General features: G+C 68.2%; 51 protein-coding genes and 1 pseudogene (1 of these 52 cut by a window edge). 14 read left to right on the forward strand and 38 right to left on the reverse strand.

The genetic code is table 11. The annotated features are described in order from the left end of the window. The 8 genes from DAT37_RS06540 to DAT37_RS06570 form a co-directional block, all read right to left on the reverse strand. Window positions 1-656: the 5' portion of an AurF N-oxygenase family protein gene (locus tag DAT37_RS06540; protein ID WP_109523782.1), read on the reverse strand. Its footprint begins 346 nt before the window's first position; the window shows 656 of its 1,002 coding nt (coding positions 1-656); it begins with the start codon at window positions 654-656; the stop codon falls past the left edge of the window. 768 nt (window positions 657-1,424) lie between these two features. Then, window positions 1,425-2,420 carry a sulfate/molybdate ABC transporter ATP-binding protein gene (locus tag DAT37_RS06545; protein ID WP_109523783.1) on the reverse strand — a complete coding sequence of 332 codons (996 nt, stop codon included), beginning with the start codon at window positions 2,418-2,420 and terminating at the stop codon, window positions 1,425-1,427. Beyond that, the gene (gene cysW, locus DAT37_RS06550; RefSeq protein WP_109523784.1) at window positions 2,417-3,223 is read right to left on the reverse strand and encodes a sulfate ABC transporter permease subunit CysW; all 807 of its coding nucleotides are present in this window, start codon (window positions 3,221-3,223) and stop codon (window positions 2,417-2,419) included. Before cysW ends, DAT37_RS06545 begins: the two co-directional genes overlap by 4 nt. Further along, window positions 3,220-4,080 (reverse strand): sulfate ABC transporter permease subunit CysT, encoded by an 861-nt coding sequence (gene cysT, locus DAT37_RS06555; RefSeq protein WP_408637374.1) that lies wholly within the window; start codon window positions 4,078-4,080, stop codon window positions 3,220-3,222. Before cysT ends, cysW begins: the two co-directional genes overlap by 4 nt. 177 nt (window positions 4,081-4,257) lie before the next feature. Next, a complete protein-coding gene (locus DAT37_RS06560) occupies window positions 4,258-5,304 on the reverse strand; it encodes a sulfate ABC transporter substrate-binding protein (RefSeq protein ID WP_109523785.1) in 1,047 nt (348 codons plus the stop codon). 193 nt (window positions 5,305-5,497) lie between these two features. Further along, window positions 5,498-5,587 carry an Ms4533A family Cys-rich leader peptide gene (locus DAT37_RS46210; protein ID WP_332873269.1) on the reverse strand — a complete coding sequence of 30 codons (90 nt, stop codon included), beginning with the start codon at window positions 5,585-5,587 and terminating at the stop codon, window positions 5,498-5,500. A 90-nt stretch (window positions 5,588-5,677) separates the two neighbouring features. After that, window positions 5,678-6,577 carry a serine hydrolase gene (locus DAT37_RS06565; RefSeq protein WP_109523786.1) on the reverse strand — a complete coding sequence of 300 codons (900 nt, stop codon included), beginning with the start codon at window positions 6,575-6,577 and terminating at the stop codon, window positions 5,678-5,680. Beyond that, complete coding sequence (locus tag DAT37_RS06570; RefSeq protein WP_109523787.1) at window positions 6,574-7,449, reverse strand: LysR family transcriptional regulator; 876 nt, start codon at window positions 7,447-7,449, stop codon at window positions 6,574-6,576. The genes DAT37_RS06565 and DAT37_RS06570 overlap by 4 nt, the downstream gene beginning before the upstream one ends. Window positions 7,450-7,690: 241 nt before the next feature. Here DAT37_RS06570 and bla point away from each other — a divergent pair, with 241 nt between their 5' ends. After that, complete coding sequence (gene bla, locus DAT37_RS06575; RefSeq protein ID WP_109523788.1) at window positions 7,691-8,587, forward strand: class A beta-lactamase; 897 nt, start codon at window positions 7,691-7,693, stop codon at window positions 8,585-8,587. An 8-nt stretch (window positions 8,588-8,595) separates the two neighbouring features. On the opposite strand, the gene DAT37_RS06580 is transcribed toward bla, so the two are convergent. The 4 genes from DAT37_RS06580 to DAT37_RS06590 form a co-directional block, all read right to left on the reverse strand. Further along, window positions 8,596-10,194 (reverse strand): GMC oxidoreductase, encoded by a 1,599-nt coding sequence (locus DAT37_RS06580; RefSeq protein WP_109523789.1) that lies wholly within the window; start codon window positions 10,192-10,194, stop codon window positions 8,596-8,598. Between the two features lie 59 nt (window positions 10,195-10,253). Beyond that, a complete protein-coding gene (locus DAT37_RS43920; protein ID WP_157978340.1) occupies window positions 10,254-10,457 on the reverse strand; it encodes a hypothetical protein in 204 nt (67 codons plus the stop codon). Between the two features lie 245 nt (window positions 10,458-10,702). Further along, window positions 10,703-11,143, reverse strand: a complete 441-nt coding sequence (locus DAT37_RS06585) for a hypothetical protein (protein WP_157978341.1) — start codon at window positions 11,141-11,143, stop codon at window positions 10,703-10,705. A 124-nt stretch (window positions 11,144-11,267) separates the two neighbouring features. Then, window positions 11,268-12,878 (reverse strand): FAD-dependent monooxygenase, encoded by a 1,611-nt coding sequence (locus DAT37_RS06590; protein WP_109523791.1) that lies wholly within the window; start codon window positions 12,876-12,878, stop codon window positions 11,268-11,270. Between the two features lie 248 nt (window positions 12,879-13,126). Here DAT37_RS06590 and DAT37_RS06595 point away from each other — a divergent pair, with 248 nt between their 5' ends. Together DAT37_RS06595 and DAT37_RS06600 are read left to right on the forward strand one after the other, a co-directional pair. Next, entirely contained in the window at window positions 13,127-13,975 is an 849-nt protein-coding gene (locus tag DAT37_RS06595) for an alpha/beta fold hydrolase (RefSeq protein WP_198654125.1), read from the forward strand. A 140-nt stretch (window positions 13,976-14,115) separates the two neighbouring features. After that, complete coding sequence (locus DAT37_RS06600; protein ID WP_109523792.1) at window positions 14,116-14,664, forward strand: hypothetical protein; 549 nt, start codon at window positions 14,116-14,118, stop codon at window positions 14,662-14,664. Window positions 14,665-14,677: 13 nt separating this feature from the next. Here the strand turns inward: DAT37_RS06600 and DAT37_RS06605 are convergent, their stop codons facing one another. Next, window positions 14,678-15,616 (reverse strand): alpha/beta hydrolase, encoded by a 939-nt coding sequence (locus DAT37_RS06605; protein ID WP_408637368.1) that lies wholly within the window; start codon window positions 15,614-15,616, stop codon window positions 14,678-14,680. Window positions 15,617-15,761: 145 nt separating this feature from the next. Between DAT37_RS06605 and DAT37_RS06610 the strand changes: the two genes are divergently transcribed. Continuing rightward, window positions 15,762-16,820, forward strand: coding sequence for a M48 family metallopeptidase (locus DAT37_RS06610; RefSeq protein ID WP_109523794.1), 1,059 nt, complete (start codon window positions 15,762-15,764; stop codon window positions 16,818-16,820). A 66-nt stretch (window positions 16,821-16,886) separates the two neighbouring features. On the opposite strand, the gene DAT37_RS06615 is transcribed toward DAT37_RS06610, so the two are convergent. Next, window positions 16,887-17,150, reverse strand: a complete 264-nt coding sequence (locus DAT37_RS06615) for a hypothetical protein (protein ID WP_109523795.1) — start codon at window positions 17,148-17,150, stop codon at window positions 16,887-16,889. A gap of 114 nt (window positions 17,151-17,264) precedes the next feature. Between DAT37_RS06615 and DAT37_RS06620 the strand changes: the two genes are divergently transcribed. Next, a complete protein-coding gene (locus tag DAT37_RS06620; RefSeq protein ID WP_109523796.1) occupies window positions 17,265-19,250 on the forward strand; it encodes a glycoside hydrolase family 15 protein in 1,986 nt (661 codons plus the stop codon). Window positions 19,251-19,256: 6 nt separating this feature from the next. Here the strand turns inward: DAT37_RS06620 and DAT37_RS06625 are convergent, their stop codons facing one another. The 3 genes from DAT37_RS06625 to lepA form a co-directional block, all read right to left on the reverse strand. Further along, window positions 19,257-21,080 carry a P-loop NTPase family protein gene (locus DAT37_RS06625; RefSeq protein WP_109523797.1) on the reverse strand — a complete coding sequence of 608 codons (1,824 nt, stop codon included), beginning with the start codon at window positions 21,078-21,080 and terminating at the stop codon, window positions 19,257-19,259. A 79-nt stretch (window positions 21,081-21,159) separates the two neighbouring features. Then, the gene (locus DAT37_RS06630; protein ID WP_109523798.1) at window positions 21,160-23,331 is read right to left on the reverse strand and encodes a hypothetical protein; all 2,172 of its coding nucleotides are present in this window, start codon (window positions 23,329-23,331) and stop codon (window positions 21,160-21,162) included. Window positions 23,332-23,665: 334 nt separating this feature from the next. Next, window positions 23,666-25,528 carry a translation elongation factor 4 gene (gene lepA / locus DAT37_RS06635; RefSeq protein WP_109523799.1) on the reverse strand — a complete coding sequence of 621 codons (1,863 nt, stop codon included), beginning with the start codon at window positions 25,526-25,528 and terminating at the stop codon, window positions 23,666-23,668. A gap of 212 nt (window positions 25,529-25,740) precedes the next feature. Here lepA and DAT37_RS06640 point away from each other — a divergent pair, with 212 nt between their 5' ends. Further along, window positions 25,741-26,292: a type II toxin-antitoxin system PemK/MazF family toxin gene (locus DAT37_RS06640; protein ID WP_109523800.1), complete on the forward strand. Its 552-nt coding sequence runs from the start codon at window positions 25,741-25,743 to the stop codon at window positions 26,290-26,292. 57 nt (window positions 26,293-26,349) lie between these two features. Here the strand turns inward: DAT37_RS06640 and DAT37_RS06645 are convergent, their stop codons facing one another. The 4 genes from DAT37_RS06645 to DAT37_RS06660 are packed head-to-tail and all read right to left on the reverse strand — an operon-like array spanning window position 26,350 to window position 30,617. Then, on the reverse strand, window positions 26,350-27,138 hold the full coding sequence (locus DAT37_RS06645) for an aquaporin (protein ID WP_109523801.1): 789 nt from the start codon (window positions 27,136-27,138) through the stop codon (window positions 26,350-26,352). Between the two features lie 46 nt (window positions 27,139-27,184). After that, the gene (locus DAT37_RS06650; protein WP_109523802.1) at window positions 27,185-28,027 is read right to left on the reverse strand and encodes a transglutaminase family protein; all 843 of its coding nucleotides are present in this window, start codon (window positions 28,025-28,027) and stop codon (window positions 27,185-27,187) included. Then, entirely contained in the window at window positions 28,024-28,998 is a 975-nt protein-coding gene (locus DAT37_RS06655) for an alpha-E domain-containing protein (protein WP_109523803.1), read from the reverse strand. The genes DAT37_RS06650 and DAT37_RS06655 overlap by 4 nt, the downstream gene beginning before the upstream one ends. Next, the gene (locus tag DAT37_RS06660) at window positions 28,998-30,617 is read right to left on the reverse strand and encodes a circularly permuted type 2 ATP-grasp protein (RefSeq protein WP_408637369.1); all 1,620 of its coding nucleotides are present in this window, start codon (window positions 30,615-30,617) and stop codon (window positions 28,998-29,000) included. The genes DAT37_RS06655 and DAT37_RS06660 overlap by 1 nt, the downstream gene beginning before the upstream one ends. A gap of 454 nt (window positions 30,618-31,071) precedes the next feature. Here DAT37_RS06660 and rpsT point away from each other — a divergent pair, with 454 nt between their 5' ends. The 3 genes from rpsT to DAT37_RS06680 all read left to right on the forward strand — a co-directional run bounded on the left by rpsT (window position 31,072) and on the right by DAT37_RS06680 (window position 32,119). After that, entirely contained in the window at window positions 31,072-31,332 is a 261-nt protein-coding gene (gene rpsT / locus DAT37_RS06665) for a 30S ribosomal protein S20 (RefSeq protein ID WP_109523805.1), read from the forward strand. A gap of 172 nt (window positions 31,333-31,504) precedes the next feature. Continuing rightward, entirely contained in the window at window positions 31,505-31,750 is a 246-nt protein-coding gene (locus DAT37_RS06670) for a hypothetical protein (protein WP_109523806.1), read from the forward strand. 147 nt (window positions 31,751-31,897) lie between these two features. Further along, entirely contained in the window at window positions 31,898-32,119 is a 222-nt protein-coding gene (locus DAT37_RS06680; RefSeq protein WP_157978342.1) for a hypothetical protein, read from the forward strand. Window positions 32,120-32,305: 186 nt separating this feature from the next. Here DAT37_RS06680 and DAT37_RS06685 read toward each other — a convergent pair whose 3' ends face one another. From DAT37_RS06685 to DAT37_RS06765, 17 genes and pseudogenes are all read right to left on the reverse strand, one after another. Further along, a complete protein-coding gene (locus DAT37_RS06685) occupies window positions 32,306-33,886 on the reverse strand; it encodes an LCP family protein (RefSeq protein WP_109523808.1) in 1,581 nt (526 codons plus the stop codon). A gap of 134 nt (window positions 33,887-34,020) precedes the next feature. Continuing rightward, window positions 34,021-34,992, reverse strand: coding sequence for a DNA polymerase III subunit delta (holA, locus tag DAT37_RS45290; protein ID WP_109523976.1), 972 nt, complete (start codon window positions 34,990-34,992; stop codon window positions 34,021-34,023). Window positions 34,993-35,907: 915 nt separating this feature from the next. After that, window positions 35,908-38,112 (reverse strand): annotated as a pseudogene (locus DAT37_RS45295) (ComEC/Rec2 family competence protein); the annotation flags it as partial. Beyond that, window positions 38,109-38,912 carry a ComEA family DNA-binding protein gene (locus DAT37_RS06700; RefSeq protein ID WP_232839541.1) on the reverse strand — a complete coding sequence of 268 codons (804 nt, stop codon included), beginning with the start codon at window positions 38,910-38,912 and terminating at the stop codon, window positions 38,109-38,111. The gene DAT37_RS06700 and the pseudogene DAT37_RS45295, both read right to left, overlap by 4 nt. A gap of 616 nt (window positions 38,913-39,528) precedes the next feature. Further along, window positions 39,529-40,182, reverse strand: coding sequence for a transcriptional repressor LexA (gene lexA / locus DAT37_RS06705; protein ID WP_109523809.1), 654 nt, complete (start codon window positions 40,180-40,182; stop codon window positions 39,529-39,531). A 59-nt stretch (window positions 40,183-40,241) separates the two neighbouring features. Continuing rightward, window positions 40,242-40,730: a GNAT family N-acetyltransferase gene (locus DAT37_RS06710; RefSeq protein WP_109523810.1), complete on the reverse strand. Its 489-nt coding sequence runs from the start codon at window positions 40,728-40,730 to the stop codon at window positions 40,242-40,244. A gap of 67 nt (window positions 40,731-40,797) precedes the next feature. Continuing rightward, complete coding sequence (locus tag DAT37_RS06715) at window positions 40,798-41,640, reverse strand: DegV family protein (RefSeq protein WP_109523811.1); 843 nt, start codon at window positions 41,638-41,640, stop codon at window positions 40,798-40,800. Window positions 41,641-41,643: 3 nt separating this feature from the next. Next, on the reverse strand, window positions 41,644-42,336 hold the full coding sequence (gene octT / locus DAT37_RS46215) for a diglucosylglycerate octanoyltransferase (RefSeq protein ID WP_109523978.1): 693 nt from the start codon (window positions 42,334-42,336) through the stop codon (window positions 41,644-41,646). Between the two features lie 877 nt (window positions 42,337-43,213). Next, on the reverse strand, window positions 43,214-43,873 hold the full coding sequence (locus DAT37_RS06725; RefSeq protein WP_109523812.1) for a histidine phosphatase family protein: 660 nt from the start codon (window positions 43,871-43,873) through the stop codon (window positions 43,214-43,216). A gap of 49 nt (window positions 43,874-43,922) precedes the next feature. After that, entirely contained in the window at window positions 43,923-44,366 is a 444-nt protein-coding gene (gene rsfS, locus DAT37_RS06730) for a ribosome silencing factor (RefSeq protein ID WP_232839543.1), read from the reverse strand. Next, entirely contained in the window at window positions 44,363-45,007 is a 645-nt protein-coding gene (gene nadD / locus DAT37_RS06735; protein WP_109523813.1) for a nicotinate-nucleotide adenylyltransferase, read from the reverse strand. The genes rsfS and nadD overlap by 4 nt, the downstream gene beginning before the upstream one ends. A 57-nt stretch (window positions 45,008-45,064) precedes the next feature. Next, on the reverse strand, window positions 45,065-45,781 hold the full coding sequence (locus tag DAT37_RS06740) for an RsiV family protein (RefSeq protein ID WP_109523814.1): 717 nt from the start codon (window positions 45,779-45,781) through the stop codon (window positions 45,065-45,067). Between the two features lie 116 nt (window positions 45,782-45,897). Further along, on the reverse strand, window positions 45,898-46,887 hold the full coding sequence (locus DAT37_RS06745) for a hypothetical protein (protein WP_109523815.1): 990 nt from the start codon (window positions 46,885-46,887) through the stop codon (window positions 45,898-45,900). 155 nt (window positions 46,888-47,042) lie between these two features. Continuing rightward, window positions 47,043-47,378 carry an MmcQ/YjbR family DNA-binding protein gene (locus tag DAT37_RS06750; RefSeq protein ID WP_109523816.1) on the reverse strand — a complete coding sequence of 112 codons (336 nt, stop codon included), beginning with the start codon at window positions 47,376-47,378 and terminating at the stop codon, window positions 47,043-47,045. Between the two features lie 11 nt (window positions 47,379-47,389). Next, entirely contained in the window at window positions 47,390-48,817 is a 1,428-nt protein-coding gene (locus tag DAT37_RS06755; protein WP_109523817.1) for a vWA domain-containing protein, read from the reverse strand. A gap of 3 nt (window positions 48,818-48,820) precedes the next feature. After that, window positions 48,821-49,705 (reverse strand): AAA family ATPase, encoded by an 885-nt coding sequence (locus tag DAT37_RS06760; protein ID WP_232839544.1) that lies wholly within the window; start codon window positions 49,703-49,705, stop codon window positions 48,821-48,823. A 107-nt stretch (window positions 49,706-49,812) separates the two neighbouring features. Next, window positions 49,813-51,078: a glutamate-5-semialdehyde dehydrogenase gene (locus DAT37_RS06765; RefSeq protein WP_109523818.1), complete on the reverse strand. Its 1,266-nt coding sequence runs from the start codon at window positions 51,076-51,078 to the stop codon at window positions 49,813-49,815. A 118-nt stretch (window positions 51,079-51,196) separates the two neighbouring features. Here DAT37_RS06765 and DAT37_RS06770 point away from each other — a divergent pair, with 118 nt between their 5' ends. The 5 genes from DAT37_RS06770 (at window position 51,197) to DAT37_RS06790 (ending at window position 57,445) form a co-directional block, all read left to right on the forward strand. Beyond that, window positions 51,197-52,093 carry a ribokinase gene (locus DAT37_RS06770; RefSeq protein ID WP_109523980.1) on the forward strand — a complete coding sequence of 299 codons (897 nt, stop codon included), beginning with the start codon at window positions 51,197-51,199 and terminating at the stop codon, window positions 52,091-52,093. A 147-nt stretch (window positions 52,094-52,240) separates the two neighbouring features. Then, window positions 52,241-53,440, forward strand: coding sequence for an aminotransferase class I/II-fold pyridoxal phosphate-dependent enzyme (locus DAT37_RS06775; RefSeq protein ID WP_157978343.1), 1,200 nt, complete (start codon window positions 52,241-52,243; stop codon window positions 53,438-53,440). Window positions 53,441-53,520: 80 nt separating this feature from the next. Further along, window positions 53,521-54,879, forward strand: a complete 1,359-nt coding sequence (locus DAT37_RS06780; protein ID WP_109523820.1) for a type I glutamate--ammonia ligase — start codon at window positions 53,521-53,523, stop codon at window positions 54,877-54,879. 1 nt (window position 54,880) lies between these two features. Next, on the forward strand, window positions 54,881-56,089 hold the full coding sequence (locus DAT37_RS06785) for an amidohydrolase family protein (RefSeq protein ID WP_232839545.1): 1,209 nt from the start codon (window positions 54,881-54,883) through the stop codon (window positions 56,087-56,089). A 132-nt stretch (window positions 56,090-56,221) separates the two neighbouring features. Next, window positions 56,222-57,445: an RtcB family protein gene (locus DAT37_RS06790; RefSeq protein WP_109523982.1), complete on the forward strand. Its 1,224-nt coding sequence runs from the start codon at window positions 56,222-56,224 to the stop codon at window positions 57,443-57,445. Window positions 57,446-57,671: the final 226 nt, after the last annotated feature.

The following is a 57,671-nucleotide window of genomic DNA, read 5'->3' on the forward strand; positions in this document are numbered from 1 at the left end:
AACGAGATGTGGCGGGCTTCCTCGGCGACGTGGATCGCCATCACGCCGCGCATGATCGGGTGCACTTCCTCACCGGAGCGCAGGATCGCCTTCTGGATGTGGTCGATGGGCTCCTCGCCCGCGAGCACCGCCATGAAGAACAGGTTCGGGAACAGCGCGGCCACCGGGGCGCCGAGGTACTTGAATTTCGAGACGAGCGGCCCCATGCCCGGCACGTCGAGCCCGATGCGGTTCACCATCTCCTGGAACATCAGGGTGTGGTTGTGCTCCTCGATCATCTCGTGGGAGCAGTAGCGGAATTCCGGCGAGCCGTTGGGCAGGCCGAAATTATGCGTCACCATGCCGCTGATCAGGATCGACTCGAATTGCAGACCGACCTTGGCGACATTGGCCTGGCGGTATTTGCCGATGGCGATCTTCTGCTCGTCCGGGAGCGCGCGGTACCAGGGGTGGCGGCCGAGCGCGTCACCGGAGACCGGAAGGATCCAGCGGTGCGGTCCCGCGTCGACGTCGAAGTCCGGGTGATCCCAGTCGATGTCCTCGAAAGGATCGAAGTGCCGGTTGACGGAACCTTCCGACAACAGCAGCAGTTTGGATGCGTATTCCTGAGCCTTCGCCAGATCGGGATCGATGGCGGACGTCACGGCTGCGGACATCGTCGTCACTGCCTCTCCTCATGGGACCGTTTTCCTGTGTCCAATAGTTACACCAACACCGGGAGGCGTCAACCCGGCTGTCACGGTGCTACGCGGGCGATTACCACATATCCGCCGGTCAAACCCATGATCGAGCTGCTTGCAAGGGTGTTCGCATTCAGCTAGCGCAGGACCGAATCAGCGATTCCGGCGCGAGGTCGCTCTCACGGGCGGAGCAGCTGATGTCCGCGGCTTCCGACACCCCCGCGACGAGGACCGAGCGCGGTCGCGGTTGGCGTCGGCGAATCAGGTGGCTCGTACTCCCCGGGATTCGCCCATTCGCATCGCTTCTACGGGCGCACCGATGTCCGGCTGCTCACCATCCCGGTCGACGGCACGACGAACTCGCGGACACTCCGACGTATACGCGGTATGCCCGCTCCCACGCGCGGCACGACTCGCGCGCACCGACCCCGGCCCGGGGATTCGGCCCGCCGCCTGCCGACGGTTGCTCGGGGCGATGGTCGATGAACTCGCCGACGTCCCCGAAGAGTCGCTACACCTACCCGCCCCGACAGCAGGTCGCGAGCGGTGACCGACCTGTTGTACGCAGCCGCCCGGCCCGAGAGCCGGCCAAGCTGGACCGTGCCGAGCCGACGCCCCGAGTCGGCTGTTCCACACCGACCTCGGCATGAGCTTTCGACGGCGGCGCATCCACAACTCGCCGGTCCTCTCACCCACGGCTGTCGGTCACCGACACCGCCGTGGAACGCGCAGGACGGCCCGGGCCTACTGCGCGGGCAGCTCCGGGATGCGGGTGGCGCGCGCGTACACCGTCTCACCGTCGGCGAGGCGAAGCGCCTCGGCGTCGCCCCGGGTGACCTGGGCGGCGAACAGATCGCCCGTCGCCGCGTTGCGCAGTTCGACACGCACCTCGAAGCCGAGGTGCACGACGCGTTCGACGGTGGCGCGGGTGACGCCCGCCGACTCGGCGGTGCCCTCGTGTTCGGCCTGCGACATGCTCGGGTCGCGGCCGACGCGGATGTCGTGCGGGCGCACCAGGTGACCGTTGAGGCGGGCCACCGCGCCGAGGAACGACATCACGAATTCGTTGGCGGGGCGGTCGTAGACGTCCTCGGGGCTGCCGACCTGCTCGATGCGGCCCTTGTTCATCACCGCGATCCGGTCGGCGACGTCGAGCGCCTCCTCCTGGTCGTGGGTGACGAGCACAGTCGTCACGTGGACTTCCTCGTGCAACCTGCGCAGCCAGGTGCGCAGGTCGGCGCGCACCTTGGCGTCGAGCGCGCCGAAGGGCTCGTCGAGCAGCAGCACCTGCGGGTCGACGGCGAGCGCGCGGGCCAGGGCCATGCGCTGACGCTGGCCGCCGGAGAGCTGGGCCGGGTAGCGGTGCTGGAATCCGTCGAGTCCGACGATGCCGAGCAATTCGTCGACCCGCTTGTTGACCTCGTTCTTGGGACGCTTGCGGATCTTCAGGCCGAAGGCGACGTTGTCGCGCACGGTCATGTGCTTGAACGCGGCGTAGTGCTGGAAGACGAAACCGATATCGCGTTTCTGCGGCGGGATGAAGGTGACATCACGATCGGCGATGACGACCGTGCCCGAATCCAGCGATTCGAGTCCCGCGATGGAGCGCAGCAGCGTCGACTTGCCCGAGCCCGAAGGGCCGAGCAGCGCGGTCAGTTCACCGGAGGGAATCTCCAGGGAGACGTCGTCGAGGGCGGCGAACGAACCGTAGTTCTTCTTCGCGCTGGTCACGGTAATCATTTGGCGCCCCGCTTACGCTCGAGGAGGGTCATGAACAGAAGGACTACGAGGGCCATGCCCATCAGCAGGGTCGCGGCGGCATAGGCGCCGAAGCTGTTGTGGTCGTTGATATAGCGGCCGTGCACCAGCAGTGTCAGGGTCTGCGATTGACCCGGCAGCGCCGAGGAGACCATGATCACCGCGCCGAATTCGCCGAGCGCGCGTGCCACGGTCAGCACCACGCCGTAGGTCAGGCCCCAGCGGATCGCGGGCAGGGTGATCCGCCAGAAGGTCTGCCACCGGGACGCGCCGAGGGTGGCCGCGGCCTGCTCCTGGTCGTCGCCGATCTCGTGCAGTACCGGTTCCACCTCGCGCACCACGAAGGGCAGGGTGACGAAGATGGTCGCGATCACCATGCCGGGGAGGTTGAAGATCACCTTCAGGCCCGCGTCCTCGAGTCCGCCGAACCAGCCGCCCGCGCCCCACAGCAGGATGAGCGCGACGCCGACCACGACCGGCGACACCGCGAACGGAAGGTCGACGATGCCCTGGACCAGATTGCGGCCCGGGAATCTGCCTCGGACCAGCGCGATCGCGGTGACGATGCCGAACACCACATTGAGCGGCACCACGATCACCACGATCAACAGCGAGAGCTGGAAGGCCGAGACGGCCGCCGGTGTGGTGATGGAATCGAAGAACGCGCCGATACCGTCCTCGAAGGTGCGCCACAGGATGATGACCAGCGGCAGCACCAGCAGGATGAACAGGTAGGCCAGCGCGACCGTGCGCAGCGAGATGCGCGTCAGCGCGGAGAGTTTCATCGGCTCGCCTGTTCCTTACGCGCGCTGCGGTCCGCGAGCAGCCGCAGTCCGAGCAGGCTCACGAACGAGATCGCCAGCAGCGCCACCGACACCGCGGCGGCGTTGATCGGGCGGTCGATCTCGATCTGTTTCTGGATGTATTGCGAGGCCATCTCGGTCTTGCGCGGGATCGCGCCGCCGATCAGGACCACCGAACCGTATTCGCCGATGGCGCGGGCGAAGGCGAGACCGCCGCCGCTGATGATCGCCGGTGTCAGCGTCGGCAGCACGATGCGCCGGAACGTGGTCCAGTTGTTCGCGCCGAGCGACAGCGCGGCCTGTTCCACCTCGCGATCGACCTCGATCAGCACCGGCTGCACCGAGCGCACCACGAACGGCAGGGTGACGAACGCCAATGCCACGACCAGACCGGGCTGGGTCGCGTTGAGGTGGATGTCGATCGGGCTCTGCGGGCCGTAGAGCGAGAGCAGCACGATGCTGGCCACGATCGTCGGCAGCGCGAACGGCAGGTCGATCAGCGCGTTGACGATGCTCTTGCCGGGGAATTCGTCGCGGACGAGCACCCAGGCGATCAACGTGCCCATGAGCACGTTGACGAGGGCGACGACCACCGAGACGAGGATGGTGATGCGCAGCGAGTCCAGCGCGGCGGGCGCGGTGATCGCGTCCCAGAAGCCGGACCAGCCGTCTTCGAAGGAGGTCACGGTCAGCGCGGCCAGCGGCAACAGCACGATGACGCTGAGCCACAGCACCGCGGTGGCGATGCCGAGCGGGCCCACCGAACCGCTGACACGTAGCCAGGAAGGCAGTCGCGGTCGGGTGCGGACCGGCGGAGGCTTGCCTACGACGGGAGCGATCGATCCGCTCACTATCTCGGTGTCGTCGGGATCGGGCGCAGGCTCGGTCTCGGCGGTGCTGCTATCAGTCACAGTGGTTCAGTATCCCGTGTTCGTCCGCGACGGTCCCCCGCCCCCGCGTGTGCGCGCGGGGGCGGGGATCCACCACTCACTCCCCTGACGGCTCGGAGAACCGAGCTACTTGGTCGCCTTGTCGTAGATGACGGCGACGGAGCCGGTGTTCGGTGCGAACAGCTCCTTGTCCACGGTCTTCCAGCCACCGAGATCGGCGATGGTCCACAGCTTCTGCGGGGTCGGGAAGTCCTTGGCGAAGTCCTTGGCGACCGTGGGATCGACCGGACGGAAACCGGCCTCGGCCCAGGCCTTCTGACCGGCCGGGGTGTAGAGGAAGTCGCGGAACGCGACGGCCTTCTCCGGGTTCTTGCTGTTCTTGAGGACGGCGACCGGGTTCTCGATCTTGAAGGTCTGCGGCGGAATCACGTGCTCGATCTTGTCGCCCTTGCGCTCGGAGAACAGCGCTTCGTTCTCGTAGCTCAGCAGCACGTCACCGGTGCCCTGGAGGAAGGTCTCGGTGGCCTCGCGACCCGACTTGGGCTGCACCTTGATGTGCTCGGGCGAGACCAGCTGGCCCAGGTAGTCCAGACCGGCCTGCGGGTTCTTGCCGCCGTCGGACTTGGCCGCGTACGGGGCGAGCAGGTTCCACTTGGCCGAACCCGAGCTGAACGGGTTCGGGGTCACGACCTCGACGCCCGGCTTGAGCAGGTCGTCCCAGTCCTTGATGCCCTTGGGGTTGCCCGGACGGACCACGATCGCGACGACCGAACCGAACGGGATGCCCTTGTTGGCGTCGGCGTTCCAGCTCGCGTCGACCAGGCCCGCGTCGACCAGACGGGTGATGTCGGGCTCGACCGAGAAGTTGACGACGTCGGCCTCGGCGCCGTCCTTGACCTTGCGCGACTGGTCGCCGGAGGCGCCGTAGGAGCCGTTGACGACGACGTTCTTGCCCGCGTCGGTCTTGTTGAACTCGGGGACGACCTTGTCGAAGCCGGGCTTGGGCACGGCGTAGGCGTACAGGTTCAGGGTGCCGCCGCTCCCGTCGGCCCCACCGCCGCCCACCGTGTCACTGGCTCCACCGCCGCATGCGGTGAGGGCTGCTACCGCGACCGCGGTGAGCGCGGCGGCGGCATAGCGGCGGCGCGGACTGAGCCAAGATTTGCGAGACATCGGGATGAACCCTTTCCTGCGGATCGTCACCGGGACAGATGTGGTGACAGACAAAAGATGTGTCGGGTAGACCTACCGCGCGATCGGCGGCAGTGGCGCGACTCGGCCCCGGCGGGCCGTTGGAAGGAACAGGTCTGCGAAAAGGTGCACGCCAGTCTACGGAGCAGAGGGCGCAGACGTGCTCGGCCGCCGATCAGCGACAGAGAATGTCGGCGACCGCGAGGTTACCGACAGCGATCAACGCCAATTCATGGCGGACCAGCGGGACGGCACTCGAAGACACCGGCTGACTGTAGCAGAGCTTCAACGTCGAGTTCGAATTAGAAAGATTTCTGTCTCAACGCCTGATTTCATCCCATGACCTGCGGCGCTGTCACGCGTCGGGGAGCGGACGGCGCAGATCCGTGACGGCGATCCTGGCCACTTCCGCGATCGCGGCGTCGACCACGGGCAGCACCGGGTCCGCGCGCGCCGCACGGGTGAACACGGCGACCGCGACCGGATATTCGCCCGGGAACTCCACCACGGCAACCTCGTTGCGGATGACCCCGATGGTGCCCGTCTTGCCCGCCACACTCACCCCGCGATGCGGGAACGCCGAGGCGATCCGATGCGACCACGGCTGCTTGCGCATGACCGATCTCACGAAATCGGTCTGCTCGTGCGAGAGCACCGACCCGGTCCAGATCGCGCGCAGCAGGCGCGTCATCTCCTCCGGTGTCGTCGCGCTCGTGTACGAGGGGTCGTAGGCCGAGACCGACCACGCCTCGTCGTTGTCCGCGAGCGCGGCGAATGCCTCGGCGGTGGTGTGGGTGTCGGTGTCGCGGACCAGGGTGCGGTACTGATCGGCCGTGCCGCCGACCACCCGCGTCTCGATGAGACCGAGGTCTGCGAGCAGGTCCTCGACCGCGCCGAGCCCGATCTCGCCGAGCAGGACATCGGCGGCCGCGTTGTCGGAGACGGTCATCATCGAGGTCGCCAGATCGCGCCTGCTCATCGTCACCGGATCGCGCAACACCGCGATGCCGGTCGGCCCCGGCGTGCAGTCCGAGGGCAATACCGTGAGCCGGGCCGCGGGATCGACGCGGCCCGCGTCGACGCCGCGGCAGAACGCGACGAACAGGGGCAGTTTGTAGACCGACGCGCTGACCACCCGCGAGTGGCCGTCGACCGAGATCTCGCCGGTGGAACCGTCGCAGCGTCGAGCGTGCAGCCAACCGGAACAGCCCGCGTCCGCGAAGACCGCCCGTATCCGATCCTCGACCGTGTTCATCGCACCCGCTCCCGGTAGAGCACCCGGTCGACGGCGTCGGCGCAGTTCTGCGCGCCGTTCCCGCGCACGACGCGCACCCGAAGCGCGATCGCCCGCGGGGCCATCCGCAGCCAGCTCACCCCCGGTGTCGACGTCGGCGGCGCGGTCGTGAAACCGAACGCGCCACCGGCCGCGACGGCGGCGAACAGGGCCCGATCGTCGCGCACGGTGACCATCGGCGCGTCCAGGCCGCGCTCGCGCAGCAGATCGACGACGGTGTCGTAGGCGGGCGGATTCGCCGCACGTGGCGCGTGCGCGAAGGCCAACCCGGACAGCATGGGGAAATTCGGATGTTCGGCGCCGACACTGCGATGCTCGGCGGGCGCGACCAGCCAGCGCGGCAGTTTCACCACGGGCCCGGCCTCGACGCCGTCCAACAGGGCCGGATGTTCGACCACCGCGACATCGCACAGTCCCTCGCGCACCCTGGCCACCAGGTCGACGGTGCTGTCGACGGTGGTCGACACCGTCGCGCCCGCGTCGGACATCGTGCGCAACGCCGTCACACAGGCGGTGACCACCCGATCGGGCAGCGCCGAGGTCGCGCCCCAGTGCACCGCGCCGCGCGCGTCGGCGATCCGGTGCGATTCGGCCAACAGCCGCGCCGCGTCGTCCACCAGGAGTCGCGCGCGCGGCAGCAGTCGCGTCCCCGCCGAGGTGAGCACCGCGCCCTGGCGGGTCCGGTGGACCAACTCGACGCCCAGATGACGTTCCAACCGCCGCAACCCCTGCGACAACGGCGGCTGGGTCATCTCGAGTGCGGCCGCCGCCCTGCCGAAATGCCGCTCGTCCGCGACGGCGACGAAGAAGCGGAGGTGGCGGATCAGATCCATGGGGCCATTGAACCAAGGCGACCGGCGTCGACCGGCTCGTCACGAACGCGGCGACCGGCGCGACGGCCGATCCATCGGCACCGGCCTGCGCCGATAGCGAGGCCGACTCGTCCGGAACCTCACGCGATATTGGCCATGGGCCGCGTCGCGGTGGTGGGCTGCGGCGGTGACTCTCCCAGCATCTGCCCGCATCCGGCCGCGCCGTCGGCACCTCGTCGCCGTCGCACTCGCGGTATCGACGATGGTGACCGCCGCGTGCGGTTCCGACAGCGATTCGGCGACCACCGATTCTGCGACCTCGGCGAACACCGGCCCCGCCACCACGATCTCCGCCGCACCGTCATCGGCATTCGCCGAACTCGAATCGAAAGCCGGTGCGCGACTGGGGGTCTACGCGGTCGACACCGGCGACGGCCGCGTCGTCGCCTATCGCGAGGGTGAACGCTTCCCGATGGCGTCCACCTTCAAAGGTCTCGCGTGCGGCGCACTGCTACGCGACCATCCGCTATCGTCGGGCTTCTTCGACCAGGTGATCCACTACACCGCGAGTGAGATCGTCGACGCCTCGCCGGAAACCTCGAAACACGTCGACACCGGCATGACCGTCGCCGCGCTGTGCGAGGCGGCCATCACGTTGTCGGACAACACCGCGGGCAATCAGCTGCTGAAACTCCTCGGCGGACCGGAGGGTTTCACCGCGTTCCTGCGATCCATCGGCGACACCACCTCCCGGCTCGACCGTTGGGAGACGGAGTTGAACACCGCGATTCCCGGCGACGATCGCGACACCACCACCGCGGCCGCGCTCACCGCCGACTACCGCGCCCTGGTGGTGGGCGATGTTCTCGCCGCACCCGAGCGCGAGCGGTTGACCTCGTGGCTGATCGCCAACACCACCGGGGGTAAACGCATTCGCGCTGGTCTTCCCGCCGAGTGGCGGGTCGGCGACAAAACCGGTTCTCCCGCTTACGGTTCCGCGCTCGACGTCGCCGTGACCTGGCCGCCCGGCCGGGCGCCGCTCGTCATCACCGTGCTGACCACGAAATCGGAGCAGCAGGCCACGGCCGACAACGCGCTGGTCGCCGAGGCGACCCGGGTCACGTTGCGGGCCATGGGATTCCCTGCGGGCCAGCGGTGAACTCGCGCTCAGATCACCGATCCGACGTCCTGGACCACGAGATTGTCCAGCGCCCGTTCGGCGACCGCGGCGATCGTCATGGACGGGTTGCAGGCGGCGGTGTTGCCCGGCATGAGCGCACCGTCGAGGACGTAGAGGCCGCGCTGACCGAGCACCCGGCCGTCGAGATCGCAGACCGAGCCCATACTCGCGCCGCCGAGGGGATGCCAGGTGGAGGGGAACAGCGCGTTGGTATCGATCAGGGTGCTGCCGGGGCCGGCGATCTTGTTGACGGTCGGACCGATGTGATTGACCTGGATATCGCTGTCGCCCTCGTAGGGCCAGCGCAGAACCGCGTCGTCGGTGGCGGAATCGTAGACGAAATTGCCTCGTCCGGTGCTGACACCGTAGCCGACGAGAATGGTGCTCTTGGTGTCAACGCCCAGCGGCGGCAGCGACGCCTGGATGACGGTATGCGCCGCATACGGGTCGTCGTCCCAGAGTTTGCTGCCGTAGACCACCGGGCCGCCCTGTGAAGTGCCGAAATCCTGGGTGAAACTGTTCCAGGCGTAGATCCGGTCGGCGTTGGAGCCCCAGTTCTGTCCGAGCGCGTCGGGCAGACCGGAGATCTTGCCCTTGGCTCCGGCACGCATCAGCAGCCGGGTGGTGTTCATCGTGCCCGCCGCCATCACCAGCGTGCCCGCGGTGATGACCTTGTTCTCCAGCACCTTGCCGGTCGTGTCGAGCCGCTCCACGAGCACGGTCCAGCGGCCGTCGGGCGCGCGTTCGACATCGGTGACCTGGTGCAGGGTCTCGACCTTCACCTTGCCCGTCGCCTCGGCGGCGGCGATGTAGGTGACGTCGACCGAATGCTTACCGCCGTTGTTGACGCCCATCGCGCCGTCACCGTTGGTGTAGGAGGGTTTCATCTCCCCGCGCAGTTCGGCCAGGGCGTAGTTCCAGTCGATGGGCATCGGGATCTTCTCCAGCGGCAACCCGACCGCGCGTACCCGTTCGGCGAAGGCCCGCGCGGCCGCGTACTGCGGGCTGGCGATCAACTCGTCGGGCGCGGTCGCCAGGCCGAGCATCTTCGACACCCGGGGGTAGTGGACGCGATCCATCCGCTTCCAGTCCAGTTCCTGCGGGAAGTGGGTGTTGAACACGGCCTCGTTCGGCTGCAACGACATCCCCTGGTACACCAGTGACCCACCGCCGACGCCGGAGGCGCACAGTGTCGTCATGTTCTCGCCGGGTACCGCCTCGATCAGTCCGGTGTAGGGCTCGAACAGCAGCGGGGTACCGAACAGATTCGGGCTGGATTTGTACCACAGCAGCCGTTTGTCCAGGGCGGAAGCGCGGGGGAAGGTGTCGGCGTTCGGGCCGGTCGACCACCGCAGACCGCGTTCGAGCACCAGTACCTGAACGCCCGCCTGTGCCAGGCGCAGCGCGGTCACGCCACCGCCGAAGCCCGATCCGATGACGACGACGCGGTGTTCCTCGCGCGTGAGCGGGACGTTGTCGACCCGCGCCGCGATACCGTTCGTCGAACTGGAATTACCCGCGGTGGCGACCATGACGCCCGCCGCGACAGCTCCGGTCAACAGTGACCGGCGCGTGATTGAAGACATGGACACACTTTCGTGAAAGGGGCGGGCGTCCGGAACTACCGGAGCGCGCCGGACCGAAATCAGTTTCGGCGTCTGATACCGCACCGGACAGAAGGGTGCGGGCCGGTCTGCGCGGAATCGGGCGCATCCAGTTCGGTATCGCCGTCGTGCGCGACCCCGATGATTTCGTGGAGACCTCGGCAACGTATCCGCCTGCGATAACGCGCGGCAAAATCATTGCTGGCCAAGGAGATTCCTTCCACACTGACGAAATCCGAGGTCATTACCGGACAGTAATGTCCGGTGGTTTGGTTAGTCTGCGGGAAGATAACGATTGCGTCAAGAGGCAAACCTGCCGGTTCGCACGCCGTCGCGGCGCCCGCCGGGATCGGCGAACCTCGACACCAGCGGAATGCTTGCGCAGCAACATCTTCGCACCCGCGCGCACGTCGGGCGCGATACCGGCAAGCTCCCTGATCGACGCCGGAGGTGAGATGTTCCGCCGCGAATCGATGCCGCGCGCGAGGGCTCAGCGCACCTGCGGGCAGAACTGGGTGCGGAGGAAAGTGTTCAACTCCGTCGCGTTCTCGACGGTGACTCCCGCCGCGATCTCGCGGGTCAGAATCGTTTCCCAGGTCTGCGCCCCCGTGGTGACGGCCCGGCAATCCATCAGTTTCGTGTACGCGAGCGCCTCGATCGCCTCGCGCGAGAGGGCGGTACCGCCCGCGGCGGCGTAATCGGTCCGGATCGCGGCCATGTACAGCAGTTGGGTGACCGTCTCGTTGACGCCCGCCGCGGCCAGTTCGGCGGAAATCGCCTGGGACGCGGGCAGTGCCACGGTGCGCGACGACCCGGTGGCGGGTTTGGCCTGCGAGCCCGCGTCCGCGGCACCGCAGGCCGATGTCGCGAAACCGGCCAGGAAGACAGCGGCACAACAGATGGTCGCGGCGCGTGACCGAACGATCGGCACCACCCGTCCCCTCTCGCGGTGCGTTCCGCCGACAGGTTTCGACGTCACGATAGAACGCACCCTAAACGCCGTGCGGAATCCTCGCGGTCGAATCGGGAGGGATCATGGATACCCCGGGAAGAATTCAGCGAAACGTCGTCTTCAGATAACTCGTCACGTCATCCACGTCGGGGGTTCGGTTCACATATCCGAGGTAGCCGTCCGGCCGGACGACATAGGCGGCACCGCTCACGGCGGCGTAGACCCGAGCGAAATCCGTTTCGCTGTCCCGGATCACCGGCAACAGCGTGGTCTCGACCGCCGCGCCGGGGGCCGCGACGAGATAGCTGTCGAGCCGTCCGTGCGCGGCCACACGCGCGGCGGCGGCCAACCGCTCCAACGCACCGAGACCGTCGAGGTCGACATCCTCGCCCGCGTAGAGCAGCAGTGTGTGATCGGGACCGGCGAGCAACGAGAACAGATCGACGGCGAAAACCGCGACCGCGCGGGTCAATCCGGCGGCGTCGGGCGCCCTGATACCGGGGCGTGGATCGAGGGAGTCCTTCACGGACGCGACGAGGGGACTGTCGCCGTAGTCGATCGACAATTGCGCCTCGCGCAGGATGACGCGGGCCGGATCGCTCTCCCCCGCGCCGATACCCTCCCTGGCGCTGCGCACGGTGCGCCCGACGACCTCCGCCCCGACCGGCCTGCGTTCGGCGTCATAGGAATCGAGCAGGCCGGCAGCGTCGACACCGGCGACCGCCGCCGCGAGTTTCCACGCCAGACCGTGCGCGTCCTGGATTCCGGTGTTCATCCCCTGCGCCCCGGTGGGCGGATGGATGTGGGCCGCGTCGCCCGCGACGAAAACCCTGCCACGACCGTAGGTATCGACTATCCGATGACTGATGCGGAACACCGAGGACCAGCGCAGGTTCGCGGCCGTGACCGGCTCCGGCGACAACCGGTCGAGCACCGCCTGGATATGGCGCAGTTCCGGTTTCCTCCCACCCTCGAATCCGTGCTCGATCCGGCCCGCGGTGGGCGCGAGGGCGAGTTCGTCGGGAACCAGCATCGACACCCGGTATCTGCCGCGCCCCGGCAGCGGTATGCACACCAGCAGATCGTCGGCGCCGCCGTCGACCCGACGCGTCGACCGGACGCCGTATCCGCGCGGCTGCGACCAGTCCAGTTCCACGTCGCCGAGCATGTACTGCTCGGCGAACGCCGCTCCCTCGAACGACAATCCGAGCGTCTTGCGCACGACACTGTGCGCGCCGTCGCAACCGACCAGATACCGGGCGCGCACGGTGCGCTCACCATCGGCGTCGGCGAACACCGCCGTGACTCCCTCGCCGTCCTGCTCGAATGTGGTGAGCCGGGTACCGCGTTCGACGGCGACGCCCGTCGTCGCCAGCCGCTCGCACAGAATTCGCTCGGTCAGATACTGCGGGAGTCCGACGAACCGGTACGGAATCCCCGGCGGCAGCGTCAGTTCCAGACGCGCCACCTCCGCGCCGTCGACGTAGACGATCTGCCCTCGCATCTGCTCGGCGGCGTCGAGCACCTCGCGCAGCACGCCGAGTCCTTCGAACACCTCGAGGGTGCGCGGCTGGATTCCCACCGCCTTCGCGTACCGCGGCGGCTCCGGCAACGCGTCGATCACCCGGCAGCGCACGCCGCGCCGGGCCAGTTCGACGGCCGCGGTCAGTCCTACCGGACCGGCGCCGACGACGATCACCTCTGTGTCGACCATGCGAAACCGCCTCGACTCGAGTACTCCCGGGTGGAGCGATGAGTTTACCCGGCGGTATGCCGAAAGTTAGCTGAACATCCGCTGTGGCGCGATGGTCCCCGCACCACGCCGGGCCGCGACTCCTACCGGGGGTGGAGAACGAACCCTCTTCCGGCACGATGCCGGCGACCCCGCACGTCGATACGCTCGATCACATGCGGTCGCCGCTCGGAAATACGGCGACGTGACCTGGACGAAGGCGGGCGAGGGTGGGCAGGATCGAAACGGGGCAGGTATTCGGACACGGCGTCATCGCGAACCTGCTGCAAGCCGGTGACCCGGACGCGGCGGAGGCGGTGGTCTTCCTGCACGGCTCACCCGGCAGTGCCGCGGACTGGACCGAATTCGTCGCGCACACCGGGGATTTCGCCCGAGCCGTGGCCTTCGACATGCCCGGATTCGGCGGCGCGCGCACCTTCCCCGGATTCGACCATCGCGTCGAAGGCGATTACCTGACCTACCTCGAGAAGGTCACCGACGGTCTCGGGATCATCAGGGCACATCTGGTCACCCACGATTTCGGGGTGCCGTGGGGATTGGCGTGGGCCGCGGCCCATCCCGACCGACTCGCCTCGCTGACACTGATGAACGCGGGCGCGATGCCGGACTACCGGTGGCACAGGTACGCGCGCGTCTGGCAGACCCCGGTTCTGGGCGAACTCGTCCAGAAGGTCAGCAACCGCGCGGGTATGCGCCTGCTGCTGCGCCGCGCGAACCCCCGGCTGCCCGTCGAGTTCATCGACCGCATGTACGACAACTACGACGCGCACACCCGCGCGACCGTGCTCGCCCTCTACCGGGCCGCCCGCGATCCCGCGGCCATGCTCACGCGGTCGCTGGCCACGTTGCCCACCACTGTCCCGACACTGGTGCTGTGGGGCGGTGACGATCCGTGGTTGCCCGCCCGCCACGCCCACCTCCAGTCCCAGATCTGGCCGAACAGCCGGATCGAGGTCATGCCCGGTCTCGGGCACTGGCCCTTCGCCGACGATCCGGCCGCCGTCGCCGACCTGCTCCTGCCGTTCCTGCGCGAGGCCCACGGCGCTCCGGCGCGCTGAGACCGGATCGGGTGTGAACCGCCCGGGTCCACCCCGGGCGACGGAGTCGATGTGAATCCTGGCCGAAACCACGAAAACATCTGTGCGCGTTGAGTATCGGCGGTACCGTTGACCGAGGATCGCGGGAGAGCGGTGAGGGTATGCCGACCTACTTCCACCTCAACAGGGGCAGACCCCTCACGCGGGGAGCCGTGCTCGGACTCGACGACCACCCGGCGACGCGGTCGGCCTTCCCCTCGGGCGTCTCACCGCACGGCAGGCGCTACCTCACCGGGCACTTCCGCGTCGATGTCGTCGACCGGACCGGAATCACCCACGTGGTGGCCGACCGTGACACCGGCCTGGAACTGCTGTGGGACTGGGTTCGCCTGAACCGGTATCCGAGCGCGCCGTCCCGGTTCCAATCGATCTTCGCCTTCGAAACCCGCGAAGACGTCACCGAATTCGTCACCCGATACGGCGGATACGACGCCGGGCTGTGGCTGGTCGAAACCGACGTCGAAGGTTTCCGCGCCGATATGTCGCTGATGCGGGCCGGCCCGATGCAGAACTGCCTGCGGTGGGCCGACATGTACTGGTCACAGCAGCCGCATCCACGGTCCGGGCGCGAAGCCGAATTCTTCGGGCGCACACTGTGGGAAGTACTGCTGACACCACCGGTCACCGTACTCACCAGGGTGGAGCTCTGAGGGCCGCGAACCCTCACACCCCCAGCGCCCCGGCCAGATGCGGCCACGAATCGTGCAGGTCGGTCTCGAACTGTCCCCAGGTGTGCGCCCCCTCGGGGCGGTCGACATACACGGCGGCCACGCCCACCTCGGCGAGCCTGCCCGCGAACGCGCCGGTGCAGGCGTCGGCGATCGCCTCGACCGGAGGGAACGACGCACCGCCCCGATCGATGGGGCCCGGTGTCCCGGATGCCGAGGACAGATACACGGCCTTGCCCGCGAGCGCGCCCGCGTTGACGTACGCGTCGTGGGCACGCCACACCGGTCCGCCGGGCGCACCCCACATATTCGCCGGTGAGGCGCCGCCGCGCAGCACCAGCGCGCTGACCAACGCGACCCCGGCGGCGTCGGATGCCCACGGACAGCCGCTGTAGGCGGCCACCGCGCGGTACCTGTCCGGCGCCTGGATGGCGAGATCGATCGCCGAACCCGCGCTCATCGACACCCCGGCCACCGCGTTGCGGCCGGTGCTGCCCAGTTCGGGATCGAGCACGGCGGGCAGTTCCTCGGTCAGATAGGTCTGCCAGCGATGGCGGCCGATCGCGGGATCGTCGGTGAGCCAATCGGTGTAGAGACTGTAGGCGCCACCGATCGGCATCACCACGTTGACGTGCTTGTCGGCGAAGAACTCTCGGACATCCGTGTCGTCCCACCACGAGATCCCGTCCAGCCCGCCACCGATTCCGGTCAACAGATACAGCGTCGGCGCCGGACCGTCGGCGCGGAGAACCCTGTTGCTCACCACCCGATCCATCGACGGCGAATACACGTCGATCCGCGAGGCCGAACCGCCCAGCGATTCCTCGCCGACAACCCTCGATTGCGCCGGCGCCGCGCTCACCGGACCTGCCGAAACCGGGAGACCCGCGACGAGAACACCTATCAGTACTGCCAAAAGCCGGTAACCCCTCACCTTTTCGAGGTACCGCGCGGCGGAGCCGGTGAAACAAACGCGCCGCCAGGATCTCCGGCGGGTCCGTCGACGGGTGGAGGTCGTCGGCGTCGACAGGCAGACTGGGAGCCGACGAGAAACCGAAGACAGAGGGGGAATTCGATCCATGATCACCAGTCCGGACCGGATCAGGACACGCATGCCGGGAATCAGCACTCGAGCGTGGGAGCACCCCGCCGACCGGACCGCGTTGGTGACGCTGCGCTCGCTCACCGGTTTCGACGCGGTACTGCGCACGCTCTCGGGGCTGTTGCGGGAACGTCAACACCGATTGATGTATCTCGCCACCGCCGTGCGGGTCGACGAGCGGCAGTTCCGGTCACTGCACCAGTTGCGTGAGGACTGCGTGGAAATTCTCGACGCGCGCACCACACCCGAGATGTTCGTCTTGCAGAGTCCCGAGGTGAACGCCTTCACCATCGGGATGGACGCGCCGTTCATCGTGCTCACCACCGGGCTGATCGACCTGATGGATACCGAGGAACTGCGTTTCGTGATCGGCCACGAACTCGGGCACGCCCTGTCGGGGCACGCGGTCTACCGGACCATGCTGATGCATCTGCTGCGGATTTCGGCCTCGATCGGCTGGATGCCGGTGGGCGGCTGGGCCTTACGCGCGATCGTCGCGGCGCTGATGGAATGGAGCCGCAAATCGGAGCTGTCCGGTGACCGGGCGGGCCTGCTGTGCGGGCAGGACGTCGAAGCCTCCGTGCGGGTGCACATGAAGACGGCGGGCGGCACCTGGGTCGAGGAGATGAACCACGGGGCCTTCCTGGCCCAGGCCGACGATTACGACCGCTCCGGCGACCTGCGCGACGGCGTCCTCAAACTGCTGAACCTGGAGTTGCAGTCGCATCCGTTCTCGGTGCTGCGCGCCGCCGAACTGCGTCGCTGGATCCAGTCCGGTGAGTACGACCGCGTCGTCGGCGGCGACTATCCGCGCCGCGACCAGGACCGGAACGTCAGGATCAGCGACGAGGTCAAGGCCGCCGCCCGCGCCTACAAACAGAATTTCGACCAGTCCGAGGACGCGCTGGTCCGGACGGTGCGCAACCTCGGCCGCGATGTCGGCTCGGTGGTCGACAGCGTCGGTCAGGAAGTCGGCGACACGGTGACCAGGATCGGGAAACGTCTCAACGACTGGCGCGGTGGCACTAGCGAGTGAGCAACCAGGCCAGGACGACCAGCACGAGCAGGCCGACCAGCGCCAACTGAACGCGCGAGCGCGGCATCAACGGGCCCCGCTCGGCGCGTGCTCACGGAGGTCGACGGCGGCGGGGGCCAACATGGCCCGTTCGGCGGCGGCGATGGCCTGCGCCTCGACCCGGTCGCGGCCGATCAGACGCGAGACCGTGCGCAAGGCGCGGTCCAGCGCGAAAGCGATGGCGAAGCTGATCGGGACGATACCGACCAGAACCACCAGGAACTGCGGCAGGAACGGCAACCCCGCGATCCAGAGCTCGAAGCCGTCCCACCAACCTGCGATGCGATGCACTCCACCAGCCTAGTCGGCGAACCTGAGGATCAGGACACGCGACCGGATCGAGCGGCTACGGCGGAGTTCGGCGCGCGCGGTGGACGGCGCGCTCCCGGCGACTCAAGATGGGGTATGGCGTCAACCGATGATCTGACAATCGATGAGCCCGACGACCTGCCCGTGCCGAGTGCGCTGACCGGGGCCCACCACGGCGCCTTCCCTCCGATCGACGACTACGCGTTCCTGTCCGATTGCGAGACGACCTGTCTGATCGCGAGCAACGGCGCGGTCGAGTGGATGTGTGTGCCCCGACCGGACTCCCCCAGCATCTTCGGCGCGATCCTCGATCGCAGCGCAGGACATTTCCGGGTCGGCCCGTACGGCACGAACGTCCCCGCGGCCAGGCGTTACCTGCCCGGCGGGATGATCATGGAGACCACGTGGCAGACGGCGACCGGCTGGCTGATCGTGCGCGACGCGCTGGTGCTCGGCACCTGGCACAACAACGACCAGCGCAGCAAGACCCACCGTCGCACCCCGATGGACTGGGACGCCGAACACATGCTGCTGCGCACCGTCAAATGCGTCAACGGCACGGTGGAACTGGAGATGAGCTGCGAGCCCGCCTTCGACTACCACCGCGCGCCCACGCGCTGGGAGTACACCGGCAAGGTCTACGAGGAAGCCACCGCGGTCAGGGGCGACGACCCCAGCGCCGGTCCGACGCTGGTGCTCACCACCGACCTGCGTCTGGGCGTGGAGGGATGCGAAGCCCGCGCGCGCACCCGCATGAAGGAGGGCGATCAGGTCTTCGTGGCACTGACCTGGTCGGAACTGCCCGCGCCGAAAACCTTCGCGGACGCGGCCGAGAAGATGTGGGCGACCACCGAATGCTGGCGGCAGTGGATCACCCTCGGCAATTTCCCCGACCACCCGTGGCGCAACTATCTACAGCGCAGCGCGCTGACCCTCAAGGGCCTGACCTACCGGCCGACCGGCGCGCTGATGGCGGCGGCGACCACATCACTACCGGAAACCCCCGGTGGTCAACGCAACTGGGACTACCGCTACACCTGGGTGCGCGATTCCAGTTTCGCGCTGTGGGGTCTGTACACCCTCGGTCTCGATCGTGAGGCCGACGATTTCTTCGCCTTCCTCAACGACGCGACCACCGGTGACAACGGCGACGCGGTACCGCTCCAGGTGCTCTACGGCATCGGCGGCGAACGCGATCTCACCGAGGTCGAACTGCCCCATATGCGTGGATACGACGGCGCGCGCCCGGTCCGGATCGGCAACGGCGCCTACAACCAGAACCAGCACGACATCTGGGGCACCATGCTCGACGCGGTGTACCTGCACGTGAAATCCCGTGGTCAGGTGCCGGAGAACCTGTGGCCGCTGCTGGAACGCCAGGTGCACGCCACCATCGCGCGATGGCGCGAACCCGATCGCGGTATCTGGGAGGTGCGCGGCGAACCGCAGCATTTCACCTCGTCGAAGGTGATGTGCTGGGTCGCACTGGATCGCGGCGCGAAACTGGCGGAGATGCACGGCCAGATCGAGCGCGCCACCGAGTGGTACGGGATCGCCGAGGAGATCAAGGAGGACATCCTCACCAACGGCGTCAATTCCGAGGGCGTGTTCACCCAGGTCTACGGCGGCGACACCCTCGACGCCTCGCTGCTGCTGGTGGTACTGCTGCGATTCCTCCCGCCCGACGACCACCGGGTGCGCGCCACCGTCCTGTCCATCGCCGACCGGCTCACCGAACGCGGCCTCGTGCTGCGCTATCGCACCGAGACCACCGACGACGGACTGACCGGCTCCGAGGGCACCTTCACCATCTGCTCGTTCTGGCTGGTGTCGGCGCTGGTGGAGATCGGCGAGGTGCGAAGGGCCAGGCATCTGTGCGAGCGGCTGCTCGGCTTCGCCAGCCCGCTGCGGCTCTACGCCGAGGAGATCGATTCGCGCAGCGGACGTCACCTCGGCAATTTCCCGCAGGCGTTCACCCACCTCGCGCTGATCAATGCCGTCACCCACGTCATCAGGGCCGAGGAGTCACACCCCGCGGGCAATTTCCAGCCCGCCCACACACCGGCGAACCACCCGCGCTGACGCGGCTCACACGCCGATCAGCCGGTCGGCGCGATCCCGGACGCCGCGCAGTTCGCCCAGCTTGCCGTCGAGTTCGGCGATGCGGTCCTCGCGACGGTCGCCGTATCTGCCCGACGCCTCCTCCGCGGCGCGCAGGGCGTCGTCGGCGGTGCGCATGGTCTCGGTCGCGATATCGGTGAAATGGTCGCGCAGCGAACGTTGCATGGCGCGCAAACGATTACGCGATTCCTTGCTCACCTGGAAGATCACGTCGTCCATCAGACGCGCGACCGCGACCTTGGCCTCGGCCCGGCGGCGCTGGATGCGGTTCTTGCGGTCGTCCCACAGCGCGTTCACGCCGAGCAGCACACCCGCGCCCGCCGAATACCAGTTCACCAGCGACATTCCCAGCAGACTCGTGGCAAGACCGACCATCAGGATGCCGCCGTAGGAGCCGCGCAGACCGGACAGGAACTGCTGGGTGACACCGGCTTTCGCGCTCTCGAGCGGTTCGAGCGGGGCGACCGAGCCGAGTACCTCCCCCGGATTCTCCAGGCGCAGATCGGCCAGGGCCGGGGTCCTGTTGTCGGCCGGGAACTTCGAGGCGACCTGCTCGCACAATTCCACCGAGCGGTAGTGGGCCATCACGAAATTCTCTTCGACCGCCTCGCAGATCCGCGCGTCGAGATCGGTGGCGAATTCCTTCCAGCCGCGGGCCGGATCGGTCTGCACGATCTCGGCTTCGGCATCGCGCACCAGGCTCCGTAGCCGGTGGCGTAGATCGTGTTCGATATCGGCCATCAACTCGGTGCTGCCGTCGACCAGGGTGACCTGCCAGTTGGCGGTCCGCTGACGCAGCTGTTCGGCCTGATCGCGTGCGGCGCCGAGTTGTTCGGTGATCTGCGCCTTGCGACGCGGATCACGCAGCGCCTCGGCCTCGCTGTGCAACGTCATCGCCAGGTGATCGCTCACCAACCGGATATCGCGGACGGCGGATTCCAGCGCGACCGTATCGGCGCGCGCCACCACGTAATCGCGCAGATGATCGATCAGCTGCGGCATCCCGGATTCGATATCGCGCTGGTAGTTCCCGGCCCCCTGGTAGTTTCCGGTCGAGGTCGCCTGCCGGTGCAGCAGCGCGGAAACCGGCGCGACCGCGAAACTCAGGCCGGCCCCGTCGAGCAGTTCCCGGTCGCGCTGCTGGATATGGGCCCAGTGCGGGTACATGTCGATCTTGTTCAGCACGCAGATGACGGTCGGGCACAGCTGCCGCACCCGTTCCAGATACCCGAGTTGTTCGGCGCCGAGTTCGCGGCCCGCGTCGACCACGTACAGCACCGCGTCCGCGGCGGCGATCATCGACCAGGTGATGTGCTCGTCGACGGGGGCGCCGGGTGCGTCCATCACCACGACGCCGTCGGCCAGCAGCGGGCTCGGCTCGGTGAATTCGGCCCGGATCACGCCCTCGGCGCGCAGCGCGGGCTCGGGGTCGAGCGGGTCGACCGGCACCCGTTCGGTGCGTCCGCCGCCGATCGATCGCACCAGCGTCGCGGTCGATCTCGAGCCGTATTCGGCGATCACCGGCACGCTCAGCGCACTGTCGGTGGCGCTGACCTGCGCCCCGACCAAGCCGTTGACCAGGGTGCTCATTCCGTTCTTCGGCTCGCCGACGACCACGAGTCGCACCCGTGGATCACCGACGCGAGCCCTGACCATGGCCAGGCGGCCGGTGAGATCGTCGCGTCCCGCCGCCCGGGTCATCTCCCGCAGTTCGTCCAGGATCCGGATGAGTGGCGCCATCGCGTCCGGGTGTTTCACCGTCGCGGACTCCAGCCCGGCTGCGGCAGACAAGCCTCCTCCTAACCCTGGTCGACGATCTCGGTGAGACGGCACCTGTTGGCGTGTCCCGACGTTCGCACCCGCTGTTCCGCTAGAACAACGTGTGGTGGTCCAGCGTGCCGTGGACCGCGTCCGTATCGCCGTACAGTCCGGTTTCCGGTAGCAGACCGGCCGACAGGCCACCTGCGGCGAAAACCGCCGAGTGGTCCGCTTCCGGCACGAACTGTGTGGCAGTGTATCCGTGCGAGGAATCCAGCTGATCACTGACGGGCCGCCCGTTGGGGGCGACCGGCAGTGGTTTGACCGGGGTGGCCGGAGCCGGGGTCGGCAGATCGGGCGTCGGGATCTGGACCGTCGGCACATCGACGCTCGGCACATCGACGTCCGCCGTCGGCAGCGGCGCCTGCGTCGGAATATTGTGCGGACTCGACGGCTGCGTCTGGGTCGGGAGCGACACGCTCGGCACCTCGGCACTCGGCGCCTCGGCCGACGGACGGGTGGGAGTCGGCGCGCTCGGCTGGGTCGTGCCCGCGCCGCCGGTGGCCGTCCCCGGACCGCTACCGCCGCTGCCCGGCGTCGTCACGTCGTCGTCCGGGGTGGTCGGCTGCGTCGTCGGACGAGCGGGCTGGGTGGTGACCGTCACGCTCGGCGCGGTGGTGTGGCCGTCGTGGTCGGAATCGGGCTTCGGCCGCCCACCGAGGCCCGGCGGCGTGGTGATCGTCGAGCCCGGCAGCGTGACGGTGTCCGGATCCGTGGTCGTGCGATCGGGCAGCGTCGGGCTGGGCACGGTCTGGGTGATCGTCGTCGGAACCTTGGCCACCGGTGACGGCGGCGAGTAGGTGGAATCGGCGCCTTTGTCGGTCGGTGTGTGCACCACGGGGGTGGTCGGCACCGGCCGCACCGCCTGCTCGAAGAGCACGGGAACCGAGGCGGCGGGCGCGGTCAGCGGCGAGGGCCCCGTCGGCGCGGCGATCACGTTCGCGATCGGCGAGTTGGCGGCATCGGGCTGAATGGTGGTCTGCAACGGGGTCGCGACCACCGGGGCGGCGACCGCGGCGGGCGCGGCGACGGCGAGCGGCGCGGGCGCGGGGGCCGACATCGCGACCGGCGCGGGGGCCGCCGGAGCCGGGGCGGACGCGACGGCGGACGCCGGGGCGGGGACCGCCGAGGAGGACAGTGACGCCGGACCGGTCGAACCGCCGAGTCCGTTGGCGCTGCCGCCGATTCCGTGCTGATCCTGCCCGGTACGGCTCGTGCCGGGCGTCGCCTTGCTGTCGAGCCAATCGGACAGATTGTCGATCTGCTCACCGACATTGGTGCCCGCGGCGGTCTTGATCGACAGTTCGGCCGAGGCCTCGACCTTCATCTCGGTGGTCAGGTACGCGCCGTTGGGTCCGATACCGAAATCGATCTCGAGTTCGGTGTACAGCGACATCCCCGCGTCGACACCCACGTAGACGCCGAAATCGCCGATGCCGTCGAACAGTTCGGCCGCGTCGACGGCGTCGACCGGTGTGGTGCTCGACCACGGGTTGAACGACGAATGGCCGAAACCGTACGGATTCGCGTTGTCGTCGACCGTATCGGTCAGTTCGCCGACCCGATCCGGCGCGGACGCGTGATGCCTGGCGAAGTCGAACAGATCCGAACCGGGGTTGAGGAATCCGCCGGTGTCGGGCAGGCCGAATCCCAGACCCGGTCCGGCCGGACCGCCCGCTCCGCCGCCCTGGCCCGCCATCCAGTCCGGCACCGCCGCTTCGGAACCGTCGGACGACCAGGATTGCTGGTCGCTGTCGTACCCACTGGCATCGGCGTCGAGGAAGCTCGGCGCGCCGGGGAAGTTGTCGGTCCCGTACCCGACGACCGTGTCCTCTTCCGGCGACCCGAACAGCGCCGCCTGCCTGTCACCACTCGCCGCACCGGGCGACGGTGCGGCGAGGACGGTTTCGTCGTGGGAGACGATCGATGGTCGGTGCGGGGCGACCGGCACCGAATTCGGTTCCGGGTCCGGGAAGGTCACCACCGGACTCGGCAGATCCGGTTCGGGGTCGTGATTTCCGGACCAGCCGGTGCTCCAGCTGTCCAGGCGCTGGCCACCGGGTGTTTCGGGGGCGCCGCCACTGGAGGCGATCAGCGCGCCGCCGGTGACGTAGGCGCCTGCGCGCGCCACCCGGGCGGCGCCGGTCGCGACGCGATACGCGGTATCTCCGGACGGGTCGGCAGCCTCGGCTTCGTCGCCGTCGAAGGGCAGGTCACGCGTCATGCAAGCTCCACATCTCGGTTCCAGCATCCTCACCGTGCCGGACCGACCGAGTGAAGATCACCTTACGATATTTCCGGAATTCCCAGCTGTCACATTCTCGGCCAAACCTTGCCACGGCGGAAAGACGAACGGTAGCCCCATTTCCGTGGGTGTCACCATTCCGCCACCCCTTCGAATAGTGGCTCTCACCAGCCACGATGAGAGGCTCGACCGGACGGCGCCGCCAGGGATCCTGCCCGGTGCGGCTGAGAGAATTCTGATGATCGCCCGAGAACCGGCTGGAGATCGACATGTTCGGAAGTCGTTCCAGCCGGTCTCACGACGCGCGGACGTGCTACTTCTTGTCTTTCGGCTTGTCCGAAGCGGCGTCGGAGGACAACGCGGCGACGAACGCCTCCTGCGGAACCTCGACGCGACCGATGGTCTTCATCCGCTTCTTGCCCTCCTTCTGCTTCTCCAGCAGTTTGCGCTTACGACTGATATCGCCGCCGTAGCACTTGGCGAGCACATCCTTGCGAATGGCGCGGATATTCTCGCGGGCAATGATTTTCGAGCCGATGGCCGCCTGGATGGGCACCTCGAACTGCTGACGCGGGATGAGCTCGCGCAGTTTGGTGGTCATCTTGTGGCCGTAGGCCTGCGCGGCGTCACGGTGCACGATCGCGCTGAACGCGTCGACGGCCTCACCCTGCAACAGGATGTCGACCTTGACCAGCTGCGATTCCTGCTCGCCCGACTCCTCGTAATCGAGGGAGGCGTAACCGCGGGTGCGCGATTTGAGCGAATCGAAGAAGTCGAAGATGATCTCCGCCATCGGCATCGTGTAGCGCATCTCGACGCGGGTCTCGGACAGGTAGTCCATGCCGCCGAGTTCACCGCGCCTGCCCTGGCACAACTCCATGATCGAACCGATGAACTCGCTCGGCGAGATGACGGTGCATTTCACGATCGGCTCGAAGACCTTGCGGATCTTGCCTTCCGGCCAATACGACGGGTTGGTGACGACGTGTTCGGCACCGTCCTCCATCTCCACCCGGTACACCACGTTGGGCGCGGTGGAGATCAGATCGAGGTCGAATTCGCGCTGCAACCGCTCGCGGGTGATCTCCATGTGCAGCAGTCCGAGGAACCCGCAGCGGAAACCGAAGCCCAGCGCCACCGAGGTTTCCGGGGTGTAGGTCAGCGCGGCATCGTTGAGCTGCAACTTCTCCAGCGCGTCGCGCAGATCCGGGTAATCCGAACCGTCGACGGGATAGAGCCCGGAGTAGACCATCGGCCGCGGTTCGCGGTACCCGGTGAGCGCGTCGGTCGCGCCGTTGCGTGCCGCGGTGACGGTGTCGCCGACCTTCGACTGACGCACGTCCTTCACGCCGGTGATCAGGTAACCGACCTCGCCGACGCCGAGTCCCCGGGTCGGCTTCGGCTCCGGCGACACGATGCCGATCTCGAGCAGTTCGTGGGTCGCGCCGGTGGACATCATCTTGATCTTCTCGCGCGGGGTGAGCTTGCCGTCGACCACGCGGACGTAGGTGACGACACCGCGGTAGGTGTCGTAGACCGAGTCGAAGATCATGGCGCGCGCCGGCGCGTCGGCGTCGCCGACCGGGGCGGGCACCTGGGCGATCACGTGATCGAGCAGCGCGGGCACGCCGACGCCGGTCTTGCCCGAGACCCGCAGGACCTCGTCGGGCTCACAGCCGACCAGACGCGCGATCTCGGCGGCGTACCGGTCCGGGTCGGCGGCGGGCAGGTCGATCTTGTTCAGCACGGGGATGATCGTCAGATCCTTCTCCATGGCCAGGTACAGATTGGCCAGGGTCTGCGCCTCGATCCCCTGGGCGGCGTCGACCAGCAGAACCGCGCCCTCGCACGCCTCGAGCGCGCGCGACACCTCGTAGGTGAAGTCGACGTGTCCGGGGGTGTCGATCAGGTGCATCACGTAGTCGGTGCCGTCGACCTGCCACGGCAGCCGCACGTTCTGCGCCTTGATGGTGATACCGCGTTCCCGCTCGATATCCATCCGGTCCAGGTACTGGGCGCGCATGGCCCGCTCCTCGACCACACCGGTGAGTTGCAGCATCCGGTCGGCCAACGTCGACTTGCCGTGATCGATATGCGCGATGATGCAGAAGTTCCGGATCCGCGACGGATCGGTGAACGTGGTGTCGGCGAAGCTGGCGGGCACTCCACTCCTCATGGGTATCGGCAAACTGCCGTCTATCGTCCCATGGGCACCCGGTCGCGCCCGTCGGCGGTATCGCCCTCGCGCAGGTCACCCTCGTCGCCGAGTGCGCCGCGAACCGGAGGCTTCGGTCTGCGGCCTGGCCGGAGTCCGTCCCGAATCCCGATCCCCACCAGGCGAATCACGTCTCGGATGAGAAGTCGTGACTGCGCCGTTATCCTCCTTGAATGGCCCGTACCTGGAACACGATCGGCAAGCAGCTCGGCATCATCGCCAAGGAGCAGGGGCCGAAGATCGTCAAGCAGCAGGGACCCAAGCTCGTCGACAAGCTGGTCGGTAGCCTGACCTCCCGCCGCGGCCCGGCCGTCAAGGTGCGGCCCGCCGCGTCACGGCCCGTCCCCACCGCCGAGCGGGCCCGGCAGATCGTCTACTGCCCGCAGATCGACGGCCGCGCGGATCCCGGTGAGATCGTCTGGACCTGGGTCCCCTACGAGGAGGATCCGAACAACGGCAAGGACCGCCCGGTCCTGGTCGTCGGACGTGATCGGCGGACCCTGCTCGGCCTCATGCTGTCCTCGAAGGAGGATCGCGCCCACGATCCGAACTGGGTCGGCATCGGCAGCGGTAGCTGGGATCACGAGGGCAGGCCGAGCTGGGTGCGCCTGGACCGCGTGCTCGACGTGCCGGAGGCGGGCATCCGCCGCGAAGGCGCGATCCTGGCGCGCAAGACCTTCGACCTGGTCGCGCATCGCCTGGTCGCCGAGTACCACTGGAGCTGACACCGGAGACGCCAGGAGGCCACCCGCGCACGGATGGCCTCCCCTGGAACGTTCGGTTCAGCTGACGATGTCGCGGGTGCGGCCGAACAGCAGGCCGTAGACGAGCGCGCCGAGGACGCCGCCGATCAGCGGGAAGATGACGAAGGCCCAGACCTGGCCGGGGGCGCCCTCCTGGTAGAAGGCGACGCCCAGGCTGCGCGCGGGATTGACCGAGGTGCCGTCCACCGGAATCGAGATCAGGTGGATGACCCCGAGCGTGAAACCGATCGACAGACCGGCCAGCGGGACGTCGGAGATCTGATCGGTCGAGGCGAGCACCACGAACACCAGCAGCGCGGTCAACATCACCTCGACGATGATCATCGAGGCCATGCCGTACCCGTTCTGCACGACCACCTCACCGGCCGGTCCGCGTTGGGCCGACGGGCTGTGCGCGCCCCAGCCGTTGGCTCCGAGCCCGTCGACCTTGCGGTTGTAGGACGGCAGATTCTTGGCGAGGGCGAACAGCACCAGACCGGACAGGAACGCGCCGACCAGCTGGGCCACCACGTAGCCCGCCGCCGTGACGACCGAGATCCGCCCGAGCAGCAACTGGCCCAGCGTCACCGCCGGATTGACGTGGCAGCCCGAGATCGGGCCGATCGCGTACACCAGGAACAGCAGTGTGAGACCGAAGGCGAGGGCGACGCCGAGCGCGCCGACCCGATCACCGGCGAGCACCGCCGTGCCGACGCCGCCCATCACCAGAACGAAGGTGCCGAGCGCCTCGGCGCCCCATTTCCTGGCATCGGCAATGGGGCCGTCTTCCGCGATTTCCTCGACGAATTCCTGAGCCGTAGGAGACATACCCAGAGGCTATTGGTTTCCCGTGCGAACACGGGCGCACAACACGCTAGGCCAGACGGGTGATTTCGACGAGGACTTCGAGGTCGGTGGACCCGCCGCCGGAGAACACTCCTTTCAGCGGTGTGACGTCCGCGTAGTCGCGCCCGACGCCCACCGACACGTGCTGTTCGTTGATGCCGATGTTGTTGGTCGGGTCGTAACCCCACCAGGCCCCCGTCCACGCCTCGATCCAGGCGTGCGACTGCCCCGCCACCGTCTCGCCGATCTCGGCGGCCGGATTCGGATGGACATAGCCGGAGACGTAGCGACTGGGAATTCCCATGCTGCGCAACAGCACCAGGGTCAGATGCGCGTAGTCCTGGCAGACGCCCTTGTGCTCGGCGAAGGCCTGCACCGCCGAGGTGTGCACCGAGGTGGTTCCGGAGATGTACTCCATGTTCTCGTGTACCCATTCGGCCGCGCGGATCACGGCCTTCGCGGGTGGCACGCCCTTGGCGAGTTGCCTGGCGACGCCGTCGAGTTTGCGATCACGCGGCACATACGCGGTGGGCGAGAGCATTTCGTCGAAACGGTCGACGAGTTGTTCGTCGTGTATCTCCTCCCAGGACAGTTCCTCGGCGGGTCCGGCGAACGGCTCGGTTTCCACGACCGACGAACCGGTGACCTCCAATTCGATATGCGGGGCGTGCAGGTCGAACGCCGTCACCGCAGTACCCCAGTAATCGGTGTAGCGATAGGAACGGGTCGACGGCACCGTCTCGACCCGGTTCAGGATGACGTTCTGTCTGCTGTCCGCGCGCGGGGTGAGCCTGGCCTCGTTGAAGGACCGGGTGACCGGGGCGTCGTACACATATCCGGTGGTATGAACCACACGCATCCGCCAACTCATAGCTCGCCTTCCACCTGCACTCGGCTGTCCTGGCTGCTGCGCAGGTCGGTCCACGCGACCCACGGGGCCGCGTGGAAATACTGCAACGCGATCGCCTCGCTCACCTCGCGGCAGGTCTTCTGCAACGACAGCAGGCGATTCTGCAGATCTTCCAACAGAACTCCCGGCGGCAGGAACTCGAGTTCGCTGCGGGCCCGGCCGAGGAGTCGCTGCGCCTCGTGCCGAGCGCCGACCCGGCTGCTCGGACGCTGATCCAATTCGGCGAGGCAATTCTCGGCGACGCGCACCGAATGGAAGACCGAGCGCGGGAAAAGCCGGTCGAGCAGGATGAATTCGGCGACCAGATTCGCGTCGAGCGCACCGCGATGGGTGCGCAGATACGTGTCGTGCGCGCCCGCCGAACGCAACACGGTCACCCAGGCGGGCGAGGAGGTCCGGTCGCCCGCACGCGAGAGCAGCAGGCGCACGGTCATATCCACGCGTTCGATGGAGCGGCCGAGCAACAGGAAGCGGTAGCCGTCGTCGCGGCTGAGCGTCGAATCGGAGAGTCCGGCGAACATGGCCGCGCGGTCCTTGATGTAGTGGAAGAACTCGTGCGGGCCGAGACTGCGCGCGGCCTTCTCGGTGACCGCGAGGCCGATATAGGTCGCGTTCAGGCATTCCCACATCTCGCTCGAGGTGACCTCGCGCGCGCCCCTGGCGTTCTCGCGGGCGTTGGCGATCGAGTCGATGATCGAACCGCCGTGCTCGTGACTGAAGGCGACCAGATCGGTGACCGACCACACATCGAGGACACCCTCGGGCGGTTCGATGCCGAGCACCCGCAACAGCACCCGGGAGGTGCGGTCGGGATCGACGGTGGCGTCCTCGAGCAGTTGGTGCACCGCGACGTCGAGAATGCGGGCGGTGTCGTCGGCGCGCTCGACGTAGCGGCCGATCCAGTACAGGGATTCGGCGTTGCGAGCCAACATCAGCGCACCTCGTCGTTCGTCTCGTGCCGCTGTCCCCGCGACTGCCGCTGTGTCTGTGTCTGGCTCTGCGTCTGGCTCTGGTTCTGCGTGGCCGACAGCCGGTCGGCCTGCTGTTGCTGCTGCTGTTGCTGATTGGCCTGGTGCGCGGTGAGGTCACGGCCGAGTTCGAACGCGTCGGACTGCGGCGGATCGCTCACCAACTCCTCGCCCGCCAGTTCCCGTTCGTCGGGCGAGGTGCGCCCGGTCAGCACCCAGGTGTCCTTGCTGCCGCCGCCCTGGCTGGAATTGACCACCAGTGAGCCTTCCGGCAGCGCGACCCGGGTCAGGCCGCCCGGCAGCACCCAGATGTCCTCACCGTCGTTCACCGCGAACGGACGCAGGTCCACGTGGCGGGGTACCAGTTCGTTGCCGATCTTCGTCGGCACCGTCGACAACTGCACCACCGGCTGCGCGATCCAACCGCGCGGATCGGCCCGCACCTTGCGACGAACGGCGTCCAGTTCCCGCTGGGTCGCGTCGGGGCCGATGACGATGCCGTATCCGCCGGAACCCTCGACCGGTTTGACCACCAACTCCTCGACGCGGTCGAGCACTTCGGCGCGTTCGTCGTCCAGCCAGCACCGGTAGGTGTCGACATTCGGCAGTACCGGTTTCTCGTTGAGGTAGTACTGGATGATCGTCGGAACGTAGGCGTAGATGAGTTTGTCGTCGCCGACGCCGTTGCCGACCGCGCTGGAGATCACCACATTGCCCGCGCGGGCCGCGTTGAGCACGCCCGCGACGCCGAGTACCGAATCCGGCCGGAAATGCATCGGATCGAGATAGATGTCATCGATGCGGCGGTAGATCACGTCGACCTGACGTTCGCCCTCGGTGGTGCGCATGTAGACGAAATTGTCCCGGCAGAACAGGTCGCGGCCCTCGACCAGCTCCACACCCATCTGCCTGGCCAGCAGCGAATGTTCGAAGTAGGCGGCGTTGTAGACGCCGGGGGTCAGCACCACCACGGTCGGATCGGCCTCGTTCGGCGCCGCCGATGCCCGCAGCGCCCGCAGCAGGTAGGCGGGGTAGTCGCCGACCGCGCGCACCCGGTGCGAGAAGAACAGGTCGGGGAACACCCGTGCCATGGTGCGACGGTTCTCCATGACGTAGGAGACACCCGACGGCGAGCGCAGATTGTCCTCGAGGACACGGAAGTCACCGCGTTCGTCGCGGATCAGGTCGATACCGGCCACGTGGATGCGCACCCCGTTGGGCGGCACCAGCCCGGCGGCCTCCCGGTGGAAGTGCTGGCACGAGGTGACGAGACGTTTGGGGATCACGCCGTCACGCAGGATGTTCTGCTCGCCGTAGACGTCGGCGAGGAACAGTTCCAGGGCCACGACGCGCTGTTTGATGCCGCGCTCTAGCTTGTTCCATTCGGCCGCGGCGATCACCCTGGGCACCAGATCGAGCGGGAACGGACGTTCCTGGCCGGATAACGAGAAAGTGATGCCCTGATCGATGAACGCACGGTCCAACGCGTCCGAACGGCGCTCCAGATCGCCGACGTCGAGCGGCGCGAGAGCTTGGAAGATGCCACGGTAGGGCTGGCGCACGCGTCCGGAACCATCGAACATCTCATCGAAAGCACCTGCGAAACGCCCCGGTTTATAGCCTTCGAACAGGCCTGATGTCTGGGATCTATCGTTGCCGTTCACACTCCCGTTGGACCCGTTCGGGTTCGGTGGGGCGGATCGGACCGAACGTGTTGGGGAGGCGGGAGTCATGCAAAAATCGTGCAACACCCAGCTGCAATGCTGTGTGTGACACAGGTAAATTTCTTGCATCACCTGTGCGGCGCACACTGAAAGTCCGGTTAACAGACCCATTGGTCAGTAGCCGCGGGCATCTCGCCGATACCGCCGCGACCTGGTCGGCGGGCCGCCGATTTCTTCTGCCGGTCCCCGTGCTGGTACCCTCGATCTTCGGCGTTGCGTTACTCGATTACTCCGGGTGTGTCGCACGCGAAAGCTTAGTCGGAACCATTCTGCCCAGCACACCACTCAGCGACAGGAACACGAGGAAACAGGCGTGGCCAACATCAAGTCCCAGATGAAGCGGATCCGTACCAACGAGGAAGCGCGCAAGCGTAACCAGTCGGTCAAGTCCGCGCTGCGCACCGCGATCCGTAGCTTCCGCGAAGCCGCCGATTCCGGCGACAAGGAAGCTGCCGCCGCGCGCCTGCAGTTCGCCAGCCGCAAGCTGGACAAGGCCGCCTCCAAGGGCGTCATCCACGCCAACCAGGCCGCCAACAAGAAGTCGGCCCTCGCGCTGGCCCTCAACAAGATCTGATCACCCCGGTATCGCTCGATACCGATCGCAGTGGCGCAGCCGCCGTGGCCTCGATGACCACGGCGGTTTTTGTCGTGCCTCGCACCCATCTACCGGGACATATGGGCCCGACCCCGGACGAGTTCACCCGGTAGTAGCCAGGATGTCGGTGCGGACCGCTACGATTCCGCGCATGGTAACCGTGTACGCGAATCAGACTGTGGTCAGAGCCGAGGATCTGCCGGATGTCATCCGGGCGGCCGAGGTGTTGGGGTTCGGGCTGAAAATCGAGAATGTCTTGGTCCCGGACGAGGACGGCGGCTACTCGCTGGAGTGGATCGTCACCCGGGACGAGGATGTACCCGCGTACGAGGAGTGGGAAGGCCGCTACGAGGACGCGGAAGACGACGAGGAGTTAGTGCTCACCGCCGCCGAATGAACCACGCCTACGGTGCCGGGTCGGTTCCGATCCGACCCAGCGCCACCCGGGAATCCGGATCGGCCGCGCGGTAGACGATGATCCGCTGATCGGGGTCCTGTACCGGCATCGAGACCGAGAGGGCCCCGCAATCGGGTGGACGCCGCGATGTGCGGCACGACGAATGTACGCACCGACGGCACCGCACTGACCGAAGAACTCGCCGACGTCGAACGGACCTCGAAGGAGCGCGCCGAGGCGCTGGACCAGGCCATGGTCGCCCCGGACGCCGACGACTTCGACCGGCCGACGGGTTGGCGGACCACCGGCACCGAGGCCGACGCACTCTCGGGCGAAGCACCAGGATCAGTGCAACAGCTCCACCGATGATCAGGTGCCGGCAGTACAGCAACCAGGTGCCGGCAGTACAGCAACCAGGTCCCGGCCGAACGGTACGAGGCGCGCGAGATCTCCGACATCTCCGTTGATCACGGCGGCACGTTCATCGACGACATCGGCCGATTCACCGACGCATTGTCGAGGCCGTGAAGATCGACGGCGCACGCCGCCGAGTACTCAGTTCACACAGGGCACGCTGTCGCCGCTGATCGTCGCGACGGGTTTACCGGCATTCGGTGTCGGAAGGGCGGATTCGGTGCTCGGTGTGGGCGTTGTGGCGACCGATGTGGTGGTCAGCTCGGCGGGCAGGGTGAAATCCGCGCCGATGACGACTTCGAGTCGATCCGTCGACACGGCCGACGACTCGGCGATCGGGAGCCCGCCGAGGGTGTCGGCGAGCTGCCGCGCTTCCGCCTCGGCCGCGGCGCCGGAGTAGTACACGGTGGTCGCCGAACCTGCCGCCACACCCGCGTTGCCGACCGTGCCCGGTGGATAGCCGCGCGTTTCCAGCGCGGCGGACACCGTGGCCGCCATCCCTTTCCCACCGCCCGCGTTGACGACGTCGACGGCGCGGGTAGGTCGGACCAGCGGGGTCGACGGCTCCTGCTCGCCGAAAGCGGCACGCACCTCGCGGCGGATGGCGGCCGGGTCGATGATGTTCACATCCTGGCCGTCGACCACGTCGTACCGCAGCACCGGCAGGGTGCGGAATTCGACGGCGGGGCTCTGGGCCGAACCCACCGTCCGGAGGAAATCGCTGACATTCCAGCCGTCGGAGAGCACCACATTGCGATGCGCGACGTCCATCAGCGAGGACAATTTGCTTACGTCGGTGAAGGTGCCGGATTTGCGCAGTTCGAGGGCGACCGAGGTGAGGAAGGCCTGCTGCCGGTGGGTGCGATCCAGATCGCCGTTCTCCAGGCCGTGCCGCTGCCGGACGAAGGCCAACGACTGCGCGGGATCGAGGCGCTGGCGACCCGCGGGAAAGTCCGCGCCGGAATACGCGACGTCGCGCACCGGCCGGTTCAGGCAGACCTCGACACCGTCCAGTGCCTTCGCCAGGTCGTAGAACCCGGACAGGGTTACCTCGGCGAACCGATCGATCGGCACACCGGTCAGATTGCGGACCGCCTGGATGACCGAGGCGCGGCCCGCCTCCCGCCCGGCCCGTTCGAGTTTCACCCGGTCGGTTTCGCCCGCCGCGGACAACTGTTCCTGCACCACGGCCTTCTTCAGCCCGTAGGTCTCCTTGATCTTGGCGTGCGTATAGCCGGGAATTCCGGTCACGGCGACATAGTCGTCACGCGGGATGGATACCGCGGTGATCTTCGACATGTCCGCCGGAATATGCACCAGGATCAGGGTATTGGCGTTGTAGCCGCCCTGGTCGCCGTCGCCCGCGTGAAGTTGATCGAGGATGTCCTTCGGCAGATCCCTGCCGTTCTGGTCCTTCCTGCTGTCGAGCCCGATGAGCAGGATATTCATATCGCCGTCGAGCGAGCGTGGCGTGTCCTCGCCGAGCGCGTCCGACCTCAGGAACCCGTCGTCGAAACTGCTCTCGGTCGCCCATCCCACCGCCGTCCCCGCCAACACGACCGCCGACAACGTCCCCGCCACGAATTTGACCGCCGTCGTGGCGATCCGCCGCGCGGACCATCGCCGCGACGGCCTCGGTTCACGCGCACGACGCACTCGACCGTGCCGCGCGGCACGGTCGGAGGTATCGATTCGCGGAATCGGAGTGGTCGGCTCATCCATGGTCGTTTTCCAGTCTGGCACAACACATGTTGCCGAACATTTGCCGAATAGCGCCGACGATTACCCGAGGGCGGGTCGTTCGGGGATGTTGTCGCGCTCCAGCGATTCACCTCGATCTCGGAACGACTTCCGAGTCAGCTCGCTCCGCGCAGTTCGAGAATTCTTGCCAGGGCCGACTCCACGGCATAGCTCGCGTCGGCGGCACCGCCTTTGACGTCGGCGTTCAGTGTCGCGACCACCTGGAGGGCGGCGCCGATGGTGGCCGGTGTCCAGCCGCGGGCCTGGGCTTGGGCCTTCTTCACCTTCCACGGGGGCATGCCGAGTTGCTGTGCGAGAGCGAACGGGTCGCCGCGACCGGCCGATCCGACCCTCGCGATGGTGTGCACCGAATCGGCGAGGGCGTCCGCGAGCAGCACATGCGCGACACCGCGGTCGTTGGCCCACCGCAGGGCTTCCATCGCGGCGGACCGCTCCCCCGCGACCGCGAGTTCGGCGACATCGAATCCGGAGACCTCGGCTTTGCCCGAGTAGTACCGTCGCACGGCCGCGATGTCGACCTTGCCCCCGGTATCCGAGGCCAGCTGGGAACAGGCGGCCGACAGCTCACGCAGCTCCGAACCGACCGATTCCAGGATCACCTGCACCACTTCGCCGGACACCCGCACGCCCGCCGCACGGAATTCCGCGCGCACGAACTCGGTGCGTTCGGCGGCTTTGGTGAGTTTCGCGCAATCGTGGGTCACCGCACCGGCCTTCTGCAACGCGGGCACCATCGCCTTGGCCCGCCCGCCCCCGGAATGCACGACGACCAGCACCACACCGTCCGGCGGGTCCGATGCCGCCGCGGTGATGACCGCGACCGCGTCCTTCCCCGCCTCGGCCGCCGATTCCAGCACGATCACGCGGTCCTCGGCGAACAGCGACGGGCTCAGCAGTTCGGCCAGCTCCGCGGAATTCGCGTCACCGGCGCGTAGCCGGTCGACCGGCACCGCGTCACCGTCCGGCGCCACTGCCCGGACCTGCGCGACAATTCCCGCGATCGCGCGTTCGATCAACAGTTCTTCATCACCGAGCACCAGTTGGACCGCCGAGGGACGTTCGCTCACGGCAGCGATCCTACGGTCTCGTGCCGACACTTCCCCGACCCGACTCGTTCCGTGTCCCTCCCGGCTCGAACTCGGCGGGTGACCACGGGCTACCGATTGCCGACACATAGCCGACCGGCGGCACGGGCAACCCGGTCGGCGGAAGATCACCGCATCGCAGGCTTTGTGGCGAGGGAATCGGGCACGGCCGCGCTCGCTGACTCCGGAATCGACTACTCGGCCGCAGGGCCGCCGCGGCGCTTTCGGTCGATTGTTCGGCGAGCCGACAGCGCGACGAACACCCGGCCTGCCCGATCGGCGGGAGGTCACGACGTGCGGGCCCGTCGCCGATCCGACGACAAGGATGTCGCCGTCACGGTCGGTTCGGGACACGGTGGCGCCGAGGTTTCCGAGTTCGGCGAGGATCTCCGGATGCGGATGGCCGAAGGTGTTTCCGGTTCCCGCCGAGACGACCGCCAGGCGCGGGCGGACCGCCGCGAGAAATGCCGCCGTGGTGGTGCGCGATCCGTGGTGCGGGACCTTGAGGATATCGGCCCGCAACGCGTCGGCGTCCCGCCCGAGCAGCCGTTGCTGCGCCGTGTCCTCGATATCGCCGGTCAGCAGAATTCGGCCGACCGGCGTGGTCGCGGCGATGACGAGAGACCGATTGTTGGCGTCGTCAGCACCGCGTGCCCGCGGGCGCGCCGAGGCGGCGGGGGCCAGCACATCCAGGCGGAGGTCACCGAATTCGAGCAGGTGGCCCGCCGACAGTTCGAGGACCGTGATCGACTCGCGTGTCGCGATCGCACGCACGTCGGCCGCGTTCGCCACGACACCGCGCGTATCGGAGCCCGCTGCCGCGCCGTCGCCCTGCGATGCGGCCGACCGTGCGGCGGAATCCACTGCCTGCCCGTCCAATTCGCGCGGTGCCACCGCGATGGCCGCGACCGAGCGGCCGTGCAGGGCTCCGTTGAGGCCCGCGATGTGGTCCGCGTGCGGGTGGGTGAGGACGAGTAATGCGATGTGCTCGATTCGTAGGCGGTTCAGGCACGCGTCCACCGCGCGCGGATCGGGGCCGACGTCGATCACTATCGCGGCGTGGTCACCGAGAGACAGCGCGAGGGCGTCACCCTGTCCCACATCACACGCGGCCAGTATCCAGTCGCGCGGCGGCCAGCCCGGATGCCAGGTGCGGATCGGGACGAGAACCACCGCACCGCCGAGGACGGCGGCGCCGATGAGTTTTCGTATTCTCGCCGAACGCAATGCGCACACCGCGGCGATGACGATCGCGGCGGTGACGAAACCACCGACGGAACCCCCAGGCACTTCGACCGTGGCTCCGGGAAACGCGGCCGCGTGTTCGGCGACCGCGAGCATCCACCACAGCGCGGGCACGGCTGTGCGCAGGACGATCTCGGCCGCCTGCGGCCAGACCGATGCCGTCACGGCACCGAGCGCGCCGATCACCGTGACCGGCGCGACAGCCGGTGCCACGAGGATATTCGCGGCGACCGCGACGAGAGCGATCTGTCCGGACAGCGCGACGGTGATCGGCAGGGTGACCACGAACGCGCCCGCCGAGACCGCGACGATCTCGGCGGGCAGCCGCCACCAGCCACGAGCGCACAGCCAATCCGCCCACCCCGGGGCCAACAGGATCAGCGCCGCCGTCGCGAGCACCGACAGTGCGAACCCGGCGCTCACCGCGAGTTCCGGCCACAGGGCCAGCAACCCGATGACCGCCGCGCACAGGGCGGGCAGCGCTTGTTTCCCGCGCCCGGTGACCAAGGCCAGCACGGTGATCGCACCCATCGCCCCGGCGCGCAACACGCTCGGATCGGGGCGAGCGATCACGACGAACATCAGCAGTGTCAGCACCGCGAACGCCGCCGTCGTGCGTGGACCGGCGGTCGACAGTCCGACCACGAAGAGGACCACGGTGAGCACGATCGTGAAGTTCGCACCGCTCACCACCGTCAGATGCTGCATACCCGCGAGCCGGAAATCCTCGCGCACCGATTCGTGCAGTGCCGACGTATCGCCGACGACAAGCGCGGGCAGTAGTCCCGCCGCGTCTGCGGGCAATGCCTCTCCGGCCGCGTCGACCAGATCCGCACGCGCGTGAACCGCCACCCGCTGCCACCACGGCAGGGCACCGACCGTGCGCGGCGCGCCCGCCGCGTGCAGCGTCACCACCGTCAGGTCACGATGGCGCGGCTCCTCCACACGCGCGCGGAATTCGATCCGCTGCCCGGGCAGCACCCGCTGCCAATCGTCTCCCCCGCCCAGGATCACCACCGAACCACCCGCCCGATACGCCGCGTCCCCTCGCCGGAACTCCTCCAGGCCCGCCCGCACCACCCAGCGCCGTTCACCACCGAACGAGTTGCCGCGCACCGCCTTCGGATCATCGGTCGGCGTCACCACCACCAGCACCGAACTGCCCACCGCCGCCCGTAACGGATGCACCTGCACCCGGTGCTCACGCCATGCCGCCGCCATCGCGAACCCGGCCCCGAGAAGTATCGCCGCCAACAGCACCACCGCGATCGAGCGCCGCCGCCCCACATCCGTCCACAGTTCCCGAGCCCGCGCCCGCAACGCCTCGCCTGCTCGCCGCGTGGACAGATCGCCCCGATCGCGCCGACCCGCCGAGACACCGTCACCTACCCCGGCGGTGCCGGGCCGATCCTCCGTACAGGAGTGGTGCACTGCCGTCTGCGTGCCGATGTCACCGGCATCGATATACCGTGCCGATTCAGCCGGGTACCTCCTCGCCGGTGGTTCGGTCGGCCCGCGGCGCCCCGCGCCCGGAGCCAACTCACGGACCGTGACCAGCGCGATGAGAAGTCCGATCGCGGCGGTCACGGCCAGAACCCAGCCGCCGGTCAGGGCCGCGATGGTCGCTGCCCAGCAGCACACCGCGGCGGGGAGCAACCTGGCGTCCAGTGGGTCGGTCGGGTCAGGGTCTTCTTTGTCGGTGTTCGCGGCAGGCGATCCGAGGCCGCGGGTGCGGAGTCGGGCGGCGATCCCGGTACGCGTGCGGTGCCATCGGGCTTTCGCCGTTCTCGCGCCGCGGCTTCTGGTGGGGTGGTCTCCTTCCTCGCCGGGGACGGGGATCGGGTCGGTCGAACTCATATCGTGACCAGGTCACGCAGGCGTGCGAGGCGGGTGGGGCCGATGCCGTCGATGTCGCCGAGTTGTTCGATATCGCTGAACCGGCCGTTGGCGGCGCGCCAAGCGATGATGGCGCGGGCGGTGACCGGGCCTACGCCGGGGAGGGCGTCGAGGTCGGTTTCGGTGGCGGTGTTGAGGTTCACCCGGCCGGTGGTGCCTGTCGTGCCCGATGGGGGCTTCTGGGCGGTCGCCGGCCGTCCGCCCGCGTTGATGGTCGTGCTGCCCAGTTGCGGTTGCCCGGGATCGGTCGACATCTGCCCGACCAGCACTTGGTCGCCGTCGCCGAGGCGCTGGGCCAGGTTCAGTGTGGTCAGGTCGGCGCCCGGACGCGCGCCGCCCGCCGCGGCGATCGCGTCCGCTACCCGTGAGCCCGCGGGCAGGCGGATCAGGCCGGTGGTCTGGACGAGCCCCACCACGCTGACGACCAACTCGCCCGCGGCCGGATCGGAGCCGGGTGCGACGACGGCATCCGACCCCGTAGCACTCGCGGGCACGGTAGGGCTCGGCGGCGGCGTACCACCTGCCGCGACGGCGGTCGTGGTCGCGCGCAGCGCCGGAACCGGTGGCACCGCCTGTGCGACCGGACGGTCCCTGATCACCACGACCGTCGCGATCACCACGGCGAACAAGCCGACCAACGCCAGTGTCACCACACCGCGCCGCCCCGGATCCATCCGCGCGCCTCGAAAACGATCCGGCACCATCCGTTCCCACCGTCCCTTTCCCCGCTCGGGTTCGTCCAGCCAATGGGGTGCGCGCACCGGTTCCTGTCCTGCATCCGTCGCTGTGAGGTGGTCACCGACCGGGGCGAGCAGTCCCTGCTCCGTAGCGGAAACCCATGCACTCGAGTGTGTTTCCTCCAGTGCGGAATCGCCGAACGCGCCGCTCGCCCCCCTCCTGGACCGTCGGCAGCCCTCGACCGCGAAATCGGCTTCCGGCTCACCTTCACCCCGTCCCGGAACCCCACCAGCGGCCGGGGCATCCGCGCTGGACGAGGCGGGCAACCGGTCGAGATCCCAGTTGCCCGAACTCGATTCGGACCGGCCGGGGTCGGACGCGTGCGGAGGAAAAGCCTCCTCCGGAGAACTCCGATCGGGGAATTCGGCCGACCGCGTGAATTCGCCTACGGCCGGACCACTCCGGGGATCCCGGGTGCGTGCGGAACCACCGCCCCCGAGCGCGGGGGTCGGTAGTCCGACAGCGGTGGTTCGGCCCGCTCCGACGCGGGCCGTGAGTGCGCCCAGTCGGCGGCGGATGCGCTCGCGCTCGTCATGTCGTGGCATAGGGCGACCGTAGGTGTGCGGGACACCGAATCGTGGTCGCCGACCTGGGCTTCAGGAAAGTCTGTGGACAACTTTCGGGCTGTGGAGAACCGGGTCAGACGCGCCGCATCACCGAGACGACCTTGCCCAGGACGGCGGCGCGGTCACCGTCGATGACCTCGTAGGCGGGGTTGCGCGGTTCGAGGTAGACGTGGCCGTTGCGCCGCCGATAGACCTTGACGGTGGCCTCGTCATCGATCATGGCGGCGACGATCTCGCCGGAATGCGCTTCGTGCTGTCTACGCACGACCACGATGTCACCGTCGCAGATCGCGGCGTCGACCATGGAATCACCGCGCACGCGCAACCCGAAAACCGTACCGCGGCCGACGAGTTCGCGGGGCAGCGTGAGGCTGTCGTCCGGATGTTGCTCCGCCAGGATCGGCGTGCCCGCCGCGATATCGCCGAGTACGGGCACGGCCACCGTCGACTCGTCGGCTTCCACGCGCGGCTCCCGCAGGAACATACGGACATCGATCGGCCGCGACACGGTCGCGCTGCGACGGAGAAAACCACGCTCTTCCAGGCTTTTCAAATGTTTCGACACCGACGACGCGGAACGCAGCCCGACCGCGTCGCCGATCTCGCGCGTGTTCGGCGCGTATCCGTGCCGTCGCACCCAGTCGCGGATCATCGCGAGTATGTGCTGTTGGCGCGGTGGGAGCGTCGAGGTGTCGAGATGCTCGAAGTCGTGGTCGTATCCGGTCACCCGCAAAGATTAGAGGGGGCCGGTCACGCGGGCTCGCGCGCCACACCCGGAACGAACCCTCAGCGCAACCGCTTGGCGAAGCAATTCGACCGCGGCAGCACCTCGTACGGCGGGAAGATGGGGATGCGCTGATATCCGCTGCGCTCGTAGAAGCGCACGGCCTCGGGCTGGAGGTGGCCGGTCTGCAGGATCAGCCGCGGCAATTCGAGTTCGCGCGCGGCGTCCTCGGCCGCGGCGAGCAGCAGCGACGCCGCCCCCGATCCCCGGTGTTCGGGGCGGACGAACATCCGTTTGAGTTCGAGCTCGCCCGCGTTCCAGCGCACCGCAGCGTGCCCGGCCGGACCGTCCGAGTAGACGACGAACGTCCGGTGCACCGTCGCCGGATCGACGACATTCGGCTTCGTCGGCAGGGCGCGCGCCAACGCGGCGTAGCGCGGGCCGACCTCGGCGGCCATCTCCTCGCGCAACGTCACGGCGTCCGGGTGGTCCCACTCGACCGTGGACAGGGTCAGCGCGGGACGGATCGGCGGCGTCGCGGAACTCGTCATACGCGCGACGTTAAACCGTGCCGCCGACCCGGACACCGGTTGCGCTCAGCGAGATTTCGGGCCCGCACTACGCGCATCCGCCCGGCACGACGACCACGCCGATCGCCCCCACGCCGAGATGCACCGCCAGGGCCGGGCCGAATTCGGCCACGATGAGTTCACCGATCCCCGGTGACAGGTCGCGCAGCTGCCCGGAAATGGTCTCGGCCGCCTCGGGTGCGCCGAGGTGCTGCACCGCCACGGCCGCGCCCTCGGCTCCGGCCGCGTCCACCGCGGCTGCGACGAGTCGGGTATACGCCTTGGATCTGGTGCGTACCTTCTCCCGCAGTTCCAGCCGTCCCTCCACGATCTGGAGCAGCGGCTTGGTCACCAGCTCACTACCGAAGAAGGACGCCGCGGTACTGAGACGACCACCGCGGCGCAACTGCTCGGTGCGGTTGACCAGCACGAAGGTGCGCGCCCTCGTCGCCGCGGCGACCGCGGCCTCGAAGACGGTGTCGAGGTCCGAACCCGCGCGGGCGCGGCGGGCGGCGGCCAGCGTCGGCAATCCGGTGGCCAGCCCGGCTCCCAGGGAGTCGACCAGAAGTACCTTGTCCGAGGCGTCCATGTCGCGGACGGCCTGCCTGCCCGCCTCCCACGTCCCCGAGAGCTGACGGGAGATGTGCACGGCGACGACGCCGTCGCCGCCACTGCGTTCCAGCGCCCGCTCGTAGACCTCGCGCAACTCCCCCGGCGACGCGGCGGAGGTGGTGACGGAGTCGGCGGCGTAGTCGATATCGATCGGATCGATACCTTCACGCACGGTCCGGTCACCGACCAGGACGTGCAGCGGGACGACGGCGATGGCCAGCTCGTCGGTGAGTTCGGTAGGGAGGCTGGCGGACGAATCGGTGACGACCACGACGGCCACGGACTACCGAACCTCCTGCAAGGTCTTCACCATCGCGTTGGCCACCGCGCTGTGCCCTGCCCAGCCCCAGTGGATGCCGTCCGGGTTCGCGTCACCGGAGAAGATGTTGTCGCGCACCGCTTCTCCGAGGTCGACCAACGGCACCGAGGTGCGCTCCGACCACGCCTGCAATGCCTTCACCGCGCGCGGGCGACCGCGATGCACCCGCCCGTAGGCGTCGCAATTGTGTACCGAGGGCAGCACCGCCACGAACGGGAGTTCCGGTCGCAGTTGGGCCAGCGCCTCGCGTGATTGATCCAGGTAGTCGACGCTGATCCGGGGCGGCAGTGCCACCGGCCTGCCGAGTTTGGCCAGTTTCGGTTGCAGCCAGTTGTAGGTGCCGCGCACGACCCGGCGCAGCCACGTGGGCCGCACATAGCGGATCAGTTCGCGCAACGCGGTCGGTAGCGGGGAGGGCAGCGTGTCCATGCCGCCGACCGCGAAGACCACCGCGCCGGCTTTCGGCACGCTGGCCCAGATCCTCGGATCACCGATCAGTGCCCAGTACGCGTCTCGGCAGGTCCAGCCGATCCGTCCGACCAGTTCGACATCCCAATCCAGCTCGGCCGCCACCAGATTCGGCCAGATCTTCGGATGATCGGCGGGCAGTCCGCCTTTGGGGCCGAAATAGGCCAGCGAATCCGCGACGACCAGCAGTACCGGCCGTGGAGTCGCCTCATCGACGGCCGCGCTCTGCTCGTCCTCGGCCGGGACAGCGGACCGCGGGGAGGTCGCGAATTCGGCAGGGCCCGGCGACGGAGCGGAGACCCCCACCGGGGCTACGGTATCGACGGACGGTTCGGCCGTGTCCGCGGCGACTCCGGCGGACACCGGGACGGATTGCCCCGGCGCGCCCGAATCGACCGTGGCCGGGGCATCGTCGGCCGATGCCGTCGCGCTGTCTTCCGCAAGCGCGGGCGTGGAGTTCGCTTCGGCCGGTGCCGACGGCGCGGCCGCATCGGTCACGCCCTCCGACGCGTCCGACTCGGGGGACGACGACCCGGACGGCGCGGTCGACCGTCCTGGTTCCGGTCCATCGACGGCGGAGGTCTCCACCGGTGCCGGATCCCCCTCCGACCCGGGATTGTCAGCAGCCGAAGTCGTGGCCGAGTCCTGCTCGGGCGCTGCGAGTTCCGCGTCCGCCGAGGCGTCTTCGAGCGACGTCACGGACTCGTCGTCTGGGCTGTCGACCGTCGTACCGGACGCCGCCTCGGATCCCCGCGACGACTCGTCGGCCGCTTCCGCAGCGGAATCCGAACCCTGTCCGGCGTCCTCGGCCGCGACCGGCTTCGGCGCGACCGGACCACCGAACAGCGCGTCCGGCAACTGCCGCTGCGCCTTGGCGGTCACCTGTTTGAACAGTTCGTCGGGGACCGACCGGATCGGCTCCTCGGAGCGTGACGAGGACGCCGACCGCTTCGGTTCCTCGGCCCGTGGCGTCGGCGCGGGGCCGAACAGGGCGTCGGGAAGTTGTCGTTCGGGCTTGGCCGTGGCCTGCCGGAACAGTTCGTCGGGCACCGACCGGATCGGCTCTTCAGAGGACATCGGGAGCTACCTTCGCCGCTGCGTTCCACACATCGAGACGCCACCCGGGCTGGTCGATACCTGGACCGTGGCTGCTCAATTGCACCCAGCTGGTGTTGGCGAGCCCTCCGAGGGCGGGCCAATTCTGCGGCGGCAGGTCGAGCAGCGCAGCCGTCAAGGCGGCGATCAGCCCACCGTGCGCAACCAGGATGATAGTCCGGCCCGGCCAATCCTGCCGCTCGGCGAACAATTCCCGCACCAGCGGCAACGCGCGCGCGCCGACTTCGAGTTTGCTCTCCCCGTTCGGCGGGCGGTAGTGCGCGTCGAGCCGCCATGCCACGCGTGCGCCGGGATAGTCGGAATCGACCTCGAGGTGGGTCAGGCCCTCCCAGTCGCCGAGCGAAGTCTCCCGCAGCCTCGGGTCGAGCACGACCGGTATCTCGGCGTGCTCGGACAGGGCGAGCGCGGTGTCGTGCGCCCGCTTCAGATCCGAGGCGATCAGGGCGATGGCATTGCGCGAAACCAGCTCGCGCGCTGCCTCTTTCGCCTGCCGTCGGCCGAGTTCGGTGAGATCGGTGTCGATCTGCCCCTGCATCCGGTCGACCGCGTTCCACTCGGTCTGCCCGTGGCGCAGCAGGATCAGCGTGCGCACGCCTGCGTTCTTACTCACTGCTGTTCCTCCGTGGTGAACGAGCTGATGGATCTGTCGGCTCGCACACTCACTCCGCGCTGTCCTCCGTCGCCGCATCGACATCGGCGGCTACGTCGATATTCGCCGCCGCATCGCCGTTGACATGCGGATCGCCGAGGCCGTCCACCGGGACCACGGGGCAGTCCTTCCAGAGTCGCTCGAGCGCATAGAAGTTGCGTTCGTCGTTGTGTTGGATGTGCACGACGACGTCGATGTAGTCGAGCAGCGCCCAGCGACCCTCGCGGGTGCCCTCGCGGCGCACCGGCTTGTGCCCGGCCTCGCGCAACCGTTCCTCGACATTGTCGACGATGGCGTTGACCTGGCGTTCGTTCGGCGCGGACGCGATCACGAAGCAATCGGTGATGACCAGTTGCTCGGAGACGTCGAGCACAACGACATCGGAAGCCAGCTTCTCGTCCGCCGCCCGCGCGGCGACCTGCGCGATCTCGACCGACTCGACAGATGCTGTCATTCAGCTACCTTCCGCTCTGCGGGCACATAGAGGTGCCGCTTCGATATGTACTGCACCACGCCATCGGGGACGAGGTACCACACCGGCCGGTTCTCGGCGGCGCGGCGTCGGCATTCGCTCGACGAGATCGCCAACGCCGGGATCTCGATCATCGTCACCGCGTCGCCGGGAAGATCGCGTAGATGTTCCCGCAGATGATCGGTGTTCAGCTCATACCCCGGTCGGCTCACCCCGACGAACTTGGCCAGTTCGAACAGTTCGGCCCAATCCTGCCACGTGAGGATGTTGGCCAGTGCGTCCGCTCCGGTGATGAAGTACAGCTCGGCGTCGGGATGCTGGGTGCGCATCTCCCGCAGGGTGTCGACGGTGTAGGTGACCTTGCCCCGGTCGACGTCGGCCCGGCTGACCGAGAATCGCGGGTTGGAGGCGGTCGCTATGACCGTCATCAGGTAGCGATCCTCGGCCGGGCTGACCTGTTTGTCCGCCTTCTGCCAGGGTTGACCGGTGGGGACGAAGATCACCTCGTCCAGGTCGAACCGATTGGCGACCTCGCTGGCGGCGACCAGGTGACCGTGGTGGATCGGGTCGAAGGTGCCGCCCATGACGCCCAGCTTGCGGCCGGACCGCCCTGTCTCTTGCATGAGTGTCGAGCTTAATCGCTGCCCCGGTCGGCGGCCGGGGCACCGGCCCCTGCCTGCTCAGCCGCTGACGATGTCGCGGATGCCGGGTTTCAGGGCGGAATCGAGTTTCGACCAGGGGACGGTGATGACGATATCGCCTGCGGCGTGGCTGGCGATCTCGCCGAAATGGATCTCCATACCGCCGGGGGTAGCCAACCAGAGCCGGTAGTTGTACTCGACGGCCTCGATACCGCTCTTGGAGTAGGAATCGCCTGCCCGGGACTTCGGCACCTCGATCGCGGCCTGGTCGGCAAGCAGGTTGAGGCCGCAGTTCAGGTCGGTGAACAGATCGCGCAGGGTGATCTCGTTTCCGGTGCGTGCGTCGACGACGTAGCTCTCGTAGGCGTTGTTCGGGTGAGCCGCGCCCTCGCTGTAGGTGCTGATCACGAACAGCGAGCTGATGGCCCGGCTGCCGAGGTAGGTGACCTGGCCCGCACCCGGTTTCAAGGTGAAGGTCTGCTCGACCTGATCGATCCACTGCTGCGCACGCCCGCGCATCGCCGCGTTGAACGCGTTCCTCGCGATCTCGGTCCCGCCGGAGACCTGGGGCACGTCGAGTTCGTATCCGGGTCCGGTGAGGCGCAGTGTGGTGGCGGAGTAGCCGCCCGGCGCGGTCGCCGTCGGCACCCCGGCCGGTGGTGCGGCGGCCGCGCCGGATTCCAGTCCGGCCGCGCACGCGGTCATCGTCGCGGTCATCATGGCCGCGACAGCGAGCGCGGCAGCCAACTTCTTCATGTCCGAACTCCGGATTTCTCGACGCGCCGAGTCGGTCTCGGCGACAGGTCGAGAATGCGGTGCACCGCCAACGACTCTCTTATGAAATACCAACGGCGCTGTTCGGGCGGTCGCGGTCAGTCGCGGCCCGCTTCCATATCCGCGAGTTGGCGACGGGTGTTGGTGAGTTCGACGGCCACTTCCGGGGTCGGATCGAGTTCCTCGAGTTCGGCGAGAATCCCGTACATGGCGCGCAGTCCCGCCTCACTCGAACCCGCCGCGCTCGAACCCGCCGCACTCGCGTCGGTCGCACTCACACTCGCGGTACCCGCGGTCGCCGCGCAATGCTGCAACCACGCGGCCGCGCGCAGACAGCGGATGCGGGGGCCGACGCGATCGAGTTCGCCCCAGAGTTCGGCGGCGTGCAGGTACGCCGTATACGCCCGGTCGTCCTCGCCGCAGGTGTCGAGGGCCGACGCCGCCGACCAGGCCAGTTCGGCACGCAATTCCGAACGGCCCGGGACGTCGCGGACCAGACGCGCGGCTTCGATGAACTGTCCCGCCGCCGCACGGTACCTGCCGAGCAATTTCAGCGATTTACCGTATTGCCCTCGCAGCAAGGCCATTTCGATATCCGGATAGGGAGGCGAACCCGCCGCGAGCGACCGCTCGAACTGCGCGGCGGCCGCGGCGTGTCGGCCCGCGCGGTGGTAGGCGCGCGCGGCGACGAAACTCAGATGCGACGCGTCGGCGGCCGATATCCCCTCCCATCGAGCCGCCGCGCGCAGGGCCACATCGGCGAGTTCCCGCTCCCGCCCCGACTGTCCCGCGACCACCATCACCAACTGCGATCCCAGCCTGGCCAGGTGCTCGGCCGGAAGCGTCCCGTCGCCGATCAGCAACGCGCGGCGCAGATGTCGCTCCGCCGGGCCGGGATCGTCGAGCAGATGCGTGGCGGCGAGATCGGCGAGCGCCAGCGCGTCACACGATTCCTCGGCCGTCCCGGCGCCCCGCGCGCCGACGGCGTCACCCGGGCCTTCCCCATCGGCAGCGCTCTCCTCGGCAGCGGATTCACCGTGCGTGTGGTCTCCGGCAGCATCGCCCCCGGCAGCCGTTGTCTGCGCCATGGGTGGATCGTGGTGAGATCACCCAACGGTTTCCTTAACGAATGCTTACAGACCGAGCGTCGGACGACCTCGGTGCGTGACGGTCGGGCAGCCGAGCAGGGGAAACGGCGCGGACCTCGTACTGTTATCGCCGCTCACCGCGCGAACGCAACGATTCACGGACGTCGGGATTTGGGGAGTTTGCGCACGATCGCCTCGTAGGACTGGTCGACGAGTTCGCGGATCTCCTCGTCGGGAACCTTGCCGTCCAGGGCGATCCGGTTCCAGCCGTACCGGCCGATATAGGCCGAGGCTGTGACGTCGTCGGGGTACACGAAGACCAGTTCGTCGGCCTCGGCGCGCGACGCGCCGCATTTGAGGCCGACCGAGTCGGTGCCGAGAAAGGCGAAGATCTTGTCGCCGACCTTCGCGACGACATCGCCTTCCCACGGCTCGTCCTTCCGGGCGCCGGGTTTGCCCAGGCAGTACGTCAGCAGTTGTTTCTCGTTCACACCCGCCTCCTCTATACCGGCAGCAGCCGGGACACCACCTCTGTCAACTGTCTCGCCGAACGGCATTCGTGCATCTCGATGACCTGCCGGTACTTGTCGGCGGCCGAATCGCCCGAACCCCACTGGTTCACCGGTTCCGGATTGAGCCAGTGCGCGTGTTTGGCGACGTCGACCATGTCCTGCAGGACGAGCAGTTCCGGATCGCGGTAGTTGGTCCTGGCGTCGCCGAGGATCAGCAGCGCGGACCGGCTGGTGACCGCCTCCGGGAATTCGGCGGCGAAACTGCGCAGCGCGCTGCCGTAATCGGAATGCCCGTCGTATCCGACGACCTCCGATTCGGTGAAGATCCTCGCCATCGCCTTGTCCAGCTGGGTGTGCGGATCGAAGAACCGGGTCACCTCGTCGGTGTTGTCGACGAAGGCGAAGATGCGCACCCGCGAGAACTGTTCACGCAGCGCGCTCACCAGCAGCAGGGTGAAATTGCTGAATCCGGCGACCGATCCCGAGACATCGCACAGCAGAACAAGTTCCGGACGTCCCGGACGCGGTTTGCGGTTGACCAGATCGATCGGCACCCCGCCGGTCGACATCGATTTGCGCAGCGTCTTGCGCAAATCGATCTCACCGCGCCGGGAGTGCCTGCGCCGCACCGCGAGCCGGGAGGCCAGGATGCGGGCGAGCCGCTGACTGCTGCGGCGCAGTTCGATCAGTTCCCGTTCCGAGGCGCGCAGGAAATCCACGTCCTCGGCTTGGCGCGCGACACCGTATCCGGCGACCCGCTCGCGACCGATCCGTTCGGCCACCCGTCTGCGGGTCTCCGCCTCGACCTTCGTGCGGAAACCCTCGATGCGGCCGCGCGCGACGCGACGGGCGACCTCGGTGTCGAATTCACTGAGATCGGAGCCCGCGGCCAGACCGGCCAGGATCTTGGCGAGCAGAGTCTGCGGCTGCACCTCCCGCAACGCCTGGTACGACGAGAAGGAGGAGCCGCGCGAGGACTGGTACTGGCCGAGTTGGTCGACGAGCAGGGCGGCCATCTGATCGAGCTGCTGCTCCGCGTCGTCCATGGCGAGCAGTTCGGCGAGCATTTCGCGCAGTGCCGCGATATCGATGTCGCCGCCGTCGGTATGCGGCATCTCGATATCGTCGAGATCGGCGCTGCGCTCCCCGATCGCCACCGGGAACCACAGGTCGAACATGCCGTCGAACGTCGCGCGGTGCGTGGTGCGGCGCAGCAGCGCGCAGGCCAGGCCCTCACGCAGCACCTCGCGGTCCATGAGGTCCAGGACGGTCATCACCCGGCCCGCGTCCACCGTCTCCGACGGCCCGACCGGGATACCCCGGGTCCGCAGCGCCTCCACGAATCCGACGAGATGACCGGGCAGCCCGTGCGGCGGCGCCTCCGCCGTCAGGGCCTCCAGGCCGGAACGATCGACCATCGCTCAGGCCAGCTTCAGCTCGGCCAGCGCGCGCTGGTGGTCGCTGCGGTGCTTGAGGACCACACCGAGGGTCGCGCGCACCGTGGTGTCGTCGAGATCGTGCAGACCGAGGGCGAGCAGCGTCCGGCCCCAGTCGATGGATTCGGCGACCGAGGGCAGTTTCTTGAGCTGCATACCGCGCAGCACGTGCACGATGCGCACCAGCTGTGCCGAGACGGCCGCCGACAACTCGGGCACCCGGCTCGCCAGGATGCGGCGTTCCAGTTCCTCGTCGGGGAAATCCAGGTGCAGGTACAGGCAGCGGCGCTTGAGCGCTTCGGACAATTCGCGGGTGGCGTTGGAGGTGAGCACGACGAACGGTTTGCGGCTCGCGACGATGGTGCCCAGCTCGGGGACGGTGACCGCGAAATCGCTGAGCACCTCCAGCAGCAGACCCTCGATCTCGACGTCGGCCTTGTCGGTCTCGTCGATGAGCAGCACGGTGGGATCGTCACGGCGGATCGCGGTCAGCAGCGGCCGCGAGAGCAGGAACTCCTCGGTGAACACATCGGCTTTGGTCTCCTCCCAGTCGTTCTCACTGGAAGCCTGGATGCGCAGGATCTGCTTGGCGTGGTTCCACTCGTAGAGCGCGCGCGCCTCGTCGACACCCTCGTAGCACTGCAACCGCACCAGTTCCGCGTTCGCGGTCTGGGCCACCGCGCGCGCCAGTTCCGTCTTGCCGACCCCGGCGGGTCCCTCGATCAGCAGCGGTTTACCGAGCCGGTCGGCGAGGAACACCGAGGTGGCGGTGCCCTTGTCGGCCAGATAGCCGGTGCTCGCCAGCCGCTCGATCACATCGTCGACCGAGCTGAAGATCGGCTCCTGGGTCACGCTCTCCTGCGAAGCCACGTGCTGTCCTTCCGTTCAAAGCAAGCGGGAGGACCGACCTCCCGGTTTTCGGAGGCCGGAAACACCCGGAACCTCCGCCTCATCCGGCGGTCGCCGGATGGATCCGCTCATACCGGCCGGATCTGGCCGTCGCCCCACACGATCCACTTGGTGGAGGTCAGTTCCGGTAGCGCCATGGGGCCGCGGGCGTGCAACTTCTGGGTCGAGATGCCGATCTCGGCGCCGAAGCCGAACTGCTCACCGTCGGTGAAGGCGGTGGAGGCGTTCACCATGACCGCCGCCGCGTCGACCCGGTTGGTGAACTCGCGCGCCGCAGCGAGTTCGCCGGTCACGATGGCCTCGGTATGCCCGGTCCCCCACCTGTTGATGTGCTCGACGGCGGCGTCGAGATCCGCGACGACCCGCAGCGCGATATCGAGCGAGAGGTATTCCTCGCCCCAGTCCGCGTCGTCGGCGGGTACGAGTCCCGGCAGGTCACCGTGCACGGTGACGCCGTACCGTTCCAGCGCCTCGATCAGACGCGGCACCGCGACGGTGGCGATGGCGTCGTCGATCAGCACCGTCTCGGCGGCGTTGCAGACGCTGGGCCTGCGGGTCTTGGCGTTGATCAGGATCTGCTCGGCCATATCGAGATCCGCCGCGGAGTGCACGTAGACGTGGCAGTTGCCGGTGCCGGTCTCGATGGTCGGCACCTGCGCGTCGCGCACCACGGCATTGATCAGGCCCGCCCCGCCACGCGGGATGACCACGTCGACCAGGCCGCGGGCCTGGATCAGGTGGGTGACGCTGGAGCGATCCGCGCTCGGCAGCAGTTGCACCGCGTCGGCGGGGATGCCCTGCGCGGTCAGCGCCGCGCGCAGCACTTCGACCAGCGCGGCGTTGGAATGCGCGGCCGAGGAGGAGCCGCGCAGCAGGGCCGCGTTCCCGGATTTGAGGGCGAGACCGAAGGCGTCGACCGTGACGTTCGGCCTGGCCTCGTAGACCATGCCGATCACGCCCAGCGGCACCCTGACCTGTTTGATCTCGAGTCCGTTCGGCAGCGTCGAACCTCGCACCACGGTCCCGACCGGATCGGGCAGCGAGGCGACCTGGCGCAGACCGGAGGCGATGCCGTCGACCCGGGCGCCGGTGAGGCGGAGCCGGTCCAGCAGTGACTCTTCGGTGCCCGCCGCCTGGGCGACGGCGATATCCTCGGCGTTGGCGGCCAGGACGGTGTCGGCCTCGGCCAGCAGGGCGTCGGCCGCCGCGTGCAGCGCGTCGTTCTTCTGCGCGGTGGTGAGCTGGGCGAGCACCCTGGACGCGACGCGAGCCTTTCGCGCGGCATCGTGCACTACCTCGCGGGTATCGAGCTCGGTCGTCGTTCCTGCCGTCATGGGTTACAGCCTACTGTTGCGGCCCGTCATCGATTCCACCGCTGCACCCGTCGACCGGGGTCCCGTCCGTTCGTGTTCTGCGCCGCCGGACCGTCGTCCGCGACTAGCGTCGGCGTTCATGACCACCGCAGACCGCGTACCCGCGATTGCCGTGCTCGGCAGTATCAATATGGATCTGGTGACGACGACCGGCCGTGTGCCGGAGCCCGGCGAGACAGTTCTCGGGACCGGATTCGTCATGGTGCCGGGAGGTAAGGGCGCCAACCAGGCCGTCGCGGCGCGACGGGCCGGTGCGACGGTGGAATTCCTCGGCGCGGTGGGCGAGGACGTCTTCGCCGCCGAACTGCGCTCGACGCTGACCGATTCCGGTGTCGGCGTCGAGCGGCTGCGGACCGTGCCGGGTCCGAGCGGTGTCGCCGCCATCGTGGTCGACGCGGACGGGGAGAACAGCATCATCGTGGTCGGCGGGGCGAACGCCGAGCTGACCACACTCGACGCCGACGACCTCGCGGCGATCGCGAACGCCGATATCCTGCTGTGCCAGTTGGAGATTCCGATATCGACCGTCGCCGCGGCGGCGGCGCACGCGAAGGCGAACCGGACCACCGTCGTGCTCAATCCGTCGCCGGTGGCCGAACTGCCCGCCGAATTGTGGGCCCATATCGATGTGGCCGTGGTCAATTCGGGTGAGGCCGCGCGTCTGGCACCCGTATTGGGTTCGGTGCCGCATGTCGTCGTGACCCGCGGCGCGGACGGCGCCGAATACCGAGGACCCGACGGCGGCTCACGATCGAGCCCGAGTCCGGTGGTCGATGTGGTCGATACCACGGGGGCGGGCGACAGTTTCACCGGCGCGCTCGCCGCCGCGTGGCATCGCGGACCGCGCGCGGCGCTCGCCTTCGCGTGCGCGGCGGGTGCGCTGGCGACCACGCGACTCGGCGCAGGCGTCGCCATTCCCACCGCGGCCGCGATCGACGCCGCACTCGCCGGTCGACACCGATCCAGCGCGCGATAACCCCTTTTCGCGAATGCGGCACGCGGTGTCGAAATCGACGATATCCGCGATACTTCCGCGGAAGCGGCCGCACGAATCGGCCCGCGGTGGTTGAATCACACCGAATGTGTGCTCTCGGGTAGCTATATCCAGTGAAGGGAGTTCAGCGTGATTCCCACTGTCGCGGAGCAGGTGCAGTTTCGCGTCGATCGTTTCCAATACGGCCGAGTGGTCGGAGAATGGGGTGGTCGCCACATCGCACACGGCCGTCGGCCGGGGCCGGACGATATCCTGCTGAACAGAGCCGATTATCTCGCCATCGCCGACGATGTCCGAATCGCCGAGGCGATCCGCGAATCCACCGCGGCGCCACCGCGCGCGGACGCGCAACAGGCGCTGGAGGTGTCATTAGCTGAACATATGCGAGCACCCGCCGGAGTGCTGTGTCAATCGGGCTGGGAAGCGAATATCGGCCTGTTGCAGACGATCGCGACGCCGCGCACGCCGGTCTATATCGACAGCCTCGCGCATATGTCGCTGTGGCACGGCGCGAAAGCCGCTGGTGCGCCGCTGCATCCGTTCCGTCACAACTTTCCGGGCCATCTGCGCGAAGAGATCCGCACCTACGGGCCCGGCATCATCGCGGTGGACGCGATGTACAGCACCACGGGCAGCCGTAGTCCGCTGGCCCAGCTGTGCGATGTCGCCGAGCAGACCGGAAGCCTGCTCGTCGTGGACGAATCCCGCACCCTCGGCACCGACGGACCGCTCGGCGCGGGCGCGGTGGTGGCGCTGGGCCTGGCCGAACGGGTGCCGTTCCGCACCGCGAGCCTGGCCGCCGCCTTCGCGGGCCGCGCCGGATTCGTCTGCGTGAACGGCCTGGACTTCGTCGACTATTTCAAGATGGAGTCCTATCCCGCGGTGTTCTCGGCCGGGCTGCTGCCGCACGAGATCGCCGGCCTGGCCGCGGCGCTGGAGGTGGTGCGCACCGACGACTGGCGACGTGAGCGATTGCGTCAGATCTCCACGCGGGTACGTGACGCGTTGCACGCCTTCGGATTCGACGTCGGCGGTGTCGGTTCGCATATCGTCGCGCTGCCCGGCGGCCCGGATCTGCGCGCCATCGCGATTCGCGACTTCCTCGAGGAGCGTGGCGTATTCGGCGCGATTCTCTGCCCGCCCGTCACCCCGCGCAATCGCACGCTGATCCGCTTGGCCATGCACGCCGATCTCACCGACGCCCAGGTCGACCGGATCATCCAGGTGTGCGGCGAGGCGCGCGACACCTTCGGCCCGCTGCCCGCCGCCCCCAAACACGCGCGGGCGACCGGACCGGTCCCGGTGCAGGTCACCGAAGCGACCCGCTGAGTGTTCGGAGCCCTCGACTATCCGTGCCGCGCTGCGGAAATACCCGACGACGCCGTCGTGGCCCCTTATCGTTGACGATCATGCCCACCATGCCGGAGCGCATACCCGCGGACGGTGATCCGACCGCGTCCATCGAGAAGATCGATGCCGAAATGGTCGCCGTGTCCTTTGTCGACAACGCGGGCATCACCCGGGTCAAATCGGTGCCGATCGGGCGACTCGCCCGCGCCGCCCGATTCGGGATCGGGGTGTCGCCGTGCTTCGAGACCTTCGCCTTCGACGATCTGATGACGGTGGGCGGCTACCTCGGCGGTCCCGACGGCGATCTGCGCCTGATCCCGGATCTGGGCGCGCTCACCGAGATCGCCTGCCAACCGGGCTGGGCATGGGCGCCCGCCGAGAAATACACCCAGGACGGCACTCGTTTCGCCGCCTGTCAGCGCGGATTCGCGGCGCGTCAGGTCGAGGCGGCGCGGGCGGCGGGGCTGCGTTTGTCGATGGCGTTCGAGACCGAATGGGCGCTCGGCGTGGCCGACGAGACCGGTTTCGTTCCCGCGTTGGACGGCCCCGCCTACGGGATGGTCCGACTCGGCCGGGTCGGCGAGTACGCGCGCACGCTGGTCGCGACGGTCGAGCGGCAGGGTATGTCGGTCGAGCAGTTCCATCCGGAATACGCTTTGGCGCAAGTCGAATTGTCGATCGCGCCGAACGATCCGGTCGCCGCCGCCGATGACGCGGTGCTGCTGCGCCACACCATCCGCCAGGTGAGCGCGGATTTCGGGTGGCGGGCGACATTGGCACCCTCGATCGATCCCGACGGCGCGGGTTCCGGTGCGCACCTGCATTTCTCACTGCACTCCGGGGACGGACCGTTGTTCGCGGGCGGGCCCGGCCCCTACGGTATGCACCCGACCGGCGCCGCCTTCCTGGCCGGGGTGCTGCGGGAGTTGCCCGCCCTGGTCGCGGTCGGCGCGGGTAATCCGGCGAGTTTCCTGCGGCTGCGTCCCTCGCGGTGGGCGGGGATCTGGCACTGCTGGGGTCGTGAGGCGCGCGAGGCGGCACTGCGTTTCGTCACCGGTGTGCGCGGCACCGAGGATTGGGCGGCCAACGCCGAGGTCAAATGTTTCGACGCGACCGGCAATCCCTATCTGATCGTGGGATCGGTGATCGCGGCCGGACTCGCGGGCGTCGCCGAGGAATTGACACTGCCCGCCGAGGTCACCGGCGATCCCGCGACGTTCGGGCCCGAGAGCGAGGTCACCAGGCTGCCCGCCGACTCGGCCGAGGCGGCGGGCAGACTCGCGGATTCGACGGTGCTCGCCGCCGCGATGGGGCCGGAACTGCACGACGCGTTGCTCACCGTGCGACGCGCGGAGGCCGAACGCTATCGCGGCGCCACCCCGCGTGAACTCGTCGAGCTGACCCGCTGGCGGTTCTGACGTGATCACCGACACGATCGCGCTCACCGACCACCACTGCCACGGCGTCGTCGACGCCGACCTGGACCGTCCGCGTTTCGAGCGTCTGCTCGGCGAGGGCCCGCGCGGCACCTTCGATTCGGCGCTGGGTCTCGCGGTGCGCCGATTCTGCGCGCCGGTGCTCGATCTGCCCGCCCACGCGGACGCCGACGAATACCTGAGCCGCCGCGCCGAACTCGGCTGGCGCGAGGTGACGACGCGGCTGCTGCGTGGCGCGGGGGTCACCCGGTGGCTGGTGGACACCGGATGCAGTCCCGAACCCGATGGTGACGCGGGAGCGTCGTCGTTCACGGTGCCGGTGCATCCGGGCGCGCGGCACCGCATCGGGGTCAACAGTCCCGCCGTCGATCCCGGGTCACCCTTCGTCGCGCGCCGCGACGCCCAGCTGGCGCGATTCCGTGAACTGTCCGGTGGCGCCGTCGACGAAGTGGTGCGCCTCGAGCAGGTCGCGGAATACGTGATAGCGCAGCGGCGACATTCGCCCACGCTGTTCGCCGAGGTCGAGAACGCGCTGCGGGAGCGCGCCGCGCACGCGGTCGCCTTCAAGACCGTCGCCGCCTATCGCTGCGGACTCGATTTCCCGCTGGTCGATTCGCCGCCCGCCACCCTCACCCCCGAACACCGCATCGCGGATCCCCATCTGATCGGATGGCTGATCGGCCTCGGGGTGCGGCTCGGCGCGGAATTGGGGCTGCCGCTGCAATTCCACACCGGATTCGGTGATCGCGATCTGCGACTCGACCACGCCGATCCGCTGCTGCTCACCGATTTCCTGCGCGCCACCTCCGAGAGCGGACCGACCGTCGTGCTGCTGCACTGCTGGCCGTTCCATCGTCAGGCGAGTTATCTCGCGCATGTCTTCGACCACGTTCGCATCGATCTGGGGCTGACGATTCCGCATATCGGCGCACGCGCGGGATCGGTGCTGGCCGAAACTCTCGAACTCGTGCCGTTCCGGTCCCTGTGCTATTCCTCCGACGGTTTCGGCCTGCCCGAACTGCACTATCTCGGCGCGATGCTGTGGCGGCGCGGAATCGGTCGGCTTGTCGACGAATGGATCGCCGACGACGCGATCACCGTCGCCGATGCCGAGACTCTCGTCTCGGCCATCGCCTCGGAGAACGCGCGACGGATATATCCGTCTCCGGGCGGCACCGCGAATCGGCCCTGAATTCGCCTCGAAGATCCTTTTCCCGCAATACCGTTCACCACGGGCAGCATCCGGTCGCGGCGGAAATTCGGATGCTATTCCCGTGTCGGCTCTCTACCGTGGAAATCGTCGATGAAGGAGAGGACCGAGACGATGTTTCCCGTCGAGCTGCCCGGTGCACGGGCACAGACGCTGATGTGGGCCCAGGAGCACGAGATCGATCAGGCCGCGTTGCGGCAACTGCGGAATATCGCGCAACTGCGATGGGTCCACGGCGTGCGCGTGATGCCGGACGTGCACCTCGGCAAGGGAGCCACCGTCGGATCGGTCATCGCCATGCGGGACGCGGTCTGCCCGGCGGCGGTCGGCGTCGATATCGGATGCGGGATGGAGAGCGTGAAAACCGATCTCACCGCCGCCGATCTGCCCGACGATCTGGGTTCGCTGCGCAGCCGCATCGAGGCCGCGGTGCCGGTCGGTTTCCAATCGCACCGCGATCCGGTCGACGTCACCAAGGCGGGCGCCCGATTCGCCGCGTCGCACGGTGAGCTCGCTCGCGGCAACAACGCCTGGCGACGTTTCTGGGACGCGTTCGACACCCTCGATCCGGGGGTGAGCGCGCTGGAGAGCAGGGCGCGCAAGCAGCTGGGCTCACTCGGCGGCGGCAACCATTTCATCGAGGTGTGCCTGGACGAGACCGACGCGGTGTGGATCCTGTTGCACTCCGGGAGCCGCAATATCGGCAAGGAACTCGCCGAGCGGCATATGGCGGTGGCCCGCGCGCTTCCGCACAACACCGACCTGCCCGATCGCGACCTGGCGGTCTTCGTGTCCGGAACCCCGGAAATGGACGCCTACCGCCGCGATCTGACCTGGGCGCAGGAGTACGCGGCGCGTAACCGCGCGGTGATGCTCGCCCTGGTCTGCGGTGCGGTCAGCGATGAATTCAGCGGGCGGACAGTGCGTTTCGACGATCCCATCTCCTGCCACCACAACTATGTGGCGGAGGAGGAGATCGACGGCGTGCCGATGCTGGTGACCCGCAAGGGTGCGGTCAGGGCGGGCGCGGGCGATCTCGCGTTGATCCCCGGCTCCATGGGAACCCGCTCCTACGTCGTGCGCGGTAAGGGAAATCCGGCCTCCTACCGGTCCGCGTCGCACGGTGCGGGTCGCCGGATGAGCCGCAACGCCGCCAAGCGCCAGTACACCGTCGCGGACCTGATCGCCCAGACCGAGGGGGTCGAGTCGCGCAAGGACGCGGGCGTGGTCGACGAGATCCCGGCCGCGTACAAGGACATCGACGCCGTGATCGAGGCCCAGCGCGATCTGGTCGACGTCGTCGCCACCCTGCGCCAGGTGGTCTGCGTCAAGGGCTGACGCCTTCGGCTCCCCGCCGCGCGATGTCTGGTCCGCGGCGGGGATCTGTCCGCCCGGTCGCCCTCGCCGAACGGTCGGGCAGGTCCGTCCTGGTCGCACAGCCGCCGATCGCACAGTCATCGGTCGCACAGCCATCGATCGCCGTATGGTCGCCGAAACCGGTCGGGCGCGTGGGCCCGGCCATCCCGAGGCGAACCACGCCGCCCGGTACCCGTGTCGGTGGGGT

The sequence above is a fragment of the Nocardia aurea genome (genome assembly GCF_003123685.1).
In the GTDB taxonomy this organism is placed as follows: domain Bacteria; phylum Actinomycetota; class Actinomycetes; order Mycobacteriales; family Mycobacteriaceae; genus Nocardia; species Nocardia aurea.

What these genes read in the sequence shown, in the direction of transcription:
- DAT37_RS06740 (WP_109523814.1), bottom strand. Translation starts at nt 45,781, where the DNA reads ATGAAGAAGTTGGCTGCCGCGCTCGCTGTCGCGGCCATGATGACCGCG.
- DAT37_RS06745 (WP_109523815.1), bottom strand. Translation starts at nt 46,887, where the DNA reads ATGGCGCAGACAACGGCTGCCGGGGGCGATGCTGCCGGAGACCACACG.
- DAT37_RS06620 (WP_109523796.1), top strand. Translation starts at nt 17,265, where the DNA reads ATGGCGTCAACCGATGATCTGACAATCGATGAGCCCGACGACCTGCCC.
- DAT37_RS06650 (WP_109523802.1), bottom strand. Translation starts at nt 28,027, where the DNA reads ATGAGTTGGCGGATGCGTGTGGTTCATACCACCGGATATGTGTACGAC.
- DAT37_RS06565 (WP_109523786.1), bottom strand. Translation starts at nt 6,577, where the DNA reads ATGAACACGGTCGAGGATCGGATACGGGCGGTCTTCGCGGACGCGGGC.
- DAT37_RS06660 (WP_408637369.1), bottom strand. Translation starts at nt 30,617, where the DNA reads ATGTTCGATGGTTCCGGACGCGTGCGCCAGCCCTACCGTGGCATCTTC.
- DAT37_RS06560 (WP_109523785.1), bottom strand. Translation starts at nt 5,304, where the DNA reads ATGTCTCGCAAATCTTGGCTCAGTCCGCGCCGCCGCTATGCCGCCGCC.
- DAT37_RS06655 (WP_109523803.1), bottom strand. Translation starts at nt 28,998, where the DNA reads ATGTTGGCTCGCAACGCCGAATCCCTGTACTGGATCGGCCGCTACGTC.
- DAT37_RS06670 (WP_109523806.1), top strand. Translation starts at nt 31,505, where the DNA reads ATGGTAACCGTGTACGCGAATCAGACTGTGGTCAGAGCCGAGGATCTG.
- cysW (WP_109523784.1), bottom strand. Translation starts at nt 3,223, where the DNA reads ATGAAACTCTCCGCGCTGACGCGCATCTCGCTGCGCACGGTCGCGCTG.
- bla (WP_109523788.1), top strand. Translation starts at nt 7,691, where the DNA reads ATGGTGACCGCCGCGTGCGGTTCCGACAGCGATTCGGCGACCACCGAT.
- DAT37_RS06765 (WP_109523818.1), bottom strand. Translation starts at nt 51,078, where the DNA reads ATGACGGCAGGAACGACGACCGAGCTCGATACCCGCGAGGTAGTGCAC.
- DAT37_RS06780 (WP_109523820.1), top strand. Translation starts at nt 53,521, where the DNA reads ATGCCCACCATGCCGGAGCGCATACCCGCGGACGGTGATCCGACCGCG.
- DAT37_RS06770 (WP_109523980.1), top strand. Translation starts at nt 51,197, where the DNA reads ATGACCACCGCAGACCGCGTACCCGCGATTGCCGTGCTCGGCAGTATC.
- DAT37_RS06590 (WP_109523791.1), bottom strand. Translation starts at nt 12,878, where the DNA reads ATGGTCGACACAGAGGTGATCGTCGTCGGCGCCGGTCCGGTAGGACTG.
- DAT37_RS06580 (WP_109523789.1), bottom strand. Translation starts at nt 10,194, where the DNA reads ATGTCTTCAATCACGCGCCGGTCACTGTTGACCGGAGCTGTCGCGGCG.
- DAT37_RS06640 (WP_109523800.1), top strand. Translation starts at nt 25,741, where the DNA reads ATGGCCCGTACCTGGAACACGATCGGCAAGCAGCTCGGCATCATCGCC.
- DAT37_RS06710 (WP_109523810.1), bottom strand. Translation starts at nt 40,730, where the DNA reads ATGACGAGTTCCGCGACGCCGCCGATCCGTCCCGCGCTGACCCTGTCC.
- DAT37_RS06680 (WP_157978342.1), top strand. Translation starts at nt 31,898, where the DNA reads ATGTGCGGCACGACGAATGTACGCACCGACGGCACCGCACTGACCGAA.
- DAT37_RS06630 (WP_109523798.1), bottom strand. Translation starts at nt 23,331, where the DNA reads ATGACGCGTGACCTGCCCTTCGACGGCGACGAAGCCGAGGCTGCCGAC.
- rsfS (WP_232839543.1), bottom strand. Translation starts at nt 44,366, where the DNA reads ATGACAGCATCTGTCGAGTCGGTCGAGATCGCGCAGGTCGCCGCGCGG.
- DAT37_RS43920 (WP_157978340.1), bottom strand. Translation starts at nt 10,457, where the DNA reads ATGACCTCGGATTTCGTCAGTGTGGAAGGAATCTCCTTGGCCAGCAAT.
- DAT37_RS06755 (WP_109523817.1), bottom strand. Translation starts at nt 48,817, where the DNA reads ATGGTCGATCGTTCCGGCCTGGAGGCCCTGACGGCGGAGGCGCCGCCG.
- DAT37_RS06600 (WP_109523792.1), top strand. Translation starts at nt 14,116, where the DNA reads ATGCCGACCTACTTCCACCTCAACAGGGGCAGACCCCTCACGCGGGGA.
- DAT37_RS06790 (WP_109523982.1), top strand. Translation starts at nt 56,222, where the DNA reads ATGTTTCCCGTCGAGCTGCCCGGTGCACGGGCACAGACGCTGATGTGG.
- nadD (WP_109523813.1), bottom strand. Translation starts at nt 45,007, where the DNA reads ATGCAAGAGACAGGGCGGTCCGGCCGCAAGCTGGGCGTCATGGGCGGC.
- DAT37_RS06610 (WP_109523794.1), top strand. Translation starts at nt 15,762, where the DNA reads ATGATCACCAGTCCGGACCGGATCAGGACACGCATGCCGGGAATCAGC.
- lepA (WP_109523799.1), bottom strand. Translation starts at nt 25,528, where the DNA reads ATGAGGAGTGGAGTGCCCGCCAGCTTCGCCGACACCACGTTCACCGAT.
- DAT37_RS06645 (WP_109523801.1), bottom strand. Translation starts at nt 27,138, where the DNA reads ATGTCTCCTACGGCTCAGGAATTCGTCGAGGAAATCGCGGAAGACGGC.
- DAT37_RS06570 (WP_109523787.1), bottom strand. Translation starts at nt 7,449, where the DNA reads ATGGATCTGATCCGCCACCTCCGCTTCTTCGTCGCCGTCGCGGACGAG.
- DAT37_RS06685 (WP_109523808.1), bottom strand. Translation starts at nt 33,886, where the DNA reads ATGGATGAGCCGACCACTCCGATTCCGCGAATCGATACCTCCGACCGT.
- DAT37_RS06545 (WP_109523783.1), bottom strand. Translation starts at nt 2,420, where the DNA reads ATGATTACCGTGACCAGCGCGAAGAAGAACTACGGTTCGTTCGCCGCC.